The sequence below is a fragment of the Sedimentibacter hydroxybenzoicus DSM 7310 genome, assembly GCF_013403245.1.
GTDB classification, from domain to species: Bacteria; Bacillota; Clostridia; order Tissierellales; family Sedimentibacteraceae; genus Sedimentibacter; species Sedimentibacter hydroxybenzoicus.
In genome coordinates this window covers 1-57,671 of the sequence record NZ_JACBNQ010000021.1, presented here as the reverse complement: position 1 = coordinate 57,671, position 57,671 = coordinate 1, and the positions used below count along the sequence as shown (strand labels likewise).

General features: G+C 34.4%; 53 protein-coding genes (1 of these 53 running past the window's edge). 40 read left to right on the top strand and 13 right to left on the bottom strand.

The features are described 5' to 3' along the window. From recF to HZF24_RS14895, 10 genes are all read left to right on the top strand, one after another. Nucleotides 1-876, top strand: the 3' portion of a protein-coding gene (gene recF, locus HZF24_RS14940; RefSeq protein ID WP_179239147.1) for a DNA replication/repair protein RecF. The gene continues 246 nt to the left of window position 1, outside the view; the window shows 876 of its 1,122 coding nt (coding positions 247-1,122); its start codon lies beyond the left edge, outside the window; it ends in the stop codon at nucleotides 874-876. 11 nt (nucleotides 877-887) lie between these two features. Continuing rightward, nucleotides 888-2,798: a DNA topoisomerase (ATP-hydrolyzing) subunit B gene (gene gyrB / locus HZF24_RS14935; protein ID WP_179239146.1), complete on the top strand. Its 1,911-nt coding sequence runs from the start codon at nucleotides 888-890 to the stop codon at nucleotides 2,796-2,798. 12 nt (nucleotides 2,799-2,810) lie between these two features. Further along, nucleotides 2,811-5,270, top strand: coding sequence for a DNA gyrase subunit A (gyrA, locus tag HZF24_RS14930; protein ID WP_179239145.1), 2,460 nt, complete (start codon nucleotides 2,811-2,813; stop codon nucleotides 5,268-5,270). Between the two features lie 13 nt (nucleotides 5,271-5,283). Then, nucleotides 5,284-5,598 carry an STAS domain-containing protein gene (locus HZF24_RS14925; protein ID WP_179239144.1) on the top strand — a complete coding sequence of 105 codons (315 nt, stop codon included), beginning with the start codon at nucleotides 5,284-5,286 and terminating at the stop codon, nucleotides 5,596-5,598. 4 nt (nucleotides 5,599-5,602) lie between these two features. Next, complete coding sequence (locus HZF24_RS14920; RefSeq protein ID WP_179239143.1) at nucleotides 5,603-5,965, top strand: ATP-binding protein; 363 nt, start codon at nucleotides 5,603-5,605, stop codon at nucleotides 5,963-5,965. Between the two features lie 20 nt (nucleotides 5,966-5,985). Next, the gene (locus HZF24_RS14915; RefSeq protein ID WP_179239142.1) at nucleotides 5,986-6,747 is read left to right on the top strand and encodes a SigB/SigF/SigG family RNA polymerase sigma factor; all 762 of its coding nucleotides are present in this window, start codon (nucleotides 5,986-5,988) and stop codon (nucleotides 6,745-6,747) included. 102 nt (nucleotides 6,748-6,849) lie between these two features. Then, nucleotides 6,850-9,672, top strand: coding sequence for a UPF0182 family membrane protein (locus HZF24_RS14910; protein ID WP_179239141.1), 2,823 nt, complete (start codon nucleotides 6,850-6,852; stop codon nucleotides 9,670-9,672). 92 nt (nucleotides 9,673-9,764) lie between these two features. Beyond that, nucleotides 9,765-10,133: a VOC family protein gene (locus HZF24_RS14905; protein WP_179239164.1), complete on the top strand. Its 369-nt coding sequence runs from the start codon at nucleotides 9,765-9,767 to the stop codon at nucleotides 10,131-10,133. Between the two features lie 97 nt (nucleotides 10,134-10,230). Further along, nucleotides 10,231-11,052: a methyl-accepting chemotaxis protein gene (locus tag HZF24_RS14900; protein ID WP_179239140.1), complete on the top strand. Its 822-nt coding sequence runs from the start codon at nucleotides 10,231-10,233 to the stop codon at nucleotides 11,050-11,052. A 35-nt stretch (nucleotides 11,053-11,087) separates the two neighbouring features. Beyond that, nucleotides 11,088-11,603 (top strand): GNAT family N-acetyltransferase, encoded by a 516-nt coding sequence (locus HZF24_RS14895; protein ID WP_179239139.1) that lies wholly within the window; start codon nucleotides 11,088-11,090, stop codon nucleotides 11,601-11,603. 70 nt (nucleotides 11,604-11,673) lie between these two features. On the opposite strand, the gene trxA is transcribed toward HZF24_RS14895, so the two are convergent. The 4 genes from trxA to HZF24_RS14875 form a co-directional block, all read right to left on the bottom strand. After that, on the bottom strand, nucleotides 11,674-12,003 hold the full coding sequence (gene trxA, locus HZF24_RS14890) for a thioredoxin (protein WP_179239138.1): 330 nt from the start codon (nucleotides 12,001-12,003) through the stop codon (nucleotides 11,674-11,676). 32 nt (nucleotides 12,004-12,035) lie between these two features. Continuing rightward, a complete protein-coding gene (locus tag HZF24_RS14885; protein WP_218835312.1) occupies nucleotides 12,036-12,887 on the bottom strand; it encodes an NAD(P)/FAD-dependent oxidoreductase in 852 nt (283 codons plus the stop codon). Between the two features lie 7 nt (nucleotides 12,888-12,894). Then, nucleotides 12,895-13,332 (bottom strand): winged helix-turn-helix transcriptional regulator, encoded by a 438-nt coding sequence (locus HZF24_RS14880; protein WP_179239137.1) that lies wholly within the window; start codon nucleotides 13,330-13,332, stop codon nucleotides 12,895-12,897. 84 nt (nucleotides 13,333-13,416) lie between these two features. Next, nucleotides 13,417-14,112: a cytochrome c biogenesis CcdA family protein gene (locus HZF24_RS14875; RefSeq protein ID WP_456356062.1), complete on the bottom strand. Its 696-nt coding sequence runs from the start codon at nucleotides 14,110-14,112 to the stop codon at nucleotides 13,417-13,419. Nucleotides 14,113-14,369: 257 nt separating this feature from the next. Here HZF24_RS14875 and HZF24_RS14870 point away from each other — a divergent pair, with 257 nt between their 5' ends. The 5 genes from HZF24_RS14870 to HZF24_RS14850 all read left to right on the top strand — a co-directional run bounded on the left by HZF24_RS14870 (nucleotide 14,370) and on the right by HZF24_RS14850 (nucleotide 19,027). Continuing rightward, nucleotides 14,370-15,185 (top strand): DUF2156 domain-containing protein, encoded by an 816-nt coding sequence (locus tag HZF24_RS14870; RefSeq protein WP_281372302.1) that lies wholly within the window; start codon nucleotides 14,370-14,372, stop codon nucleotides 15,183-15,185. Between the two features lie 165 nt (nucleotides 15,186-15,350). After that, nucleotides 15,351-16,871 carry a DUF1538 domain-containing protein gene (locus tag HZF24_RS14865; protein ID WP_179239135.1) on the top strand — a complete coding sequence of 507 codons (1,521 nt, stop codon included), beginning with the start codon at nucleotides 15,351-15,353 and terminating at the stop codon, nucleotides 16,869-16,871. After that, a complete protein-coding gene (locus tag HZF24_RS14860) occupies nucleotides 16,871-17,233 on the top strand; it encodes a hypothetical protein (RefSeq protein ID WP_179239134.1) in 363 nt (120 codons plus the stop codon). Before HZF24_RS14865 ends, HZF24_RS14860 begins: the two co-directional genes overlap by 1 nt. A gap of 4 nt (nucleotides 17,234-17,237) precedes the next feature. After that, nucleotides 17,238-17,591 carry a P-II family nitrogen regulator gene (locus tag HZF24_RS14855; RefSeq protein ID WP_179239133.1) on the top strand — a complete coding sequence of 118 codons (354 nt, stop codon included), beginning with the start codon at nucleotides 17,238-17,240 and terminating at the stop codon, nucleotides 17,589-17,591. Nucleotides 17,592-17,773: 182 nt separating this feature from the next. After that, nucleotides 17,774-19,027 (top strand): S1C family serine protease, encoded by a 1,254-nt coding sequence (locus HZF24_RS14850; protein ID WP_246346159.1) that lies wholly within the window; start codon nucleotides 17,774-17,776, stop codon nucleotides 19,025-19,027. Between the two features lie 65 nt (nucleotides 19,028-19,092). Here HZF24_RS14850 and HZF24_RS14845 read toward each other — a convergent pair whose 3' ends face one another. From HZF24_RS14845 to HZF24_RS14835, 3 genes are all read right to left on the bottom strand, one after another. After that, entirely contained in the window at nucleotides 19,093-19,749 is a 657-nt protein-coding gene (locus tag HZF24_RS14845) for a 3-oxoacid CoA-transferase subunit B (RefSeq protein WP_179239132.1), read from the bottom strand. Further along, nucleotides 19,749-20,405 carry a CoA transferase subunit A gene (locus HZF24_RS14840; protein ID WP_179239131.1) on the bottom strand — a complete coding sequence of 219 codons (657 nt, stop codon included), beginning with the start codon at nucleotides 20,403-20,405 and terminating at the stop codon, nucleotides 19,749-19,751. The genes HZF24_RS14845 and HZF24_RS14840 overlap by 1 nt, the downstream gene beginning before the upstream one ends. A gap of 207 nt (nucleotides 20,406-20,612) precedes the next feature. Further along, complete coding sequence (locus HZF24_RS14835) at nucleotides 20,613-21,794, bottom strand: acetyl-CoA C-acetyltransferase (protein WP_179239130.1); 1,182 nt, start codon at nucleotides 21,792-21,794, stop codon at nucleotides 20,613-20,615. A 544-nt stretch (nucleotides 21,795-22,338) separates the two neighbouring features. Between HZF24_RS14835 and HZF24_RS14830 the strand changes: the two genes are divergently transcribed. The 5 genes from HZF24_RS14830 (at nucleotide 22,339) to spoIIR (ending at nucleotide 27,330) form a co-directional block, all read left to right on the top strand. Next, nucleotides 22,339-22,539: a CLC_0170 family protein gene (locus HZF24_RS14830; RefSeq protein WP_179239129.1), complete on the top strand. Its 201-nt coding sequence runs from the start codon at nucleotides 22,339-22,341 to the stop codon at nucleotides 22,537-22,539. Nucleotides 22,540-22,567: 28 nt separating this feature from the next. Next, entirely contained in the window at nucleotides 22,568-24,073 is a 1,506-nt protein-coding gene (locus HZF24_RS14825) for a spore germination protein (RefSeq protein WP_179239128.1), read from the top strand. Continuing rightward, on the top strand, nucleotides 24,074-25,162 hold the full coding sequence (locus HZF24_RS14820) for an endospore germination permease (RefSeq protein ID WP_179239127.1): 1,089 nt from the start codon (nucleotides 24,074-24,076) through the stop codon (nucleotides 25,160-25,162). Between the two features lie 281 nt (nucleotides 25,163-25,443). Next, nucleotides 25,444-26,544 (top strand): Ger(x)C family spore germination protein, encoded by a 1,101-nt coding sequence (locus tag HZF24_RS14815; protein ID WP_179239126.1) that lies wholly within the window; start codon nucleotides 25,444-25,446, stop codon nucleotides 26,542-26,544. A gap of 84 nt (nucleotides 26,545-26,628) precedes the next feature. Beyond that, a complete protein-coding gene (gene spoIIR, locus HZF24_RS14810) occupies nucleotides 26,629-27,330 on the top strand; it encodes a stage II sporulation protein R (protein ID WP_179239125.1) in 702 nt (233 codons plus the stop codon). Nucleotides 27,331-27,377: 47 nt separating this feature from the next. On the opposite strand, the gene HZF24_RS14805 is transcribed toward spoIIR, so the two are convergent. The 3 genes from HZF24_RS14805 to murI all read right to left on the bottom strand — a co-directional run bounded on the left by HZF24_RS14805 (nucleotide 27,378) and on the right by murI (nucleotide 30,110). Beyond that, nucleotides 27,378-28,778 carry a sigma-54 interaction domain-containing protein gene (locus tag HZF24_RS14805; protein WP_179239124.1) on the bottom strand — a complete coding sequence of 467 codons (1,401 nt, stop codon included), beginning with the start codon at nucleotides 28,776-28,778 and terminating at the stop codon, nucleotides 27,378-27,380. Between the two features lie 91 nt (nucleotides 28,779-28,869). After that, nucleotides 28,870-29,289: a DUF1934 domain-containing protein gene (locus tag HZF24_RS14800; RefSeq protein ID WP_179239123.1), complete on the bottom strand. Its 420-nt coding sequence runs from the start codon at nucleotides 29,287-29,289 to the stop codon at nucleotides 28,870-28,872. 14 nt (nucleotides 29,290-29,303) lie between these two features. Next, nucleotides 29,304-30,110 (bottom strand): glutamate racemase, encoded by an 807-nt coding sequence (murI, locus tag HZF24_RS14795; protein ID WP_179239122.1) that lies wholly within the window; start codon nucleotides 30,108-30,110, stop codon nucleotides 29,304-29,306. A 372-nt stretch (nucleotides 30,111-30,482) separates the two neighbouring features. Between murI and kdd the strand changes: the two genes are divergently transcribed. The 15 genes from kdd (at nucleotide 30,483) to HZF24_RS14725 (ending at nucleotide 48,200) form a co-directional block, all read left to right on the top strand. Continuing rightward, on the top strand, nucleotides 30,483-31,523 hold the full coding sequence (kdd, locus tag HZF24_RS14790) for an L-erythro-3,5-diaminohexanoate dehydrogenase (RefSeq protein WP_179239121.1): 1,041 nt from the start codon (nucleotides 30,483-30,485) through the stop codon (nucleotides 31,521-31,523). 102 nt (nucleotides 31,524-31,625) lie between these two features. Next, on the top strand, nucleotides 31,626-32,876 hold the full coding sequence (kamA, locus tag HZF24_RS14785) for a lysine 2,3-aminomutase (RefSeq protein WP_179239120.1): 1,251 nt from the start codon (nucleotides 31,626-31,628) through the stop codon (nucleotides 32,874-32,876). A gap of 119 nt (nucleotides 32,877-32,995) precedes the next feature. After that, on the top strand, nucleotides 32,996-34,027 hold the full coding sequence (gene kamB / locus HZF24_RS14780; protein ID WP_179239119.1) for a lysine 5,6-aminomutase reactivase subunit KamB: 1,032 nt from the start codon (nucleotides 32,996-32,998) through the stop codon (nucleotides 34,025-34,027). Beyond that, nucleotides 34,020-35,606 carry a lysine 5,6-aminomutase reactivase ATPase KamC gene (gene kamC, locus HZF24_RS14775; RefSeq protein ID WP_179239118.1) on the top strand — a complete coding sequence of 529 codons (1,587 nt, stop codon included), beginning with the start codon at nucleotides 34,020-34,022 and terminating at the stop codon, nucleotides 35,604-35,606. Before kamB ends, kamC begins: the two co-directional genes overlap by 8 nt. A gap of 150 nt (nucleotides 35,607-35,756) precedes the next feature. After that, nucleotides 35,757-37,313 carry a lysine 5,6-aminomutase subunit alpha gene (gene kamD / locus HZF24_RS14770; RefSeq protein WP_179239117.1) on the top strand — a complete coding sequence of 519 codons (1,557 nt, stop codon included), beginning with the start codon at nucleotides 35,757-35,759 and terminating at the stop codon, nucleotides 37,311-37,313. Next, nucleotides 37,313-38,068, top strand: a complete 756-nt coding sequence (gene kamE / locus HZF24_RS14765; RefSeq protein ID WP_179239116.1) for a lysine 5,6-aminomutase subunit beta — start codon at nucleotides 37,313-37,315, stop codon at nucleotides 38,066-38,068. Before kamD ends, kamE begins: the two co-directional genes overlap by 1 nt. A gap of 189 nt (nucleotides 38,069-38,257) precedes the next feature. Then, a complete protein-coding gene (locus tag HZF24_RS19440; protein WP_407695756.1) occupies nucleotides 38,258-38,374 on the top strand; it encodes a putative holin-like toxin in 117 nt (38 codons plus the stop codon). 145 nt (nucleotides 38,375-38,519) lie between these two features. Beyond that, the gene (locus tag HZF24_RS14760) at nucleotides 38,520-39,746 is read left to right on the top strand and encodes a sensor histidine kinase (RefSeq protein WP_179239115.1); all 1,227 of its coding nucleotides are present in this window, start codon (nucleotides 38,520-38,522) and stop codon (nucleotides 39,744-39,746) included. Further along, nucleotides 39,743-40,390, top strand: coding sequence for a response regulator transcription factor (locus tag HZF24_RS14755; RefSeq protein ID WP_179239114.1), 648 nt, complete (start codon nucleotides 39,743-39,745; stop codon nucleotides 40,388-40,390). The genes HZF24_RS14760 and HZF24_RS14755 overlap by 4 nt, the downstream gene beginning before the upstream one ends. Before the next feature lie 128 nt (nucleotides 40,391-40,518). Continuing rightward, a complete protein-coding gene (locus tag HZF24_RS14750) occupies nucleotides 40,519-41,508 on the top strand; it encodes a hypothetical protein (protein WP_179239113.1) in 990 nt (329 codons plus the stop codon). 10 nt (nucleotides 41,509-41,518) lie between these two features. Next, entirely contained in the window at nucleotides 41,519-42,448 is a 930-nt protein-coding gene (locus HZF24_RS14745) for an ABC transporter ATP-binding protein (RefSeq protein ID WP_179239112.1), read from the top strand. Nucleotides 42,449-42,457: 9 nt separating this feature from the next. Continuing rightward, nucleotides 42,458-43,834 carry an ABC transporter permease gene (locus tag HZF24_RS14740; protein WP_179239111.1) on the top strand — a complete coding sequence of 459 codons (1,377 nt, stop codon included), beginning with the start codon at nucleotides 42,458-42,460 and terminating at the stop codon, nucleotides 43,832-43,834. Next, nucleotides 43,803-44,981, top strand: a complete 1,179-nt coding sequence (locus HZF24_RS14735; RefSeq protein ID WP_179239110.1) for an ABC transporter permease — start codon at nucleotides 43,803-43,805, stop codon at nucleotides 44,979-44,981. Before HZF24_RS14740 ends, HZF24_RS14735 begins: the two co-directional genes overlap by 32 nt. A gap of 130 nt (nucleotides 44,982-45,111) precedes the next feature. Beyond that, entirely contained in the window at nucleotides 45,112-45,474 is a 363-nt protein-coding gene (locus tag HZF24_RS14730) for a PBECR3 domain-containing polyvalent protein (RefSeq protein WP_179239109.1), read from the top strand. 266 nt (nucleotides 45,475-45,740) lie between these two features. Continuing rightward, complete coding sequence (locus tag HZF24_RS14725) at nucleotides 45,741-48,200, top strand: ATP-binding protein (protein WP_179239108.1); 2,460 nt, start codon at nucleotides 45,741-45,743, stop codon at nucleotides 48,198-48,200. Nucleotides 48,201-48,283: 83 nt separating this feature from the next. On the opposite strand, the gene HZF24_RS14720 is transcribed toward HZF24_RS14725, so the two are convergent. From HZF24_RS14720 to HZF24_RS14710, 3 genes are all read right to left on the bottom strand, one after another. Then, on the bottom strand, nucleotides 48,284-50,353 hold the full coding sequence (locus HZF24_RS14720; RefSeq protein ID WP_179239107.1) for a methyl-accepting chemotaxis protein: 2,070 nt from the start codon (nucleotides 50,351-50,353) through the stop codon (nucleotides 48,284-48,286). A 124-nt stretch (nucleotides 50,354-50,477) separates the two neighbouring features. Further along, a complete protein-coding gene (locus HZF24_RS14715) occupies nucleotides 50,478-51,725 on the bottom strand; it encodes a competence/damage-inducible protein A (protein WP_179239106.1) in 1,248 nt (415 codons plus the stop codon). Nucleotides 51,726-51,821: 96 nt separating this feature from the next. After that, the gene (locus tag HZF24_RS14710) at nucleotides 51,822-52,952 is read right to left on the bottom strand and encodes a M14 family zinc carboxypeptidase (protein ID WP_179239105.1); all 1,131 of its coding nucleotides are present in this window, start codon (nucleotides 52,950-52,952) and stop codon (nucleotides 51,822-51,824) included. Nucleotides 52,953-53,145: 193 nt separating this feature from the next. On the opposite strand from HZF24_RS14710, the gene HZF24_RS14705 reads away from it, so the two are divergent. The 5 genes from HZF24_RS14705 (at nucleotide 53,146) to HZF24_RS14685 (ending at nucleotide 57,463) form a co-directional block, all read left to right on the top strand. After that, nucleotides 53,146-53,403 (top strand): type II toxin-antitoxin system Phd/YefM family antitoxin, encoded by a 258-nt coding sequence (locus tag HZF24_RS14705; protein WP_179239104.1) that lies wholly within the window; start codon nucleotides 53,146-53,148, stop codon nucleotides 53,401-53,403. A gap of 37 nt (nucleotides 53,404-53,440) precedes the next feature. Then, on the top strand, nucleotides 53,441-53,662 hold the full coding sequence (locus tag HZF24_RS14700; RefSeq protein WP_179239103.1) for a hypothetical protein: 222 nt from the start codon (nucleotides 53,441-53,443) through the stop codon (nucleotides 53,660-53,662). After that, entirely contained in the window at nucleotides 53,659-53,910 is a 252-nt protein-coding gene (locus HZF24_RS14695; RefSeq protein WP_179239102.1) for a type II toxin-antitoxin system RelE family toxin, read from the top strand. The genes HZF24_RS14700 and HZF24_RS14695 overlap by 4 nt, the downstream gene beginning before the upstream one ends. 224 nt (nucleotides 53,911-54,134) lie before the next feature. Next, nucleotides 54,135-54,629 (top strand): hypothetical protein, encoded by a 495-nt coding sequence (locus HZF24_RS14690; RefSeq protein ID WP_179239101.1) that lies wholly within the window; start codon nucleotides 54,135-54,137, stop codon nucleotides 54,627-54,629. A gap of 314 nt (nucleotides 54,630-54,943) precedes the next feature. After that, nucleotides 54,944-57,463 (top strand): S-layer homology domain-containing protein, encoded by a 2,520-nt coding sequence (locus tag HZF24_RS14685; protein ID WP_179239100.1) that lies wholly within the window; start codon nucleotides 54,944-54,946, stop codon nucleotides 57,461-57,463. Nucleotides 57,464-57,671 lie beyond the last annotated feature (208 nt).

The following is a 57,671-nucleotide window of genomic DNA, read 5'->3' as shown; positions in this document are numbered from 1 at the left end:
ATTGAATTAGTGCTTGAAAAAAATAAGAGAAAGACAGTTTTAATAAATGGTGTTAAGCTAGATAAGACATCTGAAATGATAGGAATTTTGAACAATGTTATTTTTACTCCTGATGATATGAAAATTATTAAAGGGAGTCCTGTTGAAAGACGTAAATTCGTAAATATATCTTTGTCTCAGATAAAACCAAAATATAAATATTTGCTTAGTAATTACAAAAAAATTTGTGCGGAAAGAAATATGATTTTAAAAAATTACTGTACAAAGCCGGATAATAAAGATATTATTAATATTTGGAATGATTATCTGATTAATATAGGTACTGAAATAATACTTTACAGAAATGATTACATAAATAAATTAAAAAAATATGCAGTAACTATTTATGAGGATATTTCAGGTAAAAAAGAGAAATTTGATATAAATTATAATTGCAATGCAGTCAATCAAAATAACATTGATAAAAATGAAACGAAAAAATATTTCACTGAAAAAATAAATTCTAATTTAAACAGTGAAATTCAATACAAGACGACACTATACGGACCACATAAGGATGATATAATAATAAAAATAAATAGTAAAGAAAGTAAATATTTTGGATCACAAGGTCAGCAGAGATCTGCGGTATTGGCAATAAAGCTTGCCGAAATTGAAATTATAAGGGAAGAAACAGGTGAATATCCCATATTGCTGCTGGATGATGTATTGTCTGAGTTAGATAATAAAAGAAAAGGCTATTTAATAAAATATATACAGGGAATTCAAACTGTTATTACTACTACAGATGACAATGATTTAAATATATTGACAAAGGATTACAATAAGAAAAAATTTTATATAAACGAAGGAAAAATAGGCAACATTACAAATTAGAGGAGAAATAAATGGCGGATAATAAAAACAATCATTATGGTGCTGAGCAGATACAGGTTTTGGAGGGTTTGGAGCCCGTAAGAAAAAGACCCGGTATGTATATCGGTTCTACAGGAGAAAGAGGATTGCACCAATTAGTTTATGAGGTTGTAGACAACAGTATAGATGAGGCATTGGCAGGCTACTGTGACACAATCAACGTTACGATTAATGAAGATAATTCTGTAGAGGTTGTAGACAACGGCAGAGGAATTCCTATAGAAAAAAATATTAAAACCGGCAAATCTACATTGGAAACAGTTCTGACCGTTCTGCATGCAGGGGGAAAATTTAATAATGACGCATATAAAGTGTCAGGAGGACTTCACGGAGTAGGTGTTTCATGTGTTAATGCTTTGTCAGATTTTTTAACAGCAAAGGTTAATTGGAACGGTAAGATATATAAGCAGTCATTTGAAAGAGGAGTTGCAAAATCAGAGGTTGAATATATAGGAGAAACAAAAAAGAGTGGTACAACTATAACATTCTTACCTGATTCAAGTATATTTGATGCCATTGATTTTAATTATACAATATTAAAGCATCGTATGAGAGAGCTTGCCTTTTTAAATAAGGGTATAAAAATAACCTTGGAAGATAAAAGAAACAATGTGAAGGATGAGTTTCATTATGAAGGAGGAATCAAACAGTTTGTCGAATATTTAAACAGCAAGAGAGATGCTCTTCATAACGATATCGTATATGTTGAAGGTAAAAAAGAAAAAGTAATAGTAGAATTATCATTCCAATATACAGATTCTTATAATGAAAATATTTTTTCATTCGTAAATAATATTAACACCATAGAAGGAGGAAGTCATTTAGTAGGATTTAAAACTGCTCTTACTCGTGCTATTAATGATTATGCAAAAAAATGTAATCTACTGAAGGAAAATGATGTTCAAATAACGGGCGAAGATATAAGAGAAGGTATTACTGCAATTTTATCCATAAAAATACCAAATCCTCAATTTGAAGGACAGACGAAGACTAAATTAGGTAACAGTGAAGTAAGAGGTATTGTTGACAATATCACAGGTGAAGCATTAAGTAATTATTGTGAAGAAAATCCAAAAACAGCAAAATTAATTGTAGAAAAATCCTTAAGATCTGCAAGAGCAAGAGAAGCTGCAAGAAAAGCAAGAGATCTGGCAAGAAGAAAAGGTGCTTTGGACAGCATGGCGCTTCCCGGAAAATTAGCTGACTGCTCTGAAAAAGATCCGAAGCTTTGCGAAATTTGCATAGTTGAAGGTAACTCTGCAGGAGGTTCTGCCAAAGAAGGAAGAGACAGAAGATTCCAGGCTATTCTTCCACTCAGGGGAAAAATATTAAACGTTGAAAAATCAAGAATCGATAAAATATTAAATTCTGAAGAAATAAAAAATATGATTACCGCATTCGGCACAGGCATAGGAGAGGATTTTGATATATCTAAATTAAGATATTATAAAATCATAATAATGACGGATGCAGATGTTGACGGAGCTCATATCAGGACATTACTTTTAACATTCTTTTACAGATATATGAAGGATTTAATTACGGGTGGTCATGTGTATGCTGCTCAACCGCCTTTGTATAGAGTAAAAAAAGGTAAGTTTGAACAATATGTATATAGTGATGCAGAATTAAACAGGGTTTTGGAGGAAATAGGAAGAGATAACAAGGTTGAAATTCAAAGATATAAAGGTCTCGGTGAAATGGACCCAGAACAGCTTTGGGAAACAACGATGAATCCTGAAAGCAGAATTCTGTTAAGAATTAATGAAGATGATGCAATGTCAGCAGATGAAACATTCAATATACTTATGGGTGATAAGGTAGCTCCACGTAGAGAATTTATTGAAGAAAATGCAAGATACGTTAAGAATTTAGATATATAGATGAGGTTATAAATGAGCGAAATTGAAAACAAAAGTCAAATTATAGATACTAACATAACCGATGAAATGAGAAAATCTTATTTAGATTATGCTATGACGGTTATAGTATCAAGAGCACTGCCGGATGTAAGAGATGGTTTAAAGCCCGTTCACAGAAGAATTCTTTATTCGGCAAATGAGCTTGGATTAACTCCGGATAAACCACATAAGAAAAGTGCACGTATCGTCGGAGATGTTCTTGGTAAGTACCATCCTCACGGAGACACTGCCGTATATGATGCAATGGTCAGATTAGCTCAAAGCTTTTCAATGAGATATCCATTGATTGACGGTCACGGAAATTTTGGTTCAGTAGATGGTGATCAAGCTGCAGCGATGCGTTATACGGAAGCTCGTATGTCTAAAATGGCAATGGAACTTTTAAGAGATTTCAATAAGGATACTGTAGATTTCAGGCCAAACTTTGATGAAACATTAAAGGAACCGGTTGTACTTCCAAGTCGTTTTCCTAATTTACTTGTTAACGGTTCACAAGGTATAGCCGTTGGTATGGCAAGTTCCATTCCTCCTCATAACATAGGAGAGGTTATAAACGGTATAATGGCATATATAGATGATCCGGAAATTGATGTTCTTGGATTAATGAAATATATTAAAGGACCTGATTTTCCGACAGGCGCTATAATTGAAGGAAAAGATAATATTAAAAATGCTTACCTTACAGGCAGAGGCTTTGTAAAGGTTAAATCAAAAGTTGAAATAGAAGAAATGAAAAACAACAGAAGCAGGATAATTGTTTCTGAAATTCCTTACATAGTAAATAAAGCAAGGTTAATTGAAAAAATTGCCGAGTTGGTTAAAGATAAAAGAATAGATGGAATTTCCGATTTAAGAGATGAAAGTGACAGAACAGGTATGAGGATTGTTATTGAAATTAAGAGAGATTTCAATCCTAATATTGTACTTAACAATTTGTATAAACATACTCAGTTGCAGGATAATTTCAGTATTATTATGATTGCATTAGTTAATAATGAGCCAAAAGTTTTAAACTTAAAGGATATGATTCATTATTACGTAGAGCATCAAAGAGAAATTGTAGTAAGAAGAACTCAGTATGATTTAAATAAGGCTGAAGCAAGAGCTCATATAGTTGAAGGCTTGAGGATTGCCATAGACAATATTGATGAAGTTATCAGAATAATCAGAGCTTCATATAACGATGCGGAACAAAAATTAATGGAAAGATTTAATTTATCTGAAATTCAGGCCAGAGCAATCGTAGATATGAGATTAAGACGCTTGCAAGGTCTGGAAAGAGAAAAATTAGATGCCGAATATGAAGAATTAATAAGAATGATAAATAAATTTAAGGAAATACTTGCTAATCAACATTTGGTTGACCAAATAGTTAAGGATGAATTAAAAGAAATTAAAGATAATTTCTATGACGAAAGAAGAACTGAAATAATAGCAGACGAAGGTGAAATAGGAGTAGAGGATTTAATAGAAGAAGAAAATGTAGCAATTACTCTTACAAGCTTCGGATATATCAAAAGATTGCCTGAAGATACTTATAAAGCTCAAAACAGAGGTGGAAAGGGTATAACAGCTCTTACTACAAGAGAAGAGGATTTTGTAAAGGATTTATTTATAACTTCGACTCATGATTATTTGTTATTTATGACGAATAAGGGTAAAATGTACAGAATTAAAGCTTATGAAGTTCCTGAAGCAAGACGTCAGGCAAAGGGTACGGCTGCTATTAATTTAATAGGTATCGATACTAATGAACAAATCAGAGCAATAATTCCTATCAGAGATTTTAATGACGATGAATTCTTGATATTTGCGACTAAGAAAGGTATCATTAAGAAAACTAAGCTAAATGAATTTGACACTTCAAGAAAAACAGGCCTTGTTGCAATTAAAATAGCTGATGATGATGAGCTTATCAGCGTAAATAAAACTGACGGTACCAAGGATATATTTATAGTTACTAAATATGGTAAGGGAATAAGATTCAATGAAAGTGATGTCAGAGATATGGGCAGAAACACAATGGGTGTCAAAGCGATAACTACATCAGCTGATGATGAACTTGTTTCAATGAGCATTATTAATCAAAGTGAAGAAAATAATAAATATATATTGACTGTAACAGAAAAAGGTTATGCAAAGATAACTGTTTCATCGGAATACAGATGCCAGAACAGAGGCGGAAAAGGCATGAAGGCGCACAACATTAATGAAAAGACGGGACGAATTGTGGGATCGTTAATAGTTGAAAAAGAAGATGACATAATGCTTTTAAGTGTCAACGGCACAATAATCAGAATGCATGCAAAAGGTATTTCAATAATGGGCAGGGATACTCAGGGAGTTATTGCAATGAGATTGAATAATGACGATAAAGTTGCTTCAATTGCGAAAATTTATTCAGAAGAAGATTTAGAAACCGAAGAAGAATAAAGTGGAGGTAATTATGTCTTTAGAAATTAAGTACGATGTAACTTCAGATAACAAGTTAGAAATACAACCAATAGGAGAAGTAGATATATATACTTCTCCTGCACTGAAAAACAAAATTTATGAATTGATTGAAGAAAAAAAATTAGATATTTTAATCAACGGTAATAACTTAGATTATATTGATTCAACCGGGCTTGGTATTTTAATGGGAATTTATAAAAAGCTCAAAGAAAATAATCTGAATATTAAAATTACTAATTTAAAACCAAATATCTACAAATTATTTGATATTACCGGATTAAATAAAATATTCAATATTCAGGAGTGATATGATGGATAATATTTTTTTAAAAATACCAAAAAAATCTGAATATATGAGTACAATCAGATTAACCACGTCAGCTGTGGCTAATTTAAAGGGTTTCAATGTAGATGACATCGAAGACATTAAAGTAATAATTTCTGAAATTTGTACATTTTTTATAAATAATGTTGTACAAATTGAAGAGCAGTTAAATATAAGCTATGAAATCAGCGAAAATAACATAAAAGTTGAAGTAACTGATTTAAATGAAGGCATTATCAATGATGATAGCCTAAGTGATATGAGTATTATGATTATTGAAAGCTTGTCTGATAATTATAATTTTGATTTAAAAAATAAGAAAATTACTTTTGAAAAATGTATTAAATAATTTGAATAGGCGTTGATAATATGGGCGAAGCAATCCAAAATACAAAAATTATTAAAAATCAGGATTTATTTTTGTTATATCATGAAACGAGAGATATTGAAGTAAGAAATCAAATATTTGAAAAATATAAGTACATGGCAGAAATAATTTCCCGTAAATATAACAATAAGGGTATTGAGCATGATGATATATTTCAAATTGCCTGCATGGGATTAATTTACGCAATTGAAAGATTTGATATAACAAAAGGGTTTGAATTTACCAGTTTTGCAACACCAACCATCTTAGGAGAAATAAAAAAATATTTCAGAGATAAGGGATGGTCTATTAAGGTGCCAAGAAAAATTCAGGAGATATCTAAAAAGGTTAATGATTACAGCAATATATTAAGTATTGAATTAAACAGAGCGCCGACTATCAAGGAAATTGCCGAGTACATAGACAGTACGGAAGAAGAAGTTCTGGAGGCTTTTGAGGCAGGTAAAATGTTTAATTCACAGTCCTTGGACGAAAAATTTGATAACTCCGCCGATGAAAGTGATTTAACATTAATGGATGTTATGGGACAAGACGATAAACATTTCGCTATTATTGAAAATGAAGATTTTATTAAAAAGTCCATGGAAAAATTAAACGAATTAGAAAAAGAAATTATAGTTAAAAGATTTTATTTAAATAAAACTCAAAGTGAAATAGCAAAAGAATTAAATATATCTCAAATGACTGTATCAAGAATAGAAAAGAAATCTTTGGAAAAATTAAGAATGGAATTTAATAGGTAACAATAGAAAAAATATAAGGAAATTATAGCAAATATTAATTACTGTCCTATTGTTCAGTAATTGTTGTGCTATCGTTATGCAATTGTTAAAGAGGGAGGTTTTATGAAAAATAGGGGAAAATTTTTTACAATAGGTTTTATTATAGTATTATTTTTAGTTATTAACTTTTTCGGGACAACGGTAAAATTCGTAACAGATTTTTTGTGGTTTAAAGAAATTGGATATACAGAAACATTTTTTACTAAATTGAAAGCACAGATTATTCTAACCATACCGATTTTTATCATTACATTGGGTTTGCTGTACTTGTTCTTAAGAAAATTAAAAAAGAAATATGACTTAGAAGTTGAAGTTGTGGATGCAAACAGAAATAAAAAAATTAATCTGTGGATAAAATTAATTTCAATTATCATAAGTTTATTGTTTACATTTAATATAGTTTCTACAATGTGGTTTGAAATATTGCAGTTTTATAATGGTGAGAGCTTCCATAGTTTTGACCCTATTTTTAATAATGATATTAGTTTTTATATATTCAAATTACCTCTGATTAATACAGTCATAGGTTACATAATCAATATTTTATTCCTGCTAATTGCCGTAACTGTATTTTTTTATGGTTATTTGTCCATTAAAGACAGTATAAAAAATGTATCAAGTAAATTTGAAGAAATGAGATTTAATCCTCATCAACTTGACTTAAGCTCAGTATTAAATAAAAAATTTGCAGAAAAAATAATTAATCAATTATCCTTTATTGGTGTATTTGTATTTATATTTTTAGGTATAAGAATTTTACTAAAAAGCTATGATTTATTATATTCTCAAGTAGGAAGAGTTTTCGGTGCCGGATTTACAGATATAAATATCACATTGAACATTTATAGGATAGTAGGTATAGGTTGTTTTGTATCGGCGGTTACGTTCTTTATCGGTGCAAGGAAAAAGAATCTTAAGAATGCATTGACGGTTCCTGCCGCATTGATAGCAATTTCAATAATAGGTACCGGCTTAGCCGGCTTAGTTGAAAATTTTGTTGTAGAGCCGGATCAGCTTTCAAAAGAAACAAAATATATGGAATACAGTATTAAATACACTCAAAATGCCTATGATTTACATGATGTAAGACTTATAGAATTTCCCGCAAATGATAATTTAACCATAGAAAACATAAACAATAACCAGGAGGTTATTGCTAATATAAGAATTAACGATCAGGAACCGTTAATTCAGGTTTACAATCAATTGCAAGGAATACGACCGTACTATGTATTTAATGATGTAGACGTAGACAGATATTATATAGATGGAGTTTATAAACAGGTTTTCTTATCGGCAAGAGAGCTTGATCAAAATCGATTAAATGAACAGGCAAGAACATGGGTTAATCAATATTTGAAATATACACACGGTTACGGTATAACAATGTCACAGGTTAATGAAGTTACTCCTCAAGGGCAACCGGAAATGCTGATTAAGAATATACCGCCGACCACTGATACAAATATTATGATTGACAGACCAGAAATATATTTTGGTGAAAGAGCAAGCGAATACATAATAGTAAATACGGATGAAAAAGAATTTGATTATCCATCAGGCTCAAACAATGTTGAAACATTCTATGAAGGAGATGCAGGTATTAAGCTCTCTTTAGTAAATCGAATATTGTTCAGTATAAGAAAAGGAAGCTACAGAGTATTAATTTCAAATAATATAGATTCTGAAAGTAAAATATTGCTGAACAGAAATATTATTCAAAGAGTTCAAGAAATAGCACCTTTTATATACTATGACCCAGATGCGTACATAGTTATTAATCAAGAAGACGGTAAATTATATTGGATTATAGAAGGATTTACTGTCAGCGACAGATATCCATATTCGCAACCGACAGATAAGCTTAACCAAGGCTGGAATGTGAATTACATGAGAAACTCGGTAAAGGTTGTAATAGATGCATATGACGGTTCAACTGACTTTTATATAGCAGATGAAACAGACCCGATTATAAAGACCTACAATAAAATATTTACGGATTTATTAAAGCCTATGAGCGAAATGCCGGAAGGATTAAAGAGCCACATCAGATATTCTCAAATATATTTTGATGTACAATCGGATATGTATAGATTGTATCACATTGAAAATCCTACGGTTTTCTTCGGTAGAGAGGATTATTGGGATATAGCAAATGAAAAATATATGAATAACGGCGAAGAACCGGTTGGTTCAAGCTATGTAATGTTTAAGCTGCCGGATGAAGAAAATGTAGAATTTTTGCTTACTACACAATATACACCGCAAAATAAAGACAATATGATTTCGTTATTGGTGGCAAGAAATGACGGGGATAATTACGGCGAATTAGTATTGTATGAGTTCCCGAAAACAAAGACGATACCGGGTCCAAACATGATAGAAACAAAAATTGATCAGGATACTGTTATTTCATCACAGCTTACATTGTGGAGTCAGGTTGGGTCTACGGTTTTAAGGGGGAACACATTAGTTGTTCCGATAGAAGATTCGTTACTTTATGTAGAACCTATTTATTTAAAATCTGATACAGAAAGCAATTTCCCGGAAATGAAAATGGTTGTTGTTTCATTTGGTGATAAAATAGTAATGGAGCCAACTCTTGATATAGCAATAGAAAGAATTTTCGGAATAAGCACTCAGCCGGAAAAACCTGTACCACCACAGGAAAATGAATATGATAATACAAATATTAATGAATTAATTAATCAGGCAAATATTGCATTTAACAGGGCAAATGAAGCATCACAAAAAGGTGATTGGACTTCATACGGTGAAAATTTGAAAAAGTTAGAAAGCATATTAGAGCAATTAAACCTATTGACAAATGGTATAAATATAAATACTGAAAATGACATCATAGAAGAAAGCAATGATGCACAGTAATTATCAAAGTAAATTAGGAAGGGGGACACACTTCTTTTTATCAGAGTAAGTCTTTGAGTATAGGAAGAATGTCCCTGTCAGAAAGGAGAGCTATGAAATTCACATTTAATCATTTTAATTTTAACGTATTAGATTTACAAAAAAGCTTAAAATTCTATCAGGAGGCACTTGGATTAACGGAAGTCAGAAGAAAAGAAGCTGCGGATGGCAGCTATACATTGGTTTTCTTAGGAGATGGTGAAACTGATTTCATATTAGAACTTACCTATATGCGAGACAGAAACGAGCCATACGATTTGGGAGAACAAGAATATCATCTTGCTATGCAGACGGATAACTACGAAGAAGCTTATAAAAAGCATCAGGAAATGGGATGTATTGAATTTGTTAATGAATCAATGGGCATATATTTTATCGTGGACCCTGATGGATATTGGACAGAAATTATACGAAAAAAATAATGAAATATAAAGGCGACGGTTCTTTTATTTCCATTTTAAAAGAACCGTTTTTCTAATAGAAAACGTATACATTATAACATTTGCGGAGGTTATGAGATTGAAAAGAGAATATTTGAATATACTGGGTGATTTTATAGAAATATTTCAAAAATTAATGACAGCAGATTTTAATATTGCAATCAGTGATACAGAAAAAATAGTAGCTGCCCTACCCGGCAAAACGATAGACCTTAACTTAAAAAAAGGTGAGATATTAAAGGACGGTTCTGTGGCATTAGAAGCTATTTACAGTGGAAAATCTGTTATACGACAGGTTCCTCGCGAAGTATATGGAGTTCCTTATATGGGGCGTGCCATACCATTATTTGATGATAATGAGGTTATTGGTTGTATAATAGTTGCGGAATCATTGGATGCCAAAGAAAGATTAGTAAATATGGCTCAGAATTTATCAACAACAATAGAACAAATTACAGCAGCTATGGAAGAAAATGCTGCCGGATTGGAAAAAGTGGCAGGCCTGAGCTATCAAATGGAACAAATTTCAGAGAATAACTTAGAATCAGTAAAGGAAACAGATAAAATCGTCGATACAGTTTACAATATATCAAGACAATCAAAGCTTTTAGGATTAAATGCTTCCATAGAAGCAGCACGTGCAGGCAACGTCGGGAGGGGCTTTAATGTTGTGGCCGGTGAAATAAGTCAATTAGCAGAAAACAGCACTGTGTCAACAAAAAGAATTGCAGATATATTGGAAAAATTAAAATCTGATAATGAAAAAGTTAGCAAACAAAGTGAAGAATTATCTTCAGTTCTTAATGAAATAGCAGCTGCAACAGAAGAAGTAAGTGCTTCAATTCAATCTTTGACTGCTATGTCAGCGGATCTGGTAAACATGGCGGAAAATTTAATATAAAGGTAATAAAACTTAACAACCTGCAAGGAGCTGTCATGGAAATAAAATTAGAACGAATTGAAGATAATGATATGGTATATATTTACGAGTGGTTTAAAGACATTGAATTTTTAAAATTTTATGATTATATGCCTCCAATTCCTCAGTCAGCGGACGAAGTTAATAAAACATTCGGAGATTATAAAAAAAATGAAGAATCGGATGTTTTTGCAATTAAGCTTTTTGATAGAAATTTAATAATAGGAATTGCGGGTTTTGATGACATAGTTAATGAAAATAAGGTAGCCACTCTTTTTATCGGTATCGGGAATAAATATGTAAGAGGCAGGGGTTATGGCAAGGAAGCTTTAAAATTACTGCTTGAATATGGATTTAATAAATTGGGTTTCCATAGAATACAGCTAAATGTACTGGAATTTAATACTGCTGCGATTTCTTTATATGAAAAGGCAGGGTTTAAAAGAGAAGGTACATATAGAGAGTTTGTATTGAGGGATGATAAAAGATATGATTTGTTGTTGTACGGTCTTTTGAAAAGCGAATGGAAATAACCCACCCAGAGGGGACGGACCTTTTTGCGGTGCTTGCAGCCACAAAAAGGTCCGTCCCCTCTGGGTCTTTTTAAGCTATGTGGCTGTCGAGCATTCTTGTGAAAGAATTTAACGGTTTTACGCCGATTTCCTTTGCTTCTATTTTACCGTTTTTGTATAGGACAACAGTTGGTATGCTTTGTATGCCGTATCTGATTGAAAGCTCCTGTTGTTGGTCAACGTCAACTTTAGCAACGGTTATTTTTCCGTCATATTGATCTGCTAATTTTTCTATAACAGGTGCTATCATTCTGCATGGTGCGCACCATGTAGCCCAGAAGTCTACCAATACATATTTTTCTGTGGATAACAAGTCATCAAATTCCTTTGCACTGTTTACATATTTTATTTTTTCTGACATAATAATTCTCCTTTATGAATTTAATATTTATTTTATTGTATATCTATTTGAATGGCTGCATGTTGTGCAGCTATCAGACCTTCACTGACAGCTTTTGATAACTGAAGCGGTTTGCCTATTATATCTCCGGCTGCATAAACTCCTTCAATATTTGTTTCCATATTTTTATTTACCCTGATAAAGCCGCTTTCTGTTTCAAGACCATCTATTAATGCTGTTGGAGCTACTGCATCCCGAAGTAAAAAAACTGCGTCTGCCTGTAAATTTTCTCCGTTTATAATAACGGCTTCTACTGAATAATCCCCCAATATTTCTGAAATTGTTCCGCTTACATATTTAATATTTCCATTTAAATGCTCGGAACGTGCCTTCTTTGAAACAAAAGTTATGTTAACACCAATGCTGTTCAAATAATTAGCTTCTTCCAATGCATCGTTTGATTGGTCCCAAACTATTGCATTCTTATTTCTGTAAAGCATTCCATCGCATGTTGCACAGTAGCTTACACCGCTTCCTAATAATCTTCCCTCTCCGGGAAGTTCTTTTACCTTCGAAACACCCATAGCAAGAATTATTTTTTTTGCTTCTGATATTTCACCGTTTATGTTAACCATGAAGCTTTCACCCATAGGAAGGATATTAACCACTTTTCCTTCTTCTGTTTTTATATTCATAGCTTCTGCATGTTCTTTGAATTTATCCATAAGCTCTTTACCGCTTATATTGTAGAAACCTAAGTGATTATCTACTCTTTCGGCTTTAGATAGGTAATTTTCTTTGTTAGAAAAAATTCGGACTGTTTTTCCTCTATTTACTGCATTGACCGCAGCAGATAAGCCGGCCGGTCCTGCACCGACTATTATAATATCTGTTATATCTCCCATATTAACCTCACTCATTTGGTTCAATTACTTCAAGTTCATCACTGTCAATATACATGTTGCACTCAGGGCAATGATATTTTAATTCCACTGTGTGATGACATTTATTATGGACCAATTTTTTATGACATTTATTTAAATGCTTTTCGCCCCACAGTACCAAGCTGTTGAATACATCTACCAAATCCATTCCTTTTTCTGTTAAAGAATATTTGTATCTTGGAGGATGGTCTTGATATAGCTCCTTATATATTAATTCATCATGTTCTAACATTTTTAAACGATCAGACAATAAATTTGTCGGTATCCCTTCCAAGCCATCAAGTATTTCCTTATAAGTTTCACGCCCTATCAGCAGTTGGTGCAGGATTAGCAATGACCATTTATCACCGATAATATTTAAAGTCTGCGCTATGTTACATTGTATGTTGTATTGTGGTTTTCTCACATTTTCACTCCCTCTTCCCCTGACGGGGACATTTCTTCCATCCTAAAGACTGACCCTGACAAAAAGAGATGTGTGCCTCTTATTCTAAAAAGCAAAATATCTGCTTATTGTAGTAAAAGTTCCGGTATAGGTCATAATACCTATTATAATTAAGATAATTCCTCCTGCTTTAATTGTATATTTAACCAGGTTTCTTTTTTCTCTGAAAAAGTTAAGTGCTTCAGTAGTGAATAAACCTAATATTATAAAAGGTATTATGAAGCCAAGTGTATAAATTAATACTAAAGCATTCCCTGAAAAAATATTTTCAGCATTCGATGCCAATATTAAAACTGAGGATAATGCAGGACCTACACATGGTGTCCATGCAAAGCTGAATGTAAATCCCATTATAAATGCGATTATCGGGTTCATTTTTACAGCTGTTAAATCAAGGTGAAATCTTTTTTCCATTTTCAAAAAATTTAATTTAAGTATGTTTAATTGTATCAGACCCATAATAATAATTATTATGCCGCCAATTTTGCTGAACAATTCTTTATTTTGATTAAAAAAAGTACCTAATGCGGAGAATGAAAGACCAAGCAGGAAAAATACGCTTGAAATTCCGCCTATAAAAAACAATGTATTTAATAAAACTATTTTTCTGTTATAAATTATAGTGCCGTCACTGTTTATTATTTTTCCGTTACCTGCTAAATAGCTGATATATACAGGGATGAGAGGAAGTACACACGGCGAAAAAAAAGATAAAAATCCTTCAATAAAAACTAATAAAATAGTATTACCCCCAATCTTTTTATTTTACTATAGCACAGTTACTTTAGTTTGTCAAGTGACTTTATAAAATAAATTTATAAATGTGTTGAAATATATTTTTTATGATGATACTATAATAATAGCAGTTAATTAACACATACAATATTTTATATGCATGGGAGATGATTTAAATTATAAGTTTTAAAAAGCTTACAATTGAAGATAAAGAAATTATAGAAAGTTATGTAGATAAAGAAAATTTAGAATCGTATGAATATTTGTTTTCATCACTATATATGTGGAGAAAGCTTAACAATGTAAAATATGCAATATTTGATGATACATTGATTATAGAAAAAAATGAAGAAGGGAAGGAAACATTTTATGCTCAGCCCTTTGGATACAATAAAGAAAGATTGACGGAGCTTGTTGAGACCCTAAAGACAAGAAATCAAAATTATACTGACAGGGAGTATTTGTTCGGCGATGTTGATGAAGAATTTTTAAACGACTTAAAAAAATACACTGATTATAAAATTGAAGCAATTGAAGATGTGGATGATTTTGAATATGTTTATAGTATTAATGATTTGATAGAATTAAGGGGCAAAAAATATCACGGTAAAAAAAATCATTTCAATTCATTCAATAAATCTTACAGCTATGAAATAAAAACCTTAGATAATGAAAAAGTAATAAAGGATTGTTTAACACTCTTACATAAATGGCATGATGAGGTTGCCGTAACTGTAGATAAAGAAATGCTTATGGAAATAGATGCAATTAAGGATTTGTGCGGTGAGCTTCATTATTTTGACCTTAAATCCATTGCAATTTATGTAGATGGGAATTTAGCTGGTTTTGCTGTTGGAGAAAAGGTTAATGATAAAATGGCTGTCATCCATGTTGAACGGGGAGAAATTGCTTATAAAGGTATATATTCTTTTTTAAACAGAATATTTTTAATGGAGAGCTTCTCTGATATCGAACTTGTAAACAGGCAGGAGGATACGGGTAATGAAGGGCTGAGAAAAGCCAAACAATCATATCATCCTGTTAAAATGGTGAAGAAATATTTAGTTAAGGTTATTTAGCATGAGTTGAAAACATTTTTTCCAATTCTTAAATTTGACTAATAGAAAAAAATCAGAGCTAAAACTTTACAAAATAAAACTATTGACTACCGAATTTATTTAATATAAACTTAATATTAAGAATAAACTTGCTTTTTAAATATATAACGCGGAGGTAATTTCTATTTGAATAATCTGATTGAAAAAATTAAAGAATCACTTTCATCAGTGCTCCCGATAACTATCATAGTTGTTATTTTACACTTTGTATTAACGCCTATGCCAACGGGTCTGTTTATGCTTTTTTTGACAGGAGCAATATTATTAATAGTAGGTATGGGTCTGTTTACGCTTGGTGCGGATATATCAATGATGCCGATGGGAGAAAGAATTGGCGCAGAGCTTACAAAATCACGTAAATTGATGGCATTAATCATAATAAGTTTTTTAATGGGGTTTATGATTACCGTAGCAGAACCGGATTTACAGGTTTTAGCCGGTCAGGTTCCTTCAATTGCCGATAATGTAATTATTGGAGCTGTTGCGTTTGGTGTAGGTATATTTTTGGTAATTTCCTTATTGCGTATAGTTTTTCAAATAAAGCTTTCCTATGTATTATTAGTATTTTATGCAATTATTTTTATATTAGCGTATTTTACACCAAATGATTTTGTTCCGGTTGCCTTTGATTCAGGTGGTGTTACAACCGGTCCTATAACGGTTCCATTTATTATGGCTTTAGGTCTCGGTGTTGCTGCGGTCAGAGGAGGAAAGAGCGCTCATGATGACAGCTTTGGATTGGTGGCACTTTGCTCTGTAGGACCGGTTTTATCCGTATTGGTTCTCGGATTGTTTTACAATACATCCGGAAGTTATGAAGAAGTTGTAATAGCTGAGGTAAGTAACTTCAGGGACATTATAAATATATATATGCATGAATTTCCCCACTTTTTTAAAGAAGTTGCTTTGGCTTTATCACCAATAGTTATTGCATTTATTATTTTTCAGTTTATTTTTTTGAAACTGCCAAAAACTCATTTGATAAAGCTATCGGTGGGAATAATATATACTTTTTTAGGATTGGTAGTATTTTTAACCGGTGTTAATGTCGGATTCCTTCCTGCCGGGAACTATATAGGTCATGCATTGGCAGGATTGGATTACAATTGGATGTTGATACCTATAGGAATGGTAATGGGATTTTTCATAGTAGCTGCCGAGCCGGCAGTACATGTATTAAATAAACAGGTTGAGGAAGTAACAGGTGGTGCGATTTCTAAAAGGGCAATGCTGATATCTCTTTCATTAGGGGTAGCAGTATCAATAGGAATTGCTATGATTAGGATTCTTACAGGAATAAGCATTTGGTACTTTATAGTACCCGGTTATGCCATTGCATTATTATTGATGTTTTACGTACCTCAGATATTTACTGGTATTGCTTTTGACTCAGGAGGTGTGGCTTCGGGTCCTATGACTGCAACCTTTATGCTTCCCTTTGCAATGGGTGCTGCAGATGCAGTGGGTGGAAATATACTGACTGATGCTTTTGGTCTGGTAGCGATGGTAGCAATGACGCCGTTAATTACGATTCAAATTCTCGGAGTTGTTTATAAATTAAAAGTGGGTAAATTTGAAAAGGTTGAAGAAAATATAACTGAAGATGAAAGTAATGAAATTATAGATCTTGAAGGAGGTGAGCAATAATGAACAACATAAGCTTACCTAAAAATATAAAATTGTTTATCACTATAGTTAACAGAGGTAATGGTGAAAAGATTACTGAAATGCTGCGAGAAAATGAAATTATGTTTAACATAATTGCTTTAGGAAAAGGCACAGCAAAATCAGAAATATTAAATTATCTCGGATTAGGCCAAACAGATAAGGATATAATCCTAAGTGTTGTCAGTGAAGAAAAAGTTCCGATAATTATAAACAATTTAAGAGAGCAATTTAATTTAAAAGAACCCGGTAACGGTATAGCTTTTTCTATACCTATAAGCAGCGTTGACAGTGCCGTAGCGTTAGAGCTTATAAGCAGTATAATTAATAATGATAAGGAGTGAGATAATGGTAGATATAAAAGATGAATATCAAGAATTTGATTTAATAATTACAATAGTAAATCGTGGCTTTGATGACGTAGTAATGGATGCTGCAAGAAGTGCGGGAGCTACCGGAGGAACAGTTCTTAATGCAAGAGGAGCCGGAGTACATGAAGCTGAAAAGTTTTTTGGAATATCTATTCAGCCGGAGAAGGATTTAATTTTAATACTTGCAAAGCGTGAAGATAAAAAACAAATTATGCACGCAATCAGAAATGAAGTCGGTTTAAACAAAGAAGGTAGAGGATTGTCATTTTCCATGCCTGTAGAAGACGTGTGCGGTATTGTTCACATGAATTTGGATTTCAAAAATAAATAAAAACATATTGTCATTCTGTAAATAGGGAAATTACCCATGATTTTAAGGTGGAAATTTCTCTTTTTCAGGGTGACTTTTTTTATTAAAATTAAGTTTCATTAAAGAAATTAATGATAATATAAAAATAAGGTGGAAGAATAAGTAAATACAACATATATAATTCATTGTAGGAGGAATATAAAATGGACTATAACGACAAAAATCAATTTAATGAAAACTATAATTTTAATAGCGAGACGCATAATGATTTTAATGATGATCAACACAGAGGTATAAATTTTGTAATGCGTGATTATGAAGTTGAGCCGATTAAGAAAAGAGGCAAGAAAAAAACATTTTTCGGATATGTGGCAGTCGCATTGATCGCGGCTATCATCGGTGGTTTATCAAGCGGGTATTTTGTATACAGTCAATTAAATGTTAATCAAAGCGGTGCAGAGAAACCTATTATGGCTCAGGATGTTAATATAAATTTGACTGATGATGTTTATTTTGCAGTTGCTGTAGCAGAAAAATCACAAAAAGCAGTAGTTGGAATAACTACTCAGACAACCAAGCAAGTCAACACTTGGTTTGGACCTCAGACGCAAAGATCCCAAAGCATGGGTTCAGGCTTTATTGTAGATTCTAACGGATATATTGTAACCAATTCGCATGTTATTGAAGATGGAAAATATGAAAAAATAACCGTTTCATTGATTGACGGTTCAATAGAGGTTGGTGAAGTATTGTGGTATGATAAATCTCTTGATTTAGCAGTGGTAAAAATAAACAGAACAAATTTACCTGTTGTGGAATTAGGAGATTCCGATACATTGATGGTAGGTGAACCGGTTGTTGCAATAGGAAATCCAATGACATTGGATCTCGAAAGAACAGTTACTCAAGGTATAATAAGCGGATTAAACAGAGCTATAATTTTTGAAAACGGAACAGTTATAGAGCCGTTACTTCAAACAGATGCATCTATCAATGAGGGAAACAGCGGCGGTCCTTTGTTTAATGCCAAGGGTCAGGTAATTGGAATAAATACTGCAAAAATAAAAACTGCAGAGGGCTTAGGTTTTTCTATTCCGATAAATACGGCAAAGCCGATAATAGAGCGCATAATAAAAGAAGGTAAATTAACTACTGTCTACGTAGGTATATCAGGTGTTGAAGTTGAAACCTATGAAACAGCATTGGGAATAGAAGTTCAAGCTGAATATGGTGTTGTTATAGCAGAAGTAATAAAGGATTCTCCTGCTGCAATATCCGGCTTGCAGGTAGGTGATGTAATAATTGCAATAGACGGAAGTAAAATAACCAGCATGCAGGAATTGAAAATAAAATTGTACGAATATAAAGACGGTGATAATGCTGAAATTACATTTTTAAGAAATGGCAATGAGCAAAAGGCTGCATTGACACTTAAAACAAAACCGGCAAATTTATAAATCCTCTGAAATTAAAAAAGAAAATCAAACAGCCCAAATTTTTAATTTGGGCTGTTTGATTTTATCTATTCATCTAAACCAAAGCGTTTTAAATTTGGAGAAATTATCAATTTTGCTTCTGTTGCGGCAATTACATCCTCTACTGTTGCTTCAGGTCCCAATTCTTCAAGAACTAAACCCTTATCAGTAACTCTCATCAGTGCCATTTCTGTAACAATTATGTTTACTTGTTCCTTTGCAGTTAAAGGAAGTGTACACTGTTTTAAAATTTTTGGTTTACCTTTTTGAGTATGAACCATTGCAATTATTACAGTGTTCGCTCCAACTACCAGATCCATCGCTCCGCCCATTCCCGGAACCATCTTTCCAGGTATTTTCCAATTGGCAAGATTACCCTTTTCATCAACTTCCATTGCTCCTAAAACTGTAGCATCGACATGACCTCCCCTGATTATTCCAAAGGATGTAGCGCTATCAAAGAACATACCTCCGGGCACTATTGATGAAGGTATACCTCCCGCATTTACTAATTCACAATCTTCTTTTCCTTGTTCCGGTGCAGGACCTAAACCTAAAAATCCATTTTCTGATTGAAAAGTAATATCCATTCCCTCAGGTATGTAATTTGCAACCATTGTAGGAAGTCCTATTCCTAAATTTACAACGTCACCGTCGTGCAATAACTGAGCTACTCTTTTTGCTATTACAGCTTTTTCGTTCATTATTTGCCACCTCCAACTATGTAGTCTACGAATATTCCTGAACACATAACGTGCTCCGGATTGATTTCTCCCACTTCAACAATTTTTTCTGCTTCAACTATTACCAAGTCGGCTGCTGTAGCCATGATAGGGTTAAAGTTTTTAGTTGTTTTATTAAAGACCATATTACCCTTTTTATCAACAACAGAAGCTTTTAAAAGTGCGACATCGGCTCTCAACGGCATTTCAAATATATATTCTTTGCCATTAATAATTTTTTTCTCTTTTCCTTCTTCAGCTTCAGTACCGATTCCCGTAGGTGTGTAGAATCCACCAAGACCGTTTCCTCCGCATCTGATTTTTTCTGCTAATGTACCTTGGGGTGTTAAGCAAACTTCTGTAGTTCCTGAATTCATTTGATTTGCAGTCTCAGGGTTTGTACCAACATGAGAAGCAATTATTTTCTTAAATTGTTTGCTTACTACCATTTTTCCGACACCCTTATCCGGAAAACCGGTGTCATTGCAAATGAGGGTTAAATTTTTAACATTACTTGCAACAAGTGCATCGATCAGGCTCTCTGGAGAGCCATTAGCCAAGAAGCCGCCAACCATAATAGTCATGTTGTCTTGTACTTTTTCAATAGCTTCATTGATAGAAATAATTTTGTTAATCATAAATTTTTTGCCTCCTATAAATTATTATACATTTAATATTATTGTTATAATTTTGACAAATAAAATTAAAAAATATATATGATATCTTCTGAGTAGCAAAAGATATCATCATTGAAAAGGGGTTAGGGTTTCTTTCGCTTACGCTCGGAATGACATTATGCTTGAATTTGTCATCCTGAGCGTAGCGAAGGATTCATCTAAATAACCTTATTTTCTTTCTACTAAAAGCGCTGTTCCCATTCCTCCGCCTATACATAATGTAGCGAGACCTTTTTTCGCATCTCTTTTTACCATCTCATATATAAGTGAAATTAATATTCTTGCACCGGATGCTCCTATAGGATGTCCGAGAGCTATTGCACCGCCGTTTACGTTTGTTATTTCTTCCTTTAGACCAAGATCTTTGATAACTGCCGCTGCTTGAGCCGCAAATGCTTCGTTAGCTTCAATTAAATCTAAATCTTCTACAGTCCATCCGGCATTAGCCAGTGCTTTTTTAGTAGCAGGCACAGGTCCGATACCCATTATTTTCGGATCAACTCCGGCTGAACCGTACCCTGCTATTTCACATATATATTCAAGACCAAGCTCTTCTGCCTTATCCTTGCTCATTATGATTAAAGCTGCTGCTCCGTCATTTATTCCCGATGCATTACCTGCTGTAACTGTTCCGTCTTTTTTAAATGCAGGTTTTAACTTAGCCATCTTTTCCATTGTAGTTCCATGCTTTGGATATTCATCCGTATCAACGATGATTGGCTCACCTTTTCTCTGAGGAATTTCTACCGGAATTATTTCTTCTTTAAATTTTCCGTTTTGTTGAGCTTCTTCTGCTCTGTTTTGACTTTGAACAGCTATTTTGTCCTGATCCTCTCTCGTAAGTCCCCATTGTTCAACGATATTTTCAGCTGTAATTCCCATATGGTATTGATTGTAAACATCTGTTAATCCATCATAAACCATGTAGTCAACTATTTTTCCATCGCCCATTCTATGTCCCCATCTTGCTTTTGGCAATAAGTATGGAGCATTTGTCATACTTTCTGTTCCGCCGCACAAAATTATATCACATTGTCCGCTTTCAACAAATTGTGCTGCCATGCTGACTGCTCTTAAACCGGAGCCGCAAACCATGTTAATTGTCATTGCCGGTGCTTCTACCGGGATGCCTGCTCCAAGCGTAACCTGTCTTGCAACATTTTGTCCCAATCCTGCGCCTAATACATTACCAAAATAAACCTCTTCTACCTGTGCAGGTTCAATCTTTGCTCTTTTGATAGCTTCTTTTGCTGCTATTACGCCTAAATCAACAGCTGATAATGGTGCAAGAGTACCACCAAATGCGCCAATCGGCGTTCTTGCTGCTGAAACGATAACTGCTTTTTTCATGTTTTTCCTCCTAAATTTTATTTACATAATAAGATGCAATAATCATGCCAAATATATTGTAAAAGTATTAATTGCTAAATGATATTATGCTTAAAGTGTAAATATTCATATATAGTGTATATACAAGTTAATTTTAACATAAAACACATTAAAGTTCAATAAAACATATTAATCTAATACAATGTATTAATTCCATATTATTGGACAAACTAAAACTAATTCGCATCAAATCAGTTCCATTAAAGCGAATTAGTAATACTGTTTTCCTATATTAAGGACAATTATTTGTTCGTATTTTCAAATAAGAACAGTATAAAACTAATTCGCATCAAATCAGTTCCATTAAAGCGAATTAGTAATACTGTTTTCTTCTGTTGAGGACAAATATCTGTCCGCACTTTCAAATAAGAACAGAATAAAAATTATTAGTATAAATAGAAAGTTTTTGCAAATATTACTAAAGAGGAAGGGGGGACACACCTCTTTTCATAAGATAGTCTTTGCGTGATAGTAGGAATGTTCCTATCAATAGAAAGGAAATATTATGTCTTTAATTAATCATATAAAACCAATTTTAAACAGCGATGTTATAATTATTTTTTTAATAATAAGCTATATATTAATTTTTAGAACAAGCAAGGGACTTAAACGGAAAAATTTTCACAGAGATTACAAAATTGTCAGATTTACGGGAATTATTTACGGATTAATTGCAATAGCTGCTATTGTAACTAAGAATATTTAATTGTGACTAAAAATATTTAGGAGATATCATGGGGATTTATCAGAATTTAACTAATATTAATGTGGATATTGACTTAAAAAAGAATGAAACCATTCTAAAGGAAGTATTCAAGGATGCTAATGACATAATTTTTCGTAATATGAAGGTAGGACAACATAAAAAATTAAATATACTGATTTTTTATGTTGATGGCATGACTACCAAGGATTCTATAAGTGAGTATGCAATTCAGACCTTAATGGAATCCATTAATTTAGAAAGCTTAAAAAAGGACAGTGGAAAAGAATTACAAAATGAAATTTTGAATTCAAATATTGCCATAACTGAATTAGGCACTGTGCAAACATTACAGGAATGTGTGGATAAAGCTCTGTCCGGAGAAACAATTTTGTTTATAGAAACTTGTTCAAAGGCAGTATGGCTTTCATCAAGAGGTTGGCAAATAAGAGGAATTCAGGAGCCGGCTGCTGAAACGCTTATCAGGGGTGCAAGAGACGGCTTTATTGAAACCATGAAGGTAAATATAACCCTTATCAGAAGAAGAATCAGAGATCCGAAATTAAAAGTAAAATATATGCAGGTTGGTCGTAGATCCAAGACTGACATAACATTACTATATATAGAAGACATTGTAAATAAAACCGTATTGGACGAAGTTGAAAAAAGAATAAATAATATTGATATAGAAGCAGTTTTAGAGAGCTCCTACATAGAGGAATTAATAGAGGATGATACTTACTCACCGTTTCCTCAGATTGAAAATACAGAAAGGCCGGATGCGGCAGCTTCTGCCTTGCTTGAAGGTAGGGTTGTAATTGCAGTCGATAATACTCCTACTGTACTGATGGCACCTGCAACCTTTATATCTTTTATGCAGTCATCGGAGGATTATTATGAAAGATGGATGCTGTCATGTTTGATAAGAATGATAAGATACATAGCTCTGCCTATAGTTATGCTGTTACCTGCGTTATATGTGGCTGTGGTACAATTTCATCCGAATATGCTTCCTACACAGCTTGCATTGTATGTAGCTGCTTCAAGAGCTAACGTACCATTTCCTCCGTATTTTGAGGCGTTGCTTATGGAACTGGTAATGGAGCTCGTGAGAGAGGCATCCATAAGGATTACGACTCCAGTGGGTTCAACAATAGGCTTGGTAAGTGGTTTGGTTATTGGTTCAGCATCAGTTGAAGCAGGATTAATAACACCTATTGCCGTAATAATAGTTGCATTGACCGGCTTGGCTTCCTTTGCAATACCAAGCTACAATTTCAGTACATCGCTGAGGATGATTAGGTTTGGGTTTATTGTAATTGCTTCGTTTTTCGGATTATTTGGTATTTCGATTGGTCTATGCATACTGATTATACATCTGTGCACCCTGAAAAGCTTCGGAGTACCTTATTTGACACCTATGACTCATTTTGTTGAAAGAAGAAGTGATTTAAAGGATACGGTTATCAGACCTAAAATTTACAATTTAGTCAGAAAGCCTGCATATTTGCAGGTTGAAAAGGAGAAGGGCAAATAAATGTTTAATCAGGATATTACTCCATATCAAAATTTATCAATTTTAATATTAGTGTCATTTGCATTTCAATCAATACTTATGCCCCTCTTACTTTCGGAAATAGACGGACCGGTTGGATGGATGACGATAATAATTGCTGCTGTCGTATTATATTTTTCGTTAAAACCGATTAATAAATTGCTGCTTAAATATAAAGAAGATTCTTTTTTAAGTATATCGAATAAAATATTTCCTAGGCTTATATCGAGAGCAATCGGAATTTATTACATAATTATGTTTTTAATTGCAAACAGTATATTGATGAAGGATTTTGCCGAGCAAATAAAACTGATGATGCTGTTTAGAACTCCTTTAGGTTCAATAATTATTGTAATATTACTGACGGCAAGCTATGCAACTAAAAAGGGAATAAAAACAATTGCAAACATTAGCTCAATAACGGTTTTAATTGCCTTTATACCATATATTTTTATTATGATATTTTCAACGTATTATGCTGATTATTCAAATGTCTTCCCCATATATCCGGCTGATGTGGAAGGTGTTTTAAAATCAGTACCGGGAGCAATACTTGGATTTTTTGGATTTACAATACTGTTGTTTTCAAATAGTAAAGTAACTGTCCAGGAAAACAACAGGTCAATAAATAAAAAATTTATTTTATTCAGTACCATTTTGTATGTTGCTTGCTATCTGATGATAATTGTTAAGTTTGGCATAAAAGAATCAGTACATTTGGTATGGCCGTTCATTTCCGTTATGAAATATGTAAATATACCCGGATTTTTCTTTGAAAGTACTGAAATTGTGGGCTTGTGTTTTCAAATTATAGTTACATTTTCCTGCATATGCATTATTGCATATTTTACGAATATAGCAATGCAGGAAACATTTAAAACAAGAGAAGACGGATTTTTTATTTATATGCAGATACCGATTTTATATTTTATGGCAGCGGTTCTGCCCGGAATGTACATGATGTTTCCATATATACAATGGCCGATAATCATTCTCAGCGGTTTAAATTTACTTATTCCGTTGATTGCCGCTTTAGTTGACGCAAAATTTAAAAAAGTAAAAAATAATTGATAATAATATACGGTTTGTGTCATTGCTTTGAATAAACCAATAACGTACATTCCTTGTCATTCTGAGCGGCAGCGAAGAATCTCCGGTTTTGAAGTTCTGAGATCCTTCGCTACCGCTCAGGATGACGAATACAGAGTTATTCGTTTATCTTGGTGTGGCTGATACGTGACAATTCTGAGCGTAAGTAAAGAATCTCAGATTTTCAAATGCTTAGATCATTCGAGCTTAAGCGCTCAGGAAGACAAATACATGTTTATTCTTAAATCATCATAGAGGTACAAATGAAAAGTATAAAAATTTTATTCATAACAATTATAACATCAATAGTGCTGACGGGCTGTTGGGACAGTGTTGAAATAAATAAAAGAGAATATATATTTGCGGTTGGAATCGATAAAAATGCAAAGAACTTGACTTTTACATCCGAGATCCCGAAAATAAATGAGGGCAGTGAAGAGCAAAGGTTGGTATATACGAAGGATTGTATTAACTTTGCCGACTTTTACGCCACAAGCTACCTTCATTCAGAAAAGGTAATTTCAGACAGATTGATGCAGGTAATTGTACTCGGTGAGGATTTAGCGAGAGATTCAGAAGCAGTTAAAAGAATTTTTGATGAAATTCAACGTTCACCTCAAATGAACAGGAGGGTTAAGATTTGTATAGCAAAGGGAAAGGCACAGGATATTATTAATACCGAAATACCTCACAATCCAATTGTGGGACGCTTTCTAAGCGAAATGCTCATTAAGTTAAAGAGGGAAAGTTACCAGGACATCTATACCTTTGATGAAGCAATTCTGGATCTCGGCAAGACTGGGAATGCAATGATACCGGTTGTAGAAATCAATGATAAAAGCTTAAAGGTTGAAAGAGCAGGAGTTTTTAAAGAGTATGAGCTAATAGGTTTTTTAGAACCGGAAGAGGTATCTTCAATTATGGTTTTATTGAACCCAAGTAAAGCTACAATCAGAAATGTTAATATTACAGTCGAAGATACAAATGTTTCATTAGGTGCAGTAGATATAACGATGACAAAAAAGATGGATTTAAGCAATGATAAACTGAAGGTTGACTACTACGTTACGTTGTATAGCTATATAGATTCATTTATCATAGGAAGCAATAAGCTTGAGGATCAAAGCTATTTAAACAAAATCAAGGAAGAAGCTACAAAAAATATTTTAATGGTTTCCAAAAAAACCTTAGATAAACTGCAAAATTCTTATAGAGCAGATTTGTTAAAGATTAAAGAGGATTTATACAAGTACCATAAGCAGGATTATGAAAAAATTGCTGACAAATATGACGAGATATTTGAAGCGGCAGATATAAATATACATTTAGACATGGTTATTAAAAGTACCGGCTTAGTAAAATAATTTAGAGGAAAGGGACACATCTCTTTATGTCAGGGAAAGTCTCTGGGGATAGGAGAAATGTCCTTAATTTAAGAAGGAGGACAAATGAATTATAATAAAAAAATAATAATAGCAGCTATATTTGTGATTATTTCAATAACAATTGCGTACACGGTCGAAGCTTATACAGGTATGACAAAAATAAACGATAAGGTTATAAGGCTGCATGTAGTTGCAAATTCGGACACGGTTTATGATCAACAGCTTAAATATAAAGTCAGAAATAAAATAGTAAATAAGTTCAACAATGAATTTGAAAATATTTCTTCCAAGGATGAAAGTGAAGATGTGATTATCACAAAAATAAATGATATCAGAGCTGAAGCAGAAGAAATTATCAACGATGAGGGATATGATTACGAGGTCAATGTATATTATGGTAATTTCAAATTTCCAAGAAAAATGTATGAAGATATAGTTTTGCCTGAAGGTTATTACGATGCGGTGAGAATTGAAATTGGTAAGGCAGAGGGCAATAATTGGTGGTGTGTAATGTTTCCCCCTCTATGCTTTGTTGATTTCGGAAAGGATAAAAAAGCAGAACCGTCATTTGACATAGAAACAGAAAGAAAGCTTCAGGAGGTTTTGACGGCTGAAGAAATCGAAGCAATCAAAACAAAAAGAGGGTTAGAGGATATAAAATTAAAATCGAAGCTATTTGAATTTATAGAAAAAGGCATGGTTGAAAACACAGGAATTTATTCAACAGACAAAACCAGAACATACGCAGAAGCTACAGATAAGTAAGACACAAAGAAAGACCCTGGGTCCTTGTCCCTCTGGGTCTTGCATTGTTACGAGGGTATATCTAATTTTTTAATTTTATATTGCAGTGTTTGCCTTGGTACGTTAATCAGCTTCGCTGCTTTGGATATATTGTAGCTTGTCTGCTCTAATGCAGATAAAATGATATCCCTTTCAACTCTTTCAATTGCCTGACTTAAGGGTTGTATTGCGCTTGAATCAGAAGTGTAGCTGTTATCTGACTGATAATTTTTAAATTGGAACGGAAGATGTTCTTCTCTGATAATTTCACCGTCGTACAAAGAAATGGCACTTTCAATGGCATGCTCCAATTCTCTTACATTTCCGGGCCAGTTGTAATCTAAAAATATATCCAGCACCTCTCTGGAGATTCCACTAAAAAATTTATTGCATTTTTCATTGTATTTTTGTATGAAGTGGTCGGCTAAGCTTGGTATATCCTCTTTTCGTTTGGACAATTCAGGTATAACCAAGGTTATAACATTTAATCTGAAGAACAAGTCCTGCCTAAGCTGTTTAGTCTCAATTACTTTGTTAATATCAGTATTTATGGCAGATATAATCCTTACATCGACATCTATGGTGTTGCTTGAACCTACCCTTCGGACTCTTCCATCCTGTATAACTCGTAGCAGCTTTGTCTGCAGTTCTAAGGGCATGGAGTTAATTTCATCTAAAAATAGTGTTCCGCCGTTTGCAAGCTCAAACAATCCGGGTCTGTTTTCGGCTCCCGTAAAGCTTCCCTTTACAGAACCGAACAAAATACTCTCCAATAAGTTAGGCGGAAGAGCGGCACAGTTTTGAGCTATGAATGGCTTGTACTTTCTGTTGCCGGAATTATGAATTGATTGTACAAAAAGCTCCTTACCTGTACCTGTGCTCCCTGCAACCATAACGGGTGAATCTGAAATCGCCGCTTTTAATCCCAATGCCTTAAGCTTTTGTATTTCTTTATTGTGACCTATTATGTCTAAGAAGGTATATTTTGCGGATGGCTTAGATAGCTTCCCATGATTTTCATTTTTTTCATATAATTCATTTTGTAAGGAAACAATTTTTTCCGACAGCTCTCTTACTTTAGTAATATTTCTTGATACCTCCAGGGCTCCTACGACTTTGTTGTTATAAAAGATTGGAATTGTTGAGTTTAAGGTAGATATTTTGTCACCCTTGTAATTTACAAAATTTTGCTCAACATTATAAATAGGCTTACCTGTTCGTAAAACTCTTAACAAAGTACTTGTCTCAAAAGTCAGCGATGGATAAACCTCCAGTATATGCCTGCCAATGGCTTTATCTACATCAATTTCATCCAGATGCTTAGCTGAAATATTATAATAAACTATTTTTCCACTTGCATCAACTATGTGAATTCCATCATTTATAATATCTATAGCCTGTATTAAGGCATCAAAATATTTTATTTCCATAAGCTCTCCTTTTTGGTGCTCAATATTAGGCATATCATGCCGAAAAATCAGCAACAATGTTCGTGTTTATATAAAATAATGAAAAATTTGTTTAATTAATATCAATAATTATTTTATTTATTGTTTCTTCTGCTTCGCCAAATATAATTTTATACTCAATATATACAGAACCGTTTCCAGATTCATTAAGATAATAATCATATATAATAGTTTTGAAGCTGATATCAAAGCTTCCATAGGGTGTTGTATACATGTTGGCATAACTTTTATTCTTTTCGAACTCCATTTTAGTGGAGAATGTACCCATTTTTATCATAATTAATTTATCTTTATAAATTTTTAATCTTGTTTTGTTTCCTTCACTTTCTGTAATTTCGCTTTCATCATAATCTAAGATGAAGCAATCTCCGGTGAATTCCCTGGTTGCTTCAGTCAATAGTTCTACTTTATCTTCATTTCCTGCTTCATCAAGTATTTGTGTAGTCGTGATTTTCACTTTTGTTTTATTCAATATTCATCCTCCTATTAAAGTTTATCTATTGCAATTTCATATAGGTTGTCAATTTCCTTTTTTAAGAAATTGCCTCCTATCCTTCTTAAGCGTTCAGGTGCATCACTTGCATAGTATTCGTATCTGGCTTTGTCAAAATGTTCATTTAGCATATTGTTTTCTTCTAATAGCCTCTTTAAATCTCTTGCTGTTTCAAAGGCGGGGTTTACCAATTTTACATTCTGACCGACAACTTTTCTTATGGTATATCGAAGTATCGGATAATGGGTACATCCCAATACTAAAGTATCCACTTCATGTTCAATTAGTTCATCTAAATATTTTTCTGCAGTCAATTCTGCAATATTTGAATATTCCCATCCTTCTTCTACAATAGGCACGAAAAGAGGGCATGGAATACCGATTACTTCTGCATCATAAAGATACTCCATAATTTTTTGCTGGTATGCATTGCTGTTAATTGTTGCAATTGTTCCGATTACACCTATTTTTTTATTTTCTGTGACTTGAGCGGCGCTTCTTGCTCCGGGATCAATAACCCCCAGTACAGGTAAATCAAAGTTATTTTGTACATTCTCCAATGCAATTGAGCTTGCAGTGTTGCATGCTATAACTATAGTTTTTACATCCTTGCTCATTAAAAAGGATGAGCATTGATTGGCATATTTTTTTATTGTTTGATCAGACTTGGAGCCGTATGGTATCCTTGCCGTATCTCCTAAATATATTATATTTTCGTATGGCAACTGCTCCATAACCTCTCTCATTACGGTAAGTCCGCCAACTCCTGAATCGAAAATTCCTATAGGTCTGTTATCCATTAATTTGCCCCTTTATTCTAATTCTGAAAATTCTCACTGAGATCCAAGTTTCAAAGTACAAATTTATTTATTCACTGTCGATCATAAATTTAGTGCCCATTGTGAATCCCGCTTATTATTTCATACATTATATTATGTGTATATATAATTAATGTTAAATGATATAATAACAATAACATTATAGCAGAATAATAATTGCAGAGCAATACAAAAAGCTGAATTTTCGGCACTTACAAATCAAACTGTTAAACAAACCGGGAAAATTATTGAAAATTAGCTATTATAATGTTCTAATAAAATTGGCATAATAATTGCATTATATCAAATTGAATAAACCCAAAAACTCATTAATTAAAATAATCAGGAGGTACCATGTTTAAAAAAGGAAACCCATACGGAACACACAGGGTAATTGAACCAAAAGGAGTGCTGCCACAGCCTGCACTTAAAGTTGATAACACAATGGAGATTTATGACAATGAAATTTTGATAAACGTACAAACTTTAAATGTAGACTCTGCAAGCTTTACACAAATCAATGACCAGGCAGGCGGCGACGTAGAAAAAATTAAAGAAATTATGAAGGGTATCGTTGCTGAAAGAGGAAAGCATCAAAACCCTGTAACAGGTTCAGGCGGTATGCTTATAGGAACTATTGAGCAAATAGGACCTGCATTGGAAGGAAAAACAGATTTAAAGGTTGGAGACAAAATTGCTACACTGGTTTCTTTATCTTTAACACCGCTTGTAATTGAAGAAATATTAACAGTAAGAAAAGATATTGATCAGGTTGATATTAAAGGTAAAGCAATATTATTTGAAAGCGGTATTTATGCAAAGCTTCCTTCAGACATTCCGGAAAATCTTGCGTTGTCGGTGCTTGACGTAGCAGGAGCTCCTGCACAAACTATAAAATTAGTTAAAGAGGGAGATACTGTATTGGTACTTGGCGGTGGAGGTAAATCAGGACTTTTATGCTTGTACGAAGCAAAGAAAAAAGCCGGTCCAACAGGTAAAGTTATTTGCTGGGCACACAGAGAAGCTTCATTGGCAACTGTTAAAGAGCTTGGATTAGCAGATGTTTGTATAGCAGGTGATGCTACAAATGCAATTGAAGTTTATGAAAAGGTTATGGAAGCAACTGACGGTAAATTATGTGATTTGGTAATCAGCTGCGTATCAAGACCAAACTGTGAAATGTCAGCAATACTTGCAACAAAAGACGAAGGAACTGTTTACTTCTTCAGTATGGCAACAAGCTTTACAAAAGCTGCTTTAGGAGCTGAAGGTGTAGGTAAAGACGTTAACATGATAATCGGAAACGGCTATACAAAGGGTCATGCAGATACATCTATTCAGATAATGAGAGAAAGCAAAGAATTAAGGGACCTTTATACAAGATTATACGCATAAAAAATTAATAACATAAAGTGTCATCTTAGAGCTTGAATTTAAAATCAAGCTCTTTGGATGACTAATTTCTATGTAAAACAAATTATTACAGGAGGTATTATTATGGCTTATTACAATGAAATTGAGCTATGGAAGGATGTTAAGTCCGAAGAGTGGAGCGACTGGAAATGGCAGGTTGAAAACAGAATTGACTCAGTTGAAAAAATCAAACAAATAATCAATATCACAAAACAGGAAGAGGAAGATATTTCTAAGGTTCTTGAAAAATTCAGAATGGGCATTACTCCATATTACGCAGCCCATATGGATAAAGAAGATCCCAGAGATCCGATAAGAATGCAGGCAGTTCCAACATTTGTTGAAACTCATGTTAGTCCGGCAGATATGCTTGACCCATTACATGAAGATACCGATTCACCTGCACCGGGATTAACTCACAGATATCCTGACAGAGTTTTATTCTTAATTACAGATCAATGTTCAATGTATTGCAGGCATTGTACAAGAAGAAGATTTGCAGGACAATGTGATGATGAAGTTTCAATGGACAATATCGATAAGTGTATAGAATATATAAGAAAAACACCTGTGGTTAGAGATGTATTGTTATCAGGTGGTGACTGTCTGTTAGTTTCCGATGAAAAATTAGAATACATTATCAAAAAATTAAGAGAAATACCTCATGTAGAAATTATTCGTCTCGGTTCAAGAACACCGGTTGTTTTACCTCAGAGAATTACGGATGATTTGGTAAATATGCTGAAGAAATATCATCCGATATGGTTGAATACTCACTTCAATCATCCGAACGAATTCACTCCTGAATCAATGGAAGCATTGAGAAAGCTTGCTGATGCAGGTATTCCTTTAGGAAATCAATCAGTTTTATTAAGGGGTGTTAATGACTGCCCTCACATTATGAGAGAATTGGTTCATAAACTTGTAATGAACAGAGTAAGACCATACTATATCTATCAATGTGACCTTTCACTTGGTATTGAGCATTTCAGAACACCTGTTGCAAAGGGAATTGAAATAATTGAAAGCTTAAGAGGTCATACATCAGGATATGCAGTTCCGACATTTGTTGTTGATGCACCGGGAGGCGGAGGAAAGATTCCTGTAATGCCTAATTATGTATTGTCACAATCAGCAGACAAGGTTATTTTAAGAAACTATGAAGGCGTTATTACAACTTATACTCAGCCGCACATACCTGATTTAGAATGTACTTGTGACGTATGTCAGGGCAAGAAACAAGATCCGTTAACGGGGGTTGCCGGTTTATTACAGGGTAATGAATTAGCACTTGAACCAACAAAATTGGCAAGAAGAGAAAGAACACACAAGTAACAGTGAATAATGAACATGGAACAGTGAACATTTAACAATTAATGAAAGTATTTGTGCTGAAGCACAAATACTAACTACAATTATTCATTTTTCAATGTTCATTGTAAAGAGGGAAAACTATGAATATAATTGAAGCTATAAGACAAAACAACTATGCGACGGTATCCATCGTGGGGCTTGCAAAGAATGCAGGAAAGACGGTTACGCTCAATTATCTCATAGAAGAGGCAGAAAAATCAGGAATAAGAATTGGCATCACTTCAACAGGAAGAGATGGCGAAAGCACGGACCTTGTTACGCAAACTCAAAAACCTTCAATTTTAGTAACAGAAGGAATGATTGTGGCAACAGCTAAAAATACATTGCTTCTTTCTGGTGCCAGGACAGAAATATTAGAAACGACAGGTATAAACACTCCAATGGGTGAAGTCATAATAGTTAAGGTCAGACAGCGAGGCAATATTCAGATTGCCGGACCTGTCAGTGCTTTGGACATGAAAAAAATAAGCAAAAAACTTAATCATTATGGCGCACAAATTGTATTTATTGATGGAGCTATAGACAGGAAGGCTGTTTCATCTCCCGTAATAACAGATGCTTGCATTATTGCAACAGGAGCAGTATTAAGCAGGGATATGAAAAAAGTTTTGGAAAAAACAGCACATTCGGTAGAGTGTCTTACCTTAAATAAAGCGGACAATGAGCCGATATATATTGCAAATAAACATAATAAAACCTGTATTATTCAGAATACAGGAGAGGTTTCTATACCTGATATAAAAACAAGTATTACCGGAGGCAAAAAAATAAATGAATTAATTAATGAAAATACAACTCATATTTTCATTAAGGGAGCTTTAACAACATCCTTGTTAAAGGATATAGAGGGTAATAAGTATTTAAGAGGCATTAAAATAATTATAGAGGATGGAACAAAAATATTTGCAGACATTAATGTCTGGAATGAAATGAGGAGAAAAGGGCTTAGGGTAGAAGTATTACAACCGGTTAATGTTGTTGCTGTTACCTTAAATCCAATATCCCCCACAGGATATTTTTTTGACAGTGTTGAATTTAAGTCAGAAATGGAAAAATATCTTCACGGGGTTAAAATAATTGATGTGGTTGCGGGCGGTGATTTAGATGGCTGATTTTATGGATGAAGGTACTATTAAAAATATAAACTTTGATTATATTTTTAATGAGATTAAACCAATAACAGAATATGGTATCAGAGTAAAAACAGAGTTCAAGCCGTTTAGGATAGGTCAGGAGGCAGACTTAAAAGAAGAATTCAATAAAATTAGGGCATTTATTGAAACTCCTAAAAGGCGTGATATCATTGATGTGCTCAAACATATTAAGAACATATATGAAACATTAGAGAGGGCAAAGAGTAACCAGGTATTAGATGAAGTTGAATTGTTTGAAATAAAGAATTTCCTTATTCAAATAGAGAGAATGGATAAAATTTTAAAAACTTTATCATTGAGAGATTTAGAATTATCGCCCCTGCCGCAGCTTTATGAATTGTTAGACCCTGCAAATGAAAAGCTGAACACATTTTATATATATGATGAATATTCAGAAAAACTAAAAGTAATAAGAGCAGAAAAAAAACAAGCTGATAAAGATATTGCTGTATTGAAGAAAAAAATAAAAGAAGAAATTGAAAAAAAATATAATATTAAATTTAATTTAAAAGATGAAGTTACAATAAGCAAGATACAAAAAGAAAGAGCTGAAGAATTATTACAAGATAGCAATTTGAGAGTTTCGGGAGAAAATTATTTAAATATTATTTTTAAAATTAAGAATAATGATGAAATAGATGAACTAGAAAAGAAATTGGAACATCTGAAGAATGAGGAAGAAGAAGAGGAGTTCATAATTCGACAAAATATTTCCAAGGAAATAAAAGGCTATTATGATATAATAAAAAATAATATTCGTGTAATAGGTACAACCGACTATATTATAGCCAAAGCAAACTATGCTCAGAAGACAAGGTCAATTGAACCGATAGTGACAGATAAGCTTAAAATAATAATTAAAGCCGGAAGAAATCTTAAGCTTGAAAAAGCATTAAAGGAAAAGCATAAGGAGTATATTCCTGTCGATATCAATGTACGTAAAAATGTTGTATGCATTACAGGTGCAAATATGGGCGGCAAGACTGTATCATTAAGAATGATTGGGCAAATTGCAGCCATGGTAAGCTTTGGGTTGTTTGTTCCTTGTGAATATGCGGAAGTCTGCTTGTTTGATAACATATATATTTCTGTCGGGGATGATCAGTCCATTGAAAAAGGGCTAAGCTCCTTTGGGGCAGAAATAATGAATTTAAAAGAGGCATTGGATAACTCAGACAGAAGGTGTCTGATTTTGATTGATGAGCTTGCAGGCGGTACTAATCCCAAGGAAGGTTATGCAATTACAAAAGCAGTAGTTAATTACCTGAAAAAGAAAGCGTGCATAACTGTGCTTACAACACATTATGATAATGTTGCTAACGATGATGAAGTACAAAATCTGCAGGTTGCGGGGCTTAATCTTTTAAACGAGCAGGATTTATATAAAATTAACAATATAGAACAAATATCAAGTCACATGGACTATAGATTAATAGAGGTTAAATATCAAAAAGATATACCAAAGGATGCTTTAAAAATAGCAAAGATGTCAGGTATATACGAGGGAATCATAAAGGACGCAGAAAACTACCTATAGAGGAAAGGGGACACACCTCTTTCTTTAGGGAAAGTCTCTGTGGGTCAGAGGAATGTCCCCAAGTTGAAAAAACGGAAAGAGGACACACCTCTTCTCAGAGAGAAAGTCTTTGAGGGATAGAGGAATGTCCCCAAATTGAAAGGAGGAAATATGGAAAGCAAGTTAAATTTAAACCCGGCGCTAATCGACAGTGCTCGCTCAGCTGCCGGTCGTATAGCAGAAAACGTCCAGCTTTTTATCGATAAGAACACAACTGTAACTGTTGAAAGAACAATTGCAAGATTAATGGGTGTAGACGGTGTGGATGAAATCGATAAGCCGTTACCGAATGTGCTGGTGGACAGTATAAAAGAAGGCGGCGGACTATCAAGAGGAGTTGCGTTCTGGCTAGGAAATGCAATGGTACAAACAGGCAAGGCTCCCCAGGAAATAGCTGAAGGAGTAAGTGCAGGAGAAATCGATATAACGAGGCTGCCAATAGCTGATGAAAATAAAATCATGGAAGCAGTTTACAAAGTTGCTGAAAAAATGGTTGACAGAATCAAAAATAACAGGTCAAAAAGAAATGAATATCTGAATACTATCGGTGAAGGCAGAAAACCATATTTATATGTAATTGTTGCAACGGGAAATATTTATGAGGATGTTATCCAGGCACAGGCAGCAGCAAGACAGGGTGCTGATGTTATAGCTGTAATCAGAACTACAGCACAAAGCTTGTTAGACTACGTTCCGTACGGACCAACTACGGAAGGATTCGGGGGAACATTTGCAACTCAGGAAAACTTCAGAATTATGAGAAGAGCACTTGATGAAATAGGAGAAGAAGTAGGCAGATATATACGTCTTTGTAACTATTGCTCAGGTCTTTGCATGCCTGAAATAGCAGCTATGGGCGCAATGGAAAGATTAGATGTTATGCTTAATGATGCCCTTTACGGCATATTGTTCAGAGATATCAACATGCAAAGAACATTGGTTGATCAATATTTCTCAAGAATCATTAACGGTTTTGCAGGTATAATCATAAATACGGGAGAAGACAACTATTTAACAACGGCAGATGCTGTTGAAGAAGCACATACAGTCTTAGCTTCTCAGTTTATAAACGAACAATTTGCATTAAAAGCAGGTATACCCGAAGAGCAAATGGGTTTAGGTCATGCCTTTGAAATGAATCCTACACTTGAAAACGGATTTTTATATGAGCTTGCTCAGGCACAGATGGCAAGAGAAATATTCCCTAAGGCACCTTTAAAATATATGCCTCCTACTAAATTTATGACAGGAAATATATTCAAGGGACACTTGCAGGATGCATTATTCAACTTTATATCTGTTTGGACTCATCAGGGCATTCAGCTCTTAGGTATGCCTACGGAAGCAATCCATACTCCTCACCTTCAGGACAGAATGCTTTCAATTGAAAATGCTCAATACATTTTTAATAATGCAAGAGACATCGGTGAAGAAGTGGAATTCAAAAAAGACGGCATTATTCAAAAAAGAGCACAGGAAGTATTGGCTAAGGCAGAAGAATTACTGCGTGATATCGAAAATGAAGGTATATTTGATACAATCGAAAAAGGTAAATTCGGCGGCGTAAAAAGAAGCTTTGCGGGTGGCAAGGGCTTAGAAGGCGTTGTAGAAAAGCATGAAAATTATTTTAACCCATTCATTGATTTACTATTGGGAGGTGACAGGTAATGGAAGGTATCCAGAAGGTTGATTTAACTAAGGTAAAACCATACGGTGATACACTGAATGACGGAATGGTTCAAATGAGTTTCTCATTGCCTGTACCATACGGTGATGAAGCATGTGAGGCGGCAAGACAGTTAGCTTCTAAAATGGGCTTCGATGATCCGGCCGTAGTTTATTCCAAGGATTTAGGAGTTGGATACACATACTTTGTAATGTACGGTAAATGTACTCATACTGTTGATTATACAACTATTGAAGTTCCTAAAGTCAGTATGGAATTCATGGACAGACATGAAGTAGAGGATTATATAAGTGAAAATATTAAAAGAGATGTCGTAATAGTCGGAGCCTGTACAGGTACTGACGCTCACACGGTTGGTATAGATGCGATTATGAACATGAAGGGCTTTGACGGTAATTACGGCCTTGAAAGATACAAGGGTATAGAGGCAATCAATATGGGCAGTCAGGTTCCGAACGAAGAGCTTATCGCCAAGGCGATTGAAGTAAAGGCAGATGCTATTTTGGTCTCTCAGGTTGTAACTCAAAAAGACGTCCATATCGCTAATCTGACTCAGCTTGTTGAAATGATGGAGGCAGAGGGCTTAAGAGATAAAATAATATTAGTATGCGGCGGTCCTCGTATTTCTCACGAATTGGCACAGGAATTAGGTTATGATGCCGGATTCGGCTCCGGAAGCTTTGCAAACCACGTTGCAACGTTTGTTGTAAAAAAGGTTGCAGAGAAGATGGTTTAAAAATAGCGCAACAATAGGATAACAATTGTAAAAAAGATGAGATTCCTCACTGCGTTCGGAATGACATGGCGTTTGTTATTCGCAAAATGAGGAATCTCTTTTTTGTGTATAAAAAAACTTTTCAAATTTTTCAAAAATATGGTAAAATATTTTAAATAGGTAGTAACGGGGTATAGCTGATCCATCCTGATGAAAGGAGGTTACTCTTTCCATAAGGAGGTGTTGCGAATGTCTACATACGAAGCTATTTCACTAATGATTGCATTTGCAATATTAGTAGTAGCAATAGTCAATAGGCAAAAATAATTACCCTGTGCGGCAGGGTAATTATCATTAGAAAATTGTAAACTGTCAGCTATGCCGACTACCTATTTATCTTATACACATATTATCACATTTATACATATAAATCAATAATTTTTATACTATTTTCCTGATTTTGGGAGCAATTATGATAAAAGATAAAAAGCTTTTTTATATTACAAAAACAATAATAATAACATTGCTGTTTCTTGCTGCATTATACTTTGAAAATGCGCAGCAGCAGAGATTAGCTGTACTCATATCAATATTTTTAGTGTTAATTATCAACAGCTCAATAAAATATTTCATAAAAAATAAAACTGTTTATTTTATTTTATTCATTTTAGATTCAATCCTTATATTCCTGTTAGAACAGAATTTTAGACTGCTTGTAAATTATTTTCTGCATTCATTTTATATAATCATACTTATAGAGGCATCAATCACATTGAGTATCGGTGAAGGAATTATAGCCGGAACGGTTGCTTCTGTTTTTTCCATGATTAAATTTATTTACTTAGTATACTTTAAATTCAATATATCAAGCTTCTCTCAATTTATATTTTTTCTGCTCATAAATGTATCTATAATGATAATTGCAATATTTGCACAATACAATAAAACAGAAAAGGAAAAGAAGGACACCTTGTATAGAGAGTTGCTGGATACTCATAAAAAGCTGAAAGAATATACGGAGGAGGTTCGCCGACTTTCCATAGTAGAGGAAAAAAACAAAATAGCAAGAGACATACACGATAGCTTAGGTCATAATATGACTGCTTTAATTATGCAGCTGCAAATGGCAGATCACTATCTGGAAACAGATTTATCAAAATCTGCGGAACTTTTAGACAGCTCCATAAAAACGGCAAAGGACAGCTTAAAAGATATCAGGGAGGTTGTAGAAACCCTAAGGGGTAAATTATTGCTGCCTGATAAGGTCATCCAAGTGCTTGTAGATGAATTTGCAGAGAAAACGGGAACTGAAATAGAGTTAAATGTATACGGAAAAATAATACAGGACGATGATATGAATACTGCCTTATACCACATATTGCAGGAAGGAATGACTAATGCCGTCAGACACGGTAAAGCCGCAGATATTTGGATTGAACTTAATTATGGAGAAGACAACGTTAAATTCAGTATACGAGACAACGGTACGGGCGTAGATACAATAAATGAGGGCTTTGGTATAAAAGGTATAAAGGAAAGAGTAAAGGCGTTAAACGGTAATGTGGAATTCAAATCCGAAAACGGATTTATAATCAGTGGTTTTCTGTCACTTAACGGGGACATTCCTTTAAGGCCTGTCTCCAACGAGTATCTATCCTTAAAGGTGTGTCCCCTTTCAGATTACAGGAGGTATAAATGATAAAGGTTTTGTTGGTTGACGATCAGGATATTCTTGTCCAAGGTCTTAAGCTTATATTAGGAGCAGAAAAGGATATAGAAATAAGCGGTACTGCAAATAACGGAAAAAAGGCATACGAAGAATGCAAGTGGAACAGACCGGATGTGGTTCTGATGGATATTCAGATGCCTGAGGTTAATGGTGTTGAAGCAACTGCTAAAATTAAAAAGGATTTTCCAAACATAAAAATAATAGTTCTTACAACATTTAACGATGACCAATATATTTATGATGCGTTAAAAAACGGCGCTTCAGGATATTTGTTAAAGGATACGTCACCGGCAGAAATTGCTAAAGCAGTAAGAACCGTATATAACGGAGGCGGCTTGATACAATCAGAGGTTGCTGTTAAGGTAATAGATAAGTTTTCACAGCTCGCTAATGAAATTGTGGATAAACCCACCGATTCAAAGGCTGAATTGTTGACAGAAAGAGAAATTGAAATATGCCGTCTTATAGCAGAAGGTAAAAATAATCATGAAATTGCAGAAAAGCTATATTTGAGTCAAGGCACTGTTAAAAATCACATAACGAGGGTGTTAGTGAAGTTAGATTTAAGAGATAGAACGCAATTGGCGGTGTTCACAATAAAAAATGATTTATAGTAGGATGTGACTAAAGTCACATCCTAGTTTTACAAAATGTGATTTAAGATACTATAAATTTAAAAATTAATAATATAAAATGCTGATATAGAAAATATTATGGGTTTGTTCCAAAGAGGGAGGATACAATGAAAAAAATATTAATCGTAATATTGGCATTGGCGCTGATAATAATTACATTGACAGCCTGCAATACAGATAATCTTGGACAATATAAAAAGGCGCTTGAAAAAACAAATCAAATTAAAAAAGGTCAGTCATCCGGAGAAATGTCTGTAAAATTAGATTTCAACACAGATGAAATGTCTCAGGAGGATATAAGGGAGATTAACAATTTCAAAGAAATGAGCGGAAGCTTCAATATTGTATTTGACGATGAAGCAGAAAAAGCTATATTCAGAAATTACTTTAATTTTGGCGGCTTAGGATATGACTTTGATATGTTTATAAACGGTGAAGAAGCGGTTATGAAGCTGCCGGTTATAGGCAAATATATAAAGATAAGTGAAATGCAGCAAACTGATGGAGATACAAAAGGCTACAATCAGATGATTTCAGATGATACTATGAAGCAAGCAGCCGAAAAATGGATTGGTTTGATGAAAGAAGAGGATGTATTTAAAGGGAAGGACATAATAATCACAACCCCTGACGGAGATGTTAAAACAACAGAGTATACTATTATATTAAGCAATGAACAGATTAAAGAATTGATACTTGAAATAATAGAAATTGCATCTGAAGACGATAAACTAAGAAGCTTCTACAATGAAAATGTAATTATAAATAATGATGATATAGATGTGGATATATCCTTTGACAAAGTATTAAAAAACATTAAGGACAACATAGATAAATTTGAAATAGAAAATTTTAAATACACTGCCCTAGTTGATATTGACGGATATATAGTGAATGAAAATTTAACTTATTCAATAAAATCCGCAGACGAAGAAATTACTCTCAAAAGTGCAGAATATAACCTGGACGTTAAAAATTGGGATATCAACAAAGAGCAAACATTTAACTTCCCTGTACTAACCGAAGAAAATACATTGGATACTGAAAATTCAGAAGACATACCAAGCTTAATGGAAGATTTATTTAAAAATAATTAGAGGTGCTTAAATGTTAAGAATAGAAAATTTATATAAAGAATTTGGTAACATTAAAGCTGTTAATAATATTAGTTTTGAGGTTAAAAGGGGTCAGGTATTCGGGCTGCTAGGACCTAACGGTGCAGGGAAATCCACTGCCATATCCATGATATCAACACTGATAGAACCGACAAAAGGAGATATATTTTTTGAAGGAAAAAGTATATTGAAGGATTCAAAGCCGATAAGACAAAGGCTTGGAGTAGTTCCGCAGGATATTGCTCTTTATCCCACTCTCACCGGATATGAAAATTTATCATTTTGGGGAAGCGTGAACGGATTGAAGGGTCAGGAATTAAAAAACAGAATCCTTGAGGTTTCAGATATTATAGGATTAAACGGCAGGTTAAATGATAGAGTTGATAAATATTCGGGCGGTATGAAACGAAGGCTGAATATCGGCGCAGCCCTGCTTCATAAACCCGAACTGCTGATAATGGATGAACCGACTGTAGGTATTGACCCTCAATCAAGAAATCATATATTAGATACCGTATTAGAGCTTAACAAGCAAGGTATGACTATAATTTATACAAGTCATTACATGGAGGAAGTTGAGTATCTGTGCAATGAGCTTTGTATAATGGATGAAGGGAATATTATTGCATCGGGAACTCAGCAGGAATTGGTTGATTTAGTAAAGGAAAAAACCCAGATAAATCTTAAGCTTGACAAAAATGATGAAGAGGTCATAAATCACCTGATGGAGATTAAAGGAGTCTATGAGGCAAAAATAAATGAAAATGTAATTAATTTATTTGGCAGTTCAACAGATGTCTTGTTAGCGGATATTATTGCAAAGGTTACGGAAAACGGATGGATGATAGAAACGATAGATGTTAAAAAACCGAATCTTGAATCGGTGTTCCTGCACTTAACCGGCAAAGCTTTGAGAGATTAGGTGATTTGAATGAAGATTAATATTATTAAAAAAGATTTAAAGATCATACTGAGCGACAAAAAAGCTTTGGCAATAATGATCCTTATGCCGATAATTTTAACCACCATATTAAGCATGGCGTTGAAAGGTTCTTTTGCAAGCGGTGATTCCGATTTTGAACCTATCAATATAGCGGTCGTAAAGCTTTATGACGAGAAGGTCGATAATCAAATGTTTGAATCATCATTGAAGAATAGTTTAGTTGCCGACAGTATGGGTGAGGATGCAATCCAAAAACTTATTGATTCAGGCGAAGACATAAATCCCGAAAACCTTTTTTTTGATGATTTTTTGGAAAGTAAGGACGTATCTGAGCTTATAAAATACACATTGGTTTCAGATGAAAAAAAGGCATTAAATAAATTAAACAATGAAGAGGTTTCGGCAATTGTCCTCCTGCCTGATAAATTTATATATAACATGAAGGTAAATCTTCTGACACCTTTCAGAAATAAGGTTGATATAAAAATACTGACTCATCCGGACAAAAGCCTGAGCGGCAAAATAGTCAGTTCAGTTATAGATGCGTATTCAAATGCCATGTCTACCATAATCATAGGGAAAAATGTTGTAATAGAAACCTCTATGACCAACAATATTTCTGATGATGGCTTTGACAATTTAGATCAATTGATGGAAGGTATCTCGGATGTTATAAAGTCCATTGACGTAAATTTAGATAACGTTGTGATGGAAGGAAGAAAACAGGTAAACAGTGCCGACTATTATGCCGTCGGTATGATGACGATGTTCATATTGTTTGCAGCAGGCATTGGCGGAAGAATGCTGTTAGAGGAAAAAGACAATCAAACCTATCAGCGCATGGTTATTGCCGGAACAACTAAGCTTGAAATATTATCAGGTAATTTTATGACGGTGTTTTTAATAGCATTGTTACAAATAACCGTTATGATTACATTTACACATTTTGCATTAAAGGTTCAATGGGGTAATATCGGGTCAGTCATATTGATAAGTATAGTGTCTGCATTTGCCGTAGCGGGACTTGGCTCGTTTGTAGGAGCATTGACCTACAAGGCAGGAAATTACAAGATGGCAAATATGTTTGAATCGGCAATAATACAAGTAATGGCGCTTTTGGGAGGCAGCTTTTTCCCTATAGATGTAATGCCTGAATTTATGCAAAATCTCAGTTTTCTGTCACTTAACGGGATCGCCATAAGGTCATATTTAAAGATTATAACCGGCTATGCTGTAGCTGATATTTTGAACCATATATTAATGCTGATTGCCATGGGCATGATATTTATGTTGGCGGCAGTTTTTGTATTAAAAGGAAAGGAGGGTACCGGAAATGTTAAGCGTAATAAAGTTAAGATTGCTTAGACTTAGAGATGAATGGATGATATTTGTATTTATGACGGCGATGGCACTTGGTTTTACGGCAATATTCGGTGCATCCTTTACTACCTATAAACCGACGGTGTATATAGTTGACGAAGATAAAAGCTATTATTCTCAGGCATTAATAAGCGAATTAAACACATATAAGGATTTTAAGTTCAAAGAGGCGGATATAAAGGCTGCAGAGAAGGATATTGAAGAAGGCAATGTGAGTATGGGCCTTTTAATCAAAGAAGGCTTTCAAAGAAATGTTGAAGAAGGGCTGAGTATTTCATTAGGAATTATGAAGATAAAGGATGATACCGTAATATTGACCTTGCAGGAAATAGTATCGGGCATTACGATGAAAATGGCAGGAGCTAACAGGATTGCGGATGTAACCGCCGCCTTTATTCAATCTGCTAAGCCGGATTCAGATTTTGAAAAAATAAGGTCATCAAGCTATGACAATGTTATGGATTCATGGAAGTATAAAAATCCAATTTTTGTAAAAGCAACGGTTGCCGAAAGCGGCATACAGGCAGGATACGATGGATTGATGCATTCCATGATCGGATTTACATTATTTTTCTCGATGTATACCATGGTTTTCGGTATAGGAACGATTCTTTACGATAAGCAGCATAAAACATGGGAAAGAATGCTCATATCGCCCGTTTCAAGAACCGGCATTCTGGGAGGAAGCATGATAGTTGCTTATATTACGGGAGCAGTCCAGATGGGAGTGTTGATATTAAGCGGTAAGTATCTGATAGGAATTGATTGGGGCAACAGTATGGCAGGAGTATTATTGGTTTCAGCCGCATTCATTTTTGCAGTTACTTCACTGGGTCTGATGATGACCGGATTTATAAAGACACAGGCGCAGCTTGGCTCCATAGCTCCCATAGTTTTAACAAGCACATCTATGCTTGGCGGGTGCATGTGGCCCTTGGAAATAGTAAATAATAAAGCTCTGCTGCTATTAGCCGAGCTGACACCGCAAAAATGGGCTATGCAGGGGATAGAAAGTATAGCAAGCAGCGGAATGGGCTTTGAAGCAGCCATACTTCCGTCAATGGTATTAACAGTTATGGGAATCACATTCTTTACAATCGGTGCATTTTCACTTAACAAACAGTCAATATAACAAAGGTTCTTCGGTACCAAACCGAAGAATTTTTTGTTAATTAAATTATTATTGTTAAAATTTGCAAGTTATTGTTGATTTATGATGAATTATATGTTAAAATATTCCAAATAAATTTGTGGAGTATTACGTGAAACAAGTAGGAAGAATCCATAGGGATGTACTAAAGATTTTAAATATTGATATAAAAGTAGATACGCCTATTTATCTTGGAGAAAGCAATATTAATCATATGAAAAATAAACATTTGGATGTTTATGAAAAATATAAAGATAATATTGAAGAAATTTTATCAGAACCTGACTATATTGGATTAAATAATTCAAATAATTCTATTGAATATGTTAAAGAATTTAATACTAATAATGAATATGTTAAAATTGCTGTTAGAATTTCAATGGGAGAAAAGTATTATGTAAGAACGATGTATTTGTTGAATAGTAAAAGAGTATTTAATTTCATAAATAAGGGATGCCTAAAAAGCTTGACTTAATATTATTTTATATGTATAATTATGGTACAGAATAATAAAAATATAGTATAAGAATTAAAGGACGGAACGGGCAGCCGTCACCCTTGTTAGGAGATGTGGGAGTGTCGCCCCACTTAATTCTTATGATATTATGAGCAGATAACTTTTGTTATCTGCTTTTTTAAGTTTTAAAATCTTATTTCTTTCATTCCATAAATTTATAGTTTAACAAAATATTTTTGGGGGTATACCCTATTTATATGATTTTAATTTTATAGGAGGTTATTATGTCTAATCCCAACAAATACAAAATCCCTACAGAAAGACTTAAGAAAATATGTAAGATAGAAGAGGAATTGCATTTTTGTCAGACATCCAAGGATGTGGAAATATTGCAAGGAGTTATAGGTCAGGACAGAGCGGTCAAATCAATGGAGTTTGGTCTGTCAATGAATGTGCCGGGTTACAATATTTTTGTACTTGGTCCACAGGGCACAGGAAAAAGCACATATACGCAATCAGTTGTGTCAAAGGTGTCAGGAAAAGGACCGATACCAAATGACTGGTGTTACATCAATAATTTCAGTGAATGGGATAAACCTCTTGCCATATCTCTGCCTCCCGGCAAGGGAAAAGAATTTCAAAAGGATATGGATAAATTAATTTCTAATTTAACTATATATATACCTAAGCAATTTGAAGGAAGTACTTTTTTACAGCAAAAAGATGTTCTAATACAAAAAACCAACGAAAAAATGAATGTAATCCTAAGAGATATAGAGAAGCTTGCTCTTGATTCCGGCTTCGGCATACAGCAGTCAGGACAAAGAGTGCTGTTAATACCTCTCAAGGGAGATCGATTAATTACTCCCGAGGAATATCAACAGCTTTCGTTAGATGAAAGAGAAGCAATAGACAATAAGAGAAGTAAAATAGCAAAAGAAATAGATGAAAAAATACGTGATGTACAAATATCTCAAAAAATAGCAGAAGAACAATATATGGATCTAGAAGAACAGACAGCACGAAACGCGGCAGAACCGCTCATTAACCAATTAAAAGAAAAATACGCCGATATTTCAGAAATAATAAATTATTTAGACAACGTTTTGAAGGATGTGGCAGAAAACCATACGATATTCAGAAATGTCAGGTCTGTAGTAAACGAAGAATTTGCGGCAGAATTTAATGAAGATGGAGAGAATTCCGAAGAGGAAGAATTATTTGATACAAAGCTGCTGGAATCAAAGGACAGCAAAAATCCGTTCACACGATATAAAGTGAACCTGTTCGTCAATAACGAAGATGCAAAGGGAGCACCCGTCGTTGTAGAAAGCAACCCATACTATTATAACCTGTTCGGAAAAATCGAATATAAAAATCATATGATGACTACCATGACCGATTTTACGATGATTAAATCAGGTGCTTTACAAAGGGCAAACGGCGGTTATTTAATATTGCAGGCAAAGGATTTGCTGATGGATCCATATGCCTGGGATGCTTTGAAAAAGGCACTTAAATACAGACAGGCATTGGTTGAAAATATAGGAGAACAAAGCAGGTTTGTACCTACGGTGACATTGAAGCCTGAGCCCATACCTTTGAATGTAAAGGTAATTTTGGTTGGAAGCTTCTTGTATTATCGTTTCCTTTCGGCAGATGAGGATTTTAAAAAGTTGTTCAAGGTTAATGTGGACTTTGATGTTGAAATGGATAGAACAAGTGAAAACATACAGCATTATGTTTCCTTCATAGGTTCCATGTGCGAACAGGAAAATCTCAAGCACTTAAATTGCGCAGCAATGTCCAAGGTTATAGAATTCGGGTCAAGATTGGCAGACGACCAAGATAAGCTCTCTACAAGATTCAATGTTGTAAGTGAAATACTGTATGAAGCATCAGCGCTTGCGGACAGCGACAATTTAGAATTTGTAGATGCGGAACACGTAGAAAGAGCCATCAAAAACAAAAAATACCGCTCCAATATGATTGAAGAAAAAATGCAGCAGCAAATAGCTCGGAAAAAGGTGTTCATAGATACCGAGGGAGAAGTTGTCGGTCAGGTAAACGGACTGTCGGTAATGAGCTCATCAGGATATTCCTTCGGCCTGCCTTCAAGGATAACTGCCAGGACATATTCGGGCAGAGAAGGCATAATCAACATTGAACGGGAAACAGAAATGAGCGGCAATATTCACTCCAAAGGGGTACTCACTCTGAACGGTTACCTCGGAGGAAAATTTGCACAGGAAAAACAATTGGGCCTGACTGCTCAGGTAACCTTTGAACAGTTGTACGGTGGAGTAGAAGGAGACAGCGCATCCAGTGCTGAGCTGTATGCCATATTATCAAGCCTGTCAGACATTCCTATAAAGCAAAGCATGGCTGTAACCGGATCAGTTAACCAGATGGGAGAAATCCAGCCCATAGGAGGAGTAAACGAAAAAATAGAGGGATTCTTTGATATTTGTTCATTAAACGGATTGACAGGATATCAGGGAGTTATAATTCCCGAAAGCAATGTTACCAACCTCATGCTTAAGGATGAAGTAATAAATGCCGTAAGTGAAGGAAGATTCCATATTTATTCAGTTAAGAAAATAGAAGAGGGATTAGAATTACTGACAGGAATCCCTGCAGGTGAACCGGATAAATTCGGCGAATATCCAAAAGACAGTATTTTCTATTTTGTAAACCAAAAGCTGAGAGAATTCAACAAGGTATTAGAAGCAGTGGAAGAATAGAAAAATCAAATATGTAGCATTCAGGGGACGGACCTTTCAGTGAAATATTTTTCTTCACTGAAAGGTCCGTCCCCTCCTGTAATTTATGCTTTCTGTGTTGTTTCTTCTGTCGCCTCTTCGTTTAGGTTGAATTTATTCACAAGCTCATTAAGTATTACTGCCTGACTTGAAAGCTCCTGGCTTGCAGCGGCACTTTCTTCAGACGTAGCAGAATTTGTCTGAACAACTGCCGATATTTGCTCTATGCCTATGGCAATCTGATTGGAACCCTCTGCCTGATGAATGCTGGCCTGAGATATGCCTTTTATAAGGCTTGTCAAGCTTCCGGTTTTTTCCACCACCGCATTAAGTGATGAAGCAGTTTTTTCAGCTATCTGAGTTCCTTTGCTTATAGCCTGTACGGTGTCACTGATAAGCAGTGTTGTATCCTTGGCAGCCTCTGCTGATTTTTGTGCAAGATTTCTAACCTCGTCCGCTACAACAGCAAAGCCCTTACCCGCACTTCCCGCTCTTGCTGCTTCAACTGCCGCATTGAGAGCTAAAATATTTGTTTGGAAAGCAATATTGTCTATAGTTTTTATGATATTGCTTACTTCATTGGATTTATCGTTTATTTCCTGCATGGCCTTCATAAGCTGCTGCATATCAGAATTAGCTTCCATAACACCTTCTCCTGCCTGACTTGACAGTACATTGGCATTTTGCGCTGTTTTAGCATTATCATCAATCTGCGATGAGATATCTTGTATTGTTGCCGACAACTCCTGTATAGAGGAAGCCTGCTCCGTTGATCCCTGACTGAGAGCCTGAGCACCTGCTGCGACCTGATCAGAGCCGCTTGCTATCTGGTCGGATGCTACTTTTATTTCAGCAAGTGTTTGAGTAAGTGTTTTTGAAATGTTCAAAAGAGCATCCTTAATTTTGCTGAATTCACCTATGTAGTCTGATTCAAGCTTAAAATTCATATTACCGTCAGCTATTTGATTCAGTATGTGAGATATCTCCTCAATATATGATTTATAGGTTGAAAGAGTTTTTCCTATATGCTTGAATGAATCTATTAAGAGACCAATTTCGCCCGTTGACTTAACATCAATCCTTACGTTGAAATTTCCGCCGGCAACATCATTTGCTGATTTTACTACCGCATTTACAGGTTTTGAGATGCTGTTACCCGCTATTAATGCAAATGCCGCTGCTACAGCAAAAATTACAGCCATTGATAAGTAAACAAATTTTCCCGTATTTCTCACAACGCCACGCACAGCGTATTCATCAACTACAGAAACATAGTTCCAACCTGTGCTTTCGGAATAGATACTTTTTATCAAGTAATCTTTTCCGTCTATTTTTACCTTTTCAAAATCCGCATTTGAGGTAACTGCAGCAGCAAATTGTGAATCATATACTTCTGAAATATTTTTAAAGTTATTTTCTTTGTTATTAGGGTCTGATAAAATTGTGCCGTCTGCGCCTACAAGCATGTAGTATCCGTAAAAATCTCTGCTTGCTTTCTCAAACATGGATGTAAGGCTGTCAAGGCTCATGTCCATTGCCATAACGCCGATAACTTTGCCCGACGTATTTTTTATTGCCTGTGAAGCACCTATGATTACAATATCATCTGTTGCAAAATAATACGGTGAGCCTAATACGGGCTTGTCCGGATTTGCAACAGCATCAGGATACCACGGTCTCTGGCGCGGATCAAAAGCTCCATCCATGTTTCCTTCGGGATACTGGATGTATCCGCCCTGTTCCGTACCCATGTAGACGTACTGATAATTCGGATGAGTTTCTCCGAATTCACGGAAGCTTTCGTAAATATCCTTCTCAACACCCGAACTTTTGCTTGGAGTCATTGACTTAGTTCCTGTGTTGCTTGTATAGGATGTAATAGTGCGGTCTGCAAGCCTGACTGTCTTGCTGCCGGCAAAGTAAGATACATTGTTCTGCATATCGCTGAAAACAACATCAACATTGTCACTTACCAAGGATAATTGTTTTTCAGCAGATTTTTTTTGCTCCGATACAGTATTAACCTGCATTCTGTTGATGGTAATGAAGCTGATAATGAGTACCGGAACTAATGCAAACAGTATTATTATCAGACTTAATTTAAATCGCAATGTTTGAAATTTGTTAATCTTCATTGGTATCCCTCCGTTTTGTCAAACTTTTAAACATATTTGTAAAATTAGCCGGCATCAGACTAATCTTGCATATAAAATATATCGTTTAAAAATTATCAATAGTTAGTATTAAATGAAAATTAATTTATTTTTCGATACATCTTCTTACCAGTTCCAATGCCGACGTAGCAGCTCTTTCTCTTATGGTATCACGTGCACCTGTCGACTGCAGTCTTTTAACCTTATAATCGCCCTTATAATAAACACATACATAGACAAGGCCGACAGGCTTTTCTTCTGTACCGCCGTCAGGTCCGGCTATACCGGTTGTTGATACACCTATATCGGTACCGGCTCGTTTTGCAGCACCGTAAGCCATTTCCTTAGCGGTTTCTTCACTGACAGCCCCGTATTTTTCCAAGGTTCCTTTTTTTACATTTAAGGTATGTATTTTTGCTTCATTGCTATATGCGACAAAGCCCTCTTTAAATACTTTTGAAATACCCGGATAGCTTATCAATCGCGAAGAAATCAAACCACCCGAACATGATTCCGCAACGGAAATAGTTATATTTTTTTCCATCAACAGTCTTGTGGTTCTATCCTCCACCTTTCCGGTTTCAGTAACATAAGCATTATCTTTTCCGAACCTTTTTATTAATTCTTCCTTTACCGGCTTAATCATATCAATGCATCTTTCTTCGCTCTCTGCTTTAGCCGTAATCCTGAAAATTACCTTTCCTGCGCTTGCATACGGAGCAATTGTAGGATTTGTTTGTTTTTCTATTAAATCCAGAATCATTTCTTCCGCTGCCGATTCACCTATATTCATAACAATTAGCTTTTCTCCGTAAACGGTCATCTTGGAAAATTGTTTTAAATAAGGTATAACCTCATTATCCATCAGAGGCTCCATTTCCTTCGGAGGCCCGGGAAGCAATACTCCGATTTTAGATTTTCCGTCAATTTCACCCTTCATGATGCATGCGTTGGCAGTTCCGTTAGGGTTATTGAGAATTATCGAACCCTCCGGGAAATATGTTTGTCTCATGTTATTTTTAGGAAAATCTTTTCTGAAACGAGAGTACATATTTTTTACATGCTGATAGCTTCCTTCATCATAAACCATTTCAACACCGAAATATTCAGCCAATACATCCTTTGTTATATCATCCTGAGTAGGTCCCAGACCTCCCGTGCATATAACAATATCGGCTCTTTGGAAAGCAATACCGAAGCAATTTTTTATCCTTTTCGGATTATCTCCCACAACAGTCTGATAATGAACATCAATAGCTATTTCCGCTAATTTTTTAGATATATATTGGGCATTTGTATTGACTATATCGCCATGCAAAAGCTCAGTACCTATACAAAGTATTTCACACTCCATTTTTCTCCTCCAACAATCAAGTTTATCTGTTGTTTTCCTCTAATATAATATAAATCCAACCAACAAAAATTTCAAGTGCATTCTGCCAAGTGAATCTTACCTCGTCATTGCCGCATACCTTTCAACATCACCATAAATCTCCTCATGCACTTCAATAGCCTTCTGTGCAAAAAACAACCCTGTCGTCTTAGCATACTGCCACACCAATTCATCAAACATATAGTCAGGATGCTGCTTTCCGCCCTCCTGATAAGGTGACAGCTCTATACAAAATGCAGGTCTTTTCATTTTTACTCTGAACCAATTTTCAAACCCGCATCCGTAAATTTTCGGATCTGGGCTTATTTTTGTTTTTCTGTAAATATACTTTTCAGCCAATTCATCCATTATTCTTTCATCCAAGCCGTTAAACATACTATGTGTACCGCTGTCGGCCCAAAAAGTACAATTCCCCGAGCAATGATATGTCGCCATCAACGAAAAATCAATATCAGTACATAAACTAATCAAAGCAACTGTTTCCGGCTCACTGTTTGGTTTAAATCCCTTAAATCTATCGGAACAGGGCACATCAGTTCCGGGGACGCACGTCCTGATTTCCCAATTACCGTCATCGAAATTCTTATTTAAATCAACCCCGTTAGCATTTGCCTTCCAATAAGTATGGTCTTCGCCCCAGATTTTCATATCCTTCAATTTATCATAATTTTCAGAAGCTTCAATACCATTATGAACTATATTAAGCCCGTCAGGGTTTACCACAGGCACAAAATACATATCAATTTTATCTATTATACTTTTAACGTTAAATCCGTCAAAATCTTTGTTTGCATTATAATAATGACAATAATGTTCAATCATTTTCATACAGAGCATAACAGAAAAATCCTCCCTTGCATGAATCCCCCCCACCAACAAAACATTTGGCTTTTTATTATACTGAACGTTTTTCCTGTTATCTCGAAAACTTTCGTTTTTGTCATTCTGAGCGCTTTTCCTGTCATCCCGAGCGAAGCGAGGGATCTCATCTTTTCTCCCATGCAAACATAACGCAACAATATCTCTTCCCTCAACCGATTTTCCTATAACCCTTTTACTCAATATTTCACCATATTTGTTGCACAGCCTATCCATATCCCCGTATATGCTCTCCAAATAATATTTATCAGAAGTATCCACTATACCCATCATAATCAACCTCATCATTTGTAATAATTTCGGGGACATTTTTCCCTTCCCCAAAGACTTTCCCTGGCTAAAGAGATGTGTCCCCATACTTTTTATTTCAATTTTATTATAATATAAAAGCCTTAAAATATACAATGCCATTTTGCATAAAAAATTGTTGACATGCACATAATACGATGGTACGATAATTAGTACAACAAATAGTACAATAATTGTGAAAGGGTGTGATTTTATGTTAGCTGTAAACTATTCTACTATTCGTAGTAAACTAAAAGATTATTGTGACAAGGTAACAGATGATAACGAAACGGTTATTGTAACTCGTAAAGATGAAAAAAATGTTGTTATCCTCAGTCTTGAAGAATATAATTCTCTTATGAAGGCAGCAAGAAATGCTTCTTATTTGGCTATGATAGATAGATCTATGGAACAACTGTCTAAAGGTGAAGGCAAGGTTTATGAGCTTATAGAAGTTCCGGACAAAAAATAAAATTATAAATAAATAAAAGAGAAAGGGATGAGATGTTATGTCAAACAAAGAAATTATTATGGAAATTATTGAAAAAATACCGGAATATAAACTTGCATATATTATTTCCTTTTTGCGTGGTTTCCAGATGGACGACGAGATAGAAGATGATTTATTCTGTGAAGCTTTGTATCAGGATTATCTCAAAAATTCGACGGCAGAAGATAAAGAGCTTATTCCTATAGAAGAAGCAGCCAAAATGCTCGGAGTTGATTTATGATATACAAAATCAATATAGAAAAGAAAGTATTGAAATTTATTGAAAAGCAGCCAATGAACAAACGCAAGCTGATTCTTACAGCTATTTATTCGCTTCCATCCGGTGATACAAAAATTATGAAAGGCCATATAAACCTGTTTAGATTACGTGTTAGTGACTATCGTATTATTTATACAATTCAAAATGATGTATTAATAATAAAAGTAATAGATATAGGAAATCGTGGACAGATATATAATAAGTATTAACATTAGAGGTATTAATTATAAGGCATTCAATACAGTGGAATGTCTGTTTTTTTATCATCTCAAATACATTCCGCTTCTGTCATACCTTGCCCTCATCTTTTTCATTGCCACCCAAAAACATAAATGCTATAATACATATATCATACCATCGACTCGGTAATGCAAGCGAGCTTGCGCTACACTCGGCTCAGGTATGATATAATTATCAAAAGGGGGTCAAGCACATGCCGTTTTATAAATTAAAATACAATTCAAAAACCTTACTGATAGTCAGTTTATCACTCACATTAACCGGGATAATTTTTATATTGGCCGCAAACTACATCGGTTCAACAGCAATCCGTCTTGCCATGCTCGCACTGTTAGTATTTTTAGTGCTTAATATTAAAATGACATATAGATATATATCTAATAAAGAAAAATTAAATTACGCGATAGCTTTTTGCGGCTCGATTTTAGGACTTATAAAACCTGAACTCACTATGATGTTAATAGGAATTATAATTCTTTACTTTGCATTGCCTCCATATATTAATATAATCAAATCAAAAAATTACTCAGACATAGTAAGCTTAATCATCAACGGTACAGGTATACTGTTCGGCTTTTACTGCATAATCAATTCCAAAGCAGCCCTCAATACGGTTATAATAATTATAGGCATAATCCTTACAATCTCAGGCTGTTTACTTTTATACAATACCCTAACATCTAAATAATCCATCCTTCTGTCATTTTAAACACCTTTTTTGTCATTCCGAGCGTTAGCGAGGAATCTCAGCCTTTCACTCTCCCCCAACCCCTCCACACCTGTAACATTACTGTAATATTAACATCAAAAACATGTGGTATATTATATCCATAACATGTTAGCACTTATGCCGCGAATATTACAAGAAGATTACAAACAAGTTATCAATATTGACTACATAATATTCCGGTGGTATAATTCTATAGTCGTTGTGCTGACACAATGAAGGTATTGGGTACCTAACACCCGCAAAAAAACAAATTTCACAGGAGGAAATAAAGAATGAAAAAAGTGTTATCACTTGTCTTGGTAATCGCAATGGTATTATCAAGCATGAGCTTTGCTTTCGCAGCAAAATTCGAAGACGTAGCTGACACTGATTATGCAGAAGCAATTGATACATTATTTGCTTTAGGCGTAATTACTGGCTATGAAGATGGAACTTACAGACCAGAAAATACTGTAACAAGAGCTGAAATGGCTAAATTGATGGTTGAATTACTTGGATACGGAGACTTAGTTGCTGGTTCAAAAAGTAACTTTGTAGATACTCAAGGACATTGGGCAGATCAATGGATAGCTTTAGCAGCTGGAAGAGGAATAGTTATAGGTACAGGCGACGGCAAATTTAATCCTGACGGTATCGTAACTTATGACCAAGTTTTAACTATGTTAGTTAGAGGATTAGGTTATACTGATAATTCAAATGAAATGAAAAATATGACTTGGCCAACAAACTTTAAGGTTAAAGCTGCTGAATTAAACATCACTAAAAATGTTGATATGAGATCAGCTAACGCTGACAGAGGCGGAGTTGCACAAGCTATGTTCAATTCTTTAGATCAGCAATTAGTTAAAGTTAATTCTGACGGCGACATAGTGAAAGAGTACAGAGTAGATGGCAAGGATAATCAAATACCAGTTAGATTGATAAGCAGAATTGCTACTCCTAACTATGAGTTCACAGTTGATTTTGAGCACATTAATCCTGAAGACAAAAACTATGCTGGAGATAAAGTTGATTTAACACCATACTTATTCCAGTCTATAGAAGCATATTTCAACAAAAACAAGGACAAAGAAGTTGTTTATGTAGGAAAAGTTAACAGCTTAGTGTACACTGAGTCATTTGAAGATACTTTCGTACTGCCTGGTACATCAACTAAAGGCGAATTGGAAGTTGGAGATTATTCTTTTGCTATAAAAGGCTCTCAAGTATCTTACAACAATGTTGAAGAAAAATTAAATGATCTTAAAGTAGCTGATTTAGAAAATTCTACAATCACAGTTGTTCTTCATAAAGATGAAACAAGAGTTAAAGATGATGCAGAAGTTGCAGGTATCATAGTTTCAAAAGCAAATTCTTATGTTCAGATTGAAGAAGAATACAAAGATGGCGAAACAGAAATAGATGAAATCTATTTACCTGTTAAGAACAAAAAAGTTGATGAGAAAAACTTAATTGTTAAAGGTGATGTAGAAACATTAGAAGACATCGAAAAAGATGACATAGTTTCAGTTTATGCTCCTCTTGGAAAAGATGCTACAGTTAAAGCTACTGACAGATTAACACTTGTTGTTTCAAGAGACACTTTAGAAGGTAAAGTAACTGGCTTACACGCAGATGGTGTATATGTAGACAAAACAAAATATGATGTTAATGATGCTTTGAGTATATCTGATTTTGAAGTAGGTGATGAAGGAACTTTCTATTTGGATGACAATGGCGACATAATAGCTTTCAAGGGTGAATCAGAAGGTGATACAACGTATGCTGTTGTAAAAGAAATGGTATCAGGTAGATTTGAATATAATGGTACTGGATCTGCCCAAAAAGCTACAGTTATTAGAGCTCCTAAGGTAACGCTTTACACTGCTTCAAATGAAACAATAACATATGAATTTGACGTAGAAATAGAAAAAGTAGGTGCTAATTGGGTTATAAAGAATGATAAAATTAGCGGATTATTTAATCTTTTACCTCAAAGTGGTTCTGGAGATTTAGTAATTGGAGTAAAAACACCTGATTTATCTAAACAATTAGTTTCTTACGCATTAGATAGTAAATCAAAAGAAATTACTAAGTTAGAAGCAACTGGAAGATCCATAGACATGAAGACTAACAGTAAATCATTTGTTCTTGCATCAAATGTTGTAATCTTTAATGCTGATGGTGATGTAATCAGTGAATCTAAGTTAGGTTCAGAAGTTCAAGGTACTGCAGTTTATAAGAATGGTAAAATAGTTGCTCTTTATGCTACTAATACAGCAGATAAAGAAACATATGCTTTTGCATACATTAACTCTGTATATCAAGATACAGACGATGATGGAGATAAAGTACAAAGAGTAAACGCATATATCAATGGTGTGAAGAATGAAAACCTATTTACAGCAAAGAAAGATACATTTAGTGGTTTTTCTAATAGCACAGATATTAGTGAAAAAAATAATGGACTGTATATAGTTGGCTTAAATGAAGATGGCGTTGTACAGACTAATCATGGTGTTTATACAACATTACTTTCTGAAGGTAGTGCAACTACTGCTTCAGCTGTAAATGCAAGCACAGGTAAAGTTGAAACAGCTGCTGGAGACTTCTATTTTGACCAAAATGCTGGTACTATAATAAAAGTAAAAGCTGATGGTAAGGTAGAGTTAGTTAGCAAACTTAAAGCTATAGATGGAACAAAGATTCAGTTCTTTGTAAATCAAGTTGAAGATGCTTCAGGTAATCCTGTTGATGAAACAGTTACAGCTCCTGCTCTTAATACAGCAAACTTTATAGTTATATGGGAGTAAACATCTGTTAAAGGTGTAAAAAGAAAATAAATAAAAAGAATTGACTAACGTCAAATCAACACCCCTACCCCTCAATCAAGATTGAGGGGTAGATTTTTTGGTGCGCCCAGCATGGGCGCAATCTAACGGGAGCAAGTCGCGAGTCTGCCCTAGTAGTGGGAAAGACATAGCTGAACACCAAGGGTGTCCATCGTGAGGTGGAATCTGA

Coding starts and splice junctions, on each gene's coding strand:
- HZF24_RS14760 (WP_179239115.1), top strand. CDS start 38,520: ATGATAAAAGATAAAAAGCTTTTTTATATTACAAAAACAATAATAATA.
- kamC (WP_179239118.1), top strand. CDS start 34,020: ATGGCTGATTTTATGGATGAAGGTACTATTAAAAATATAAACTTTGAT.
- HZF24_RS14840 (WP_179239131.1), bottom strand. CDS start 20,405: ATGATTAACAAAATTATTTCTATCAATGAAGCTATTGAAAAAGTACAA.
- murI (WP_179239122.1), bottom strand. CDS start 30,110: ATGGATAACAGACCTATAGGAATTTTCGATTCAGGAGTTGGCGGACTT.
- trxA (WP_179239138.1), bottom strand. CDS start 12,003: ATGTCAGAAAAAATAAAATATGTAAACAGTGCAAAGGAATTTGATGAC.
- HZF24_RS14755 (WP_179239114.1), top strand. CDS start 39,743: ATGATAAAGGTTTTGTTGGTTGACGATCAGGATATTCTTGTCCAAGGT.
- HZF24_RS14815 (WP_179239126.1), top strand. CDS start 25,444: ATGAAAAGTATAAAAATTTTATTCATAACAATTATAACATCAATAGTG.
- HZF24_RS14700 (WP_179239103.1), top strand. CDS start 53,441: ATGTCAAACAAAGAAATTATTATGGAAATTATTGAAAAAATACCGGAA.
- HZF24_RS14860 (WP_179239134.1), top strand. CDS start 16,871: ATGAACAACATAAGCTTACCTAAAAATATAAAATTGTTTATCACTATA.
- gyrB (WP_179239146.1), top strand. CDS start 888: ATGGCGGATAATAAAAACAATCATTATGGTGCTGAGCAGATACAGGTT.
- HZF24_RS14830 (WP_179239129.1), top strand. CDS start 22,339: ATGTCTTTAATTAATCATATAAAACCAATTTTAAACAGCGATGTTATA.
- HZF24_RS14805 (WP_179239124.1), bottom strand. CDS start 28,778: ATGGAAATAAAATATTTTGATGCCTTAATACAGGCTATAGATATTATA.
- spoIIR (WP_179239125.1), top strand. CDS start 26,629: ATGAATTATAATAAAAAAATAATAATAGCAGCTATATTTGTGATTATT.
- kdd (WP_179239121.1), top strand. CDS start 30,483: ATGTTTAAAAAAGGAAACCCATACGGAACACACAGGGTAATTGAACCA.
- HZF24_RS14750 (WP_179239113.1), top strand. CDS start 40,519: ATGAAAAAAATATTAATCGTAATATTGGCATTGGCGCTGATAATAATT.
- HZF24_RS14920 (WP_179239143.1), top strand. CDS start 5,603: ATGGATAATATTTTTTTAAAAATACCAAAAAAATCTGAATATATGAGT.
- HZF24_RS14905 (WP_179239164.1), top strand. CDS start 9,765: ATGAAATTCACATTTAATCATTTTAATTTTAACGTATTAGATTTACAA.
- HZF24_RS14720 (WP_179239107.1), bottom strand. CDS start 50,353: ATGAAGATTAACAAATTTCAAACATTGCGATTTAAATTAAGTCTGATA.
- HZF24_RS14745 (WP_179239112.1), top strand. CDS start 41,519: ATGTTAAGAATAGAAAATTTATATAAAGAATTTGGTAACATTAAAGCT.
- HZF24_RS14825 (WP_179239128.1), top strand. CDS start 22,568: ATGGGGATTTATCAGAATTTAACTAATATTAATGTGGATATTGACTTA.
- HZF24_RS14710 (WP_179239105.1), bottom strand. CDS start 52,952: ATGTCCCCGAAATTATTACAAATGATGAGGTTGATTATGATGGGTATA.
- HZF24_RS14705 (WP_179239104.1), top strand. CDS start 53,146: ATGTTAGCTGTAAACTATTCTACTATTCGTAGTAAACTAAAAGATTAT.
- HZF24_RS14820 (WP_179239127.1), top strand. CDS start 24,074: ATGTTTAATCAGGATATTACTCCATATCAAAATTTATCAATTTTAATA.
- kamD (WP_179239117.1), top strand. CDS start 35,757: ATGGAAAGCAAGTTAAATTTAAACCCGGCGCTAATCGACAGTGCTCGC.
- HZF24_RS14850 (WP_246346159.1), top strand. CDS start 17,774: ATGGACTATAACGACAAAAATCAATTTAATGAAAACTATAATTTTAAT.
- HZF24_RS14740 (WP_179239111.1), top strand. CDS start 42,458: ATGAAGATTAATATTATTAAAAAAGATTTAAAGATCATACTGAGCGAC.
- HZF24_RS14715 (WP_179239106.1), bottom strand. CDS start 51,725: ATGGAGTGTGAAATACTTTGTATAGGTACTGAGCTTTTGCATGGCGAT.
- HZF24_RS14735 (WP_179239110.1), top strand. CDS start 43,803: ATGTTAAGCGTAATAAAGTTAAGATTGCTTAGACTTAGAGATGAATGG.
- HZF24_RS14885 (WP_218835312.1), bottom strand. CDS start 12,887: ATGGGAGATATAACAGATATTATAATAGTCGGTGCAGGACCGGCCGGC.
- HZF24_RS14690 (WP_179239101.1), top strand. CDS start 54,135: ATGCCGTTTTATAAATTAAAATACAATTCAAAAACCTTACTGATAGTC.
- HZF24_RS14835 (WP_179239130.1), bottom strand. CDS start 21,794: ATGAAAAAAGCAGTTATCGTTTCAGCAGCAAGAACGCCGATTGGCGCA.
- kamB (WP_179239119.1), top strand. CDS start 32,996: ATGAATATAATTGAAGCTATAAGACAAAACAACTATGCGACGGTATCC.
- HZF24_RS14685 (WP_179239100.1), top strand. CDS start 54,944: ATGAAAAAAGTGTTATCACTTGTCTTGGTAATCGCAATGGTATTATCA.
- kamA (WP_179239120.1), top strand. CDS start 31,626: ATGGCTTATTACAATGAAATTGAGCTATGGAAGGATGTTAAGTCCGAA.
- HZF24_RS14915 (WP_179239142.1), top strand. CDS start 5,986: ATGGGCGAAGCAATCCAAAATACAAAAATTATTAAAAATCAGGATTTA.
- HZF24_RS14725 (WP_179239108.1), top strand. CDS start 45,741: ATGTCTAATCCCAACAAATACAAAATCCCTACAGAAAGACTTAAGAAA.
- HZF24_RS14910 (WP_179239141.1), top strand. CDS start 6,850: ATGAAAAATAGGGGAAAATTTTTTACAATAGGTTTTATTATAGTATTA.
- HZF24_RS14925 (WP_179239144.1), top strand. CDS start 5,284: ATGTCTTTAGAAATTAAGTACGATGTAACTTCAGATAACAAGTTAGAA.
- gyrA (WP_179239145.1), top strand. CDS start 2,811: ATGAGCGAAATTGAAAACAAAAGTCAAATTATAGATACTAACATAACC.
- HZF24_RS14855 (WP_179239133.1), top strand. CDS start 17,238: ATGGTAGATATAAAAGATGAATATCAAGAATTTGATTTAATAATTACA.
- HZF24_RS14695 (WP_179239102.1), top strand. CDS start 53,659: ATGATATACAAAATCAATATAGAAAAGAAAGTATTGAAATTTATTGAA.
- kamE (WP_179239116.1), top strand. CDS start 37,313: ATGGAAGGTATCCAGAAGGTTGATTTAACTAAGGTAAAACCATACGGT.
- HZF24_RS19440 (WP_407695756.1), top strand. CDS start 38,258: ATGAAAGGAGGTTACTCTTTCCATAAGGAGGTGTTGCGAATGTCTACA.
- HZF24_RS14845 (WP_179239132.1), bottom strand. CDS start 19,749: ATGAACGAAAAAGCTGTAATAGCAAAAAGAGTAGCTCAGTTATTGCAC.
- HZF24_RS14895 (WP_179239139.1), top strand. CDS start 11,088: ATGGAAATAAAATTAGAACGAATTGAAGATAATGATATGGTATATATT.